At 67.5% G+C, this 56,701-nt stretch carries 45 protein-coding genes and 1 pseudogene (1 of these 46 cut by a window edge); 20 read left to right on the top strand and 26 right to left on the bottom strand.

Features of this window, described 5'->3' with window-relative positions:
• A protein-coding gene (hemE, locus tag ACYQ2W_RS08520; protein ID WP_459865263.1) for a uroporphyrinogen decarboxylase crosses the window boundary here: on the top strand, positions 1 to 820 show its 3' portion. The gene continues 251 nt to the left of window position 1, outside the view; only the last 820 of its 1,071 coding nucleotides appear in the window; its start codon lies beyond the left edge, outside the window; the stop codon is at positions 818 to 820.
• Between the two features lie 174 nt (positions 821 to 994).
• Positions 995 to 3,544, top strand: coding sequence for a putative bifunctional diguanylate cyclase/phosphodiesterase (locus ACYQ2W_RS08515; protein ID WP_459865261.1), 2,550 nt, complete (start codon positions 995 to 997; stop codon positions 3,542 to 3,544).
• 270 nt (positions 3,545 to 3,814) lie between these two features.
• On the opposite strand, the gene ACYQ2W_RS08510 is transcribed toward ACYQ2W_RS08515, so the two are convergent.
• Entirely contained in the window at positions 3,815 to 6,148 is a 2,334-nt protein-coding gene (locus ACYQ2W_RS08510) for a UvrD-helicase domain-containing protein (protein WP_459865259.1), read from the bottom strand.
• 155 nt (positions 6,149 to 6,303) lie between these two features.
• Here ACYQ2W_RS08510 and ACYQ2W_RS08505 point away from each other — a divergent pair, with 155 nt between their 5' ends.
• From ACYQ2W_RS08505 to ACYQ2W_RS08495, 3 genes are all read left to right on the top strand, one after another.
• Entirely contained in the window at positions 6,304 to 7,062 is a 759-nt protein-coding gene (locus tag ACYQ2W_RS08505; RefSeq protein ID WP_459865257.1) for a TVP38/TMEM64 family protein, read from the top strand.
• A 223-nt stretch (positions 7,063 to 7,285) separates the two neighbouring features.
• On the top strand, positions 7,286 to 10,732 hold the full coding sequence (locus tag ACYQ2W_RS08500; protein WP_459865255.1) for a pyruvate carboxylase: 3,447 nt from the start codon (positions 7,286 to 7,288) through the stop codon (positions 10,730 to 10,732).
• A 181-nt stretch (positions 10,733 to 10,913) separates the two neighbouring features.
• Positions 10,914 to 11,039 carry a hypothetical protein gene (locus ACYQ2W_RS08495; protein ID WP_459865253.1) on the top strand — a complete coding sequence of 42 codons (126 nt, stop codon included), beginning with the start codon at positions 10,914 to 10,916 and terminating at the stop codon, positions 11,037 to 11,039.
• A gap of 15 nt (positions 11,040 to 11,054) precedes the next feature.
• On the opposite strand, the gene ACYQ2W_RS08490 is transcribed toward ACYQ2W_RS08495, so the two are convergent.
• Positions 11,055 to 12,371 carry a M16 family metallopeptidase gene (locus ACYQ2W_RS08490; protein WP_459865251.1) on the bottom strand — a complete coding sequence of 439 codons (1,317 nt, stop codon included), beginning with the start codon at positions 12,369 to 12,371 and terminating at the stop codon, positions 11,055 to 11,057.
• A 62-nt stretch (positions 12,372 to 12,433) separates the two neighbouring features.
• Positions 12,434 to 13,756, bottom strand: a complete 1,323-nt coding sequence (locus ACYQ2W_RS08485; RefSeq protein ID WP_459865249.1) for a M16 family metallopeptidase — start codon at positions 13,754 to 13,756, stop codon at positions 12,434 to 12,436.
• An 80-nt stretch (positions 13,757 to 13,836) separates the two neighbouring features.
• Between ACYQ2W_RS08485 and ftsY the strand changes: the two genes are divergently transcribed.
• The 4 genes and pseudogenes from ftsY to rpoH all read left to right on the top strand — a co-directional run bounded on the left by ftsY (position 13,837) and on the right by rpoH (position 18,240).
• Positions 13,837 to 14,880 carry a signal recognition particle-docking protein FtsY gene (gene ftsY / locus ACYQ2W_RS08480; RefSeq protein ID WP_459865247.1) on the top strand — a complete coding sequence of 348 codons (1,044 nt, stop codon included), beginning with the start codon at positions 13,837 to 13,839 and terminating at the stop codon, positions 14,878 to 14,880.
• A gap of 513 nt (positions 14,881 to 15,393) precedes the next feature.
• Positions 15,394 to 16,080, top strand: a complete 687-nt coding sequence (ftsE, locus tag ACYQ2W_RS08475) for a cell division ATP-binding protein FtsE (protein WP_459865245.1) — start codon at positions 15,394 to 15,396, stop codon at positions 16,078 to 16,080.
• A complete protein-coding gene (gene ftsX / locus ACYQ2W_RS08470) occupies positions 16,080 to 17,144 on the top strand; it encodes a permease-like cell division protein FtsX (RefSeq protein ID WP_459865243.1) in 1,065 nt (354 codons plus the stop codon). The genes ftsE and ftsX overlap by 1 nt, the downstream gene beginning before the upstream one ends.
• Positions 17,145 to 17,372: 228 nt before the next feature.
• A pseudogene (gene rpoH / locus ACYQ2W_RS08465) lies at positions 17,373 to 18,240 on the top strand (RNA polymerase sigma factor RpoH).
• Positions 18,241 to 18,643: 403 nt separating this feature from the next.
• On the opposite strand, the gene ACYQ2W_RS08460 reads toward rpoH, so the two are convergent.
• From ACYQ2W_RS08460 to ACYQ2W_RS08435, 6 genes are all read right to left on the bottom strand, one after another.
• Positions 18,644 to 18,937, bottom strand: a complete 294-nt coding sequence (locus ACYQ2W_RS08460; protein ID WP_459865241.1) for a helix-hairpin-helix domain-containing protein — start codon at positions 18,935 to 18,937, stop codon at positions 18,644 to 18,646.
• A gap of 4 nt (positions 18,938 to 18,941) precedes the next feature.
• A complete protein-coding gene (locus ACYQ2W_RS08455; RefSeq protein WP_459865239.1) occupies positions 18,942 to 19,571 on the bottom strand; it encodes a DUF3299 domain-containing protein in 630 nt (209 codons plus the stop codon).
• 11 nt (positions 19,572 to 19,582) lie between these two features.
• Entirely contained in the window at positions 19,583 to 20,842 is a 1,260-nt protein-coding gene (locus tag ACYQ2W_RS08450; protein WP_459865237.1) for an ABC transporter permease, read from the bottom strand.
• A gap of 9 nt (positions 20,843 to 20,851) precedes the next feature.
• Entirely contained in the window at positions 20,852 to 21,568 is a 717-nt protein-coding gene (locus ACYQ2W_RS08445; protein WP_459865235.1) for an ABC transporter ATP-binding protein, read from the bottom strand.
• Between the two features lie 259 nt (positions 21,569 to 21,827).
• Positions 21,828 to 22,388: a DUF2796 domain-containing protein gene (locus tag ACYQ2W_RS08440; protein WP_459865233.1), complete on the bottom strand. Its 561-nt coding sequence runs from the start codon at positions 22,386 to 22,388 to the stop codon at positions 21,828 to 21,830.
• A gap of 62 nt (positions 22,389 to 22,450) precedes the next feature.
• Positions 22,451 to 22,891: a hypothetical protein gene (locus ACYQ2W_RS08435; protein WP_459865231.1), complete on the bottom strand. Its 441-nt coding sequence runs from the start codon at positions 22,889 to 22,891 to the stop codon at positions 22,451 to 22,453.
• Between ACYQ2W_RS08435 and ACYQ2W_RS08430 the strand changes: the two genes are divergently transcribed.
• Entirely contained in the window at positions 22,892 to 25,258 is a 2,367-nt protein-coding gene (locus ACYQ2W_RS08430; protein WP_459865229.1) for an MASE3 domain-containing protein, read from the top strand.
• A 303-nt stretch (positions 25,259 to 25,561) separates the two neighbouring features.
• Here ACYQ2W_RS08430 and ACYQ2W_RS08425 read toward each other — a convergent pair whose 3' ends face one another.
• On the bottom strand, positions 25,562 to 25,930 hold the full coding sequence (locus ACYQ2W_RS08425) for a hypothetical protein (RefSeq protein ID WP_459865227.1): 369 nt from the start codon (positions 25,928 to 25,930) through the stop codon (positions 25,562 to 25,564).
• 476 nt (positions 25,931 to 26,406) lie between these two features.
• Between ACYQ2W_RS08425 and ACYQ2W_RS08420 the strand changes: the two genes are divergently transcribed.
• Both ACYQ2W_RS08420 and lysA read left to right on the top strand, forming a co-directional pair.
• On the top strand, positions 26,407 to 28,389 hold the full coding sequence (locus ACYQ2W_RS08420) for a sensor domain-containing diguanylate cyclase (RefSeq protein ID WP_459865225.1): 1,983 nt from the start codon (positions 26,407 to 26,409) through the stop codon (positions 28,387 to 28,389).
• A gap of 50 nt (positions 28,390 to 28,439) precedes the next feature.
• Entirely contained in the window at positions 28,440 to 29,696 is a 1,257-nt protein-coding gene (lysA, locus tag ACYQ2W_RS08415; protein ID WP_459865223.1) for a diaminopimelate decarboxylase, read from the top strand.
• 14 nt (positions 29,697 to 29,710) lie between these two features.
• On the opposite strand, the gene ACYQ2W_RS08410 is transcribed toward lysA, so the two are convergent.
• From ACYQ2W_RS08410 to ACYQ2W_RS08390, 5 genes are all read right to left on the bottom strand, one after another.
• A complete protein-coding gene (locus ACYQ2W_RS08410; protein ID WP_459865220.1) occupies positions 29,711 to 31,384 on the bottom strand; it encodes a hypothetical protein in 1,674 nt (557 codons plus the stop codon).
• Positions 31,385 to 31,660: 276 nt separating this feature from the next.
• The gene (locus tag ACYQ2W_RS08405; RefSeq protein ID WP_459865217.1) at positions 31,661 to 33,667 is read right to left on the bottom strand and encodes an alkaline phosphatase PhoX; all 2,007 of its coding nucleotides are present in this window, start codon (positions 33,665 to 33,667) and stop codon (positions 31,661 to 31,663) included.
• A 178-nt stretch (positions 33,668 to 33,845) separates the two neighbouring features.
• On the bottom strand, positions 33,846 to 34,478 hold the full coding sequence (locus ACYQ2W_RS08400; protein ID WP_459865215.1) for a hypothetical protein: 633 nt from the start codon (positions 34,476 to 34,478) through the stop codon (positions 33,846 to 33,848).
• Complete coding sequence (locus ACYQ2W_RS08395; protein ID WP_459865212.1) at positions 34,475 to 35,500, bottom strand: ion transporter; 1,026 nt, start codon at positions 35,498 to 35,500, stop codon at positions 34,475 to 34,477. The genes ACYQ2W_RS08400 and ACYQ2W_RS08395 overlap by 4 nt, the downstream gene beginning before the upstream one ends.
• A 268-nt stretch (positions 35,501 to 35,768) precedes the next feature.
• Entirely contained in the window at positions 35,769 to 36,017 is a 249-nt protein-coding gene (locus tag ACYQ2W_RS08390; RefSeq protein WP_459865210.1) for a helix-turn-helix domain-containing protein, read from the bottom strand.
• Here ACYQ2W_RS08390 and ACYQ2W_RS08385 point away from each other — a divergent pair.
• Both ACYQ2W_RS08385 and ACYQ2W_RS08380 read left to right on the top strand, forming a co-directional pair.
• The gene (locus tag ACYQ2W_RS08385) at positions 36,007 to 36,216 is read left to right on the top strand and encodes a hypothetical protein (protein WP_459865208.1); all 210 of its coding nucleotides are present in this window, start codon (positions 36,007 to 36,009) and stop codon (positions 36,214 to 36,216) included. The two genes, ACYQ2W_RS08390 and ACYQ2W_RS08385, sit on opposite strands and share 11 nt — an antisense overlap.
• A gap of 31 nt (positions 36,217 to 36,247) precedes the next feature.
• On the top strand, positions 36,248 to 36,571 hold the full coding sequence (locus ACYQ2W_RS08380) for an antibiotic biosynthesis monooxygenase family protein (protein WP_459865206.1): 324 nt from the start codon (positions 36,248 to 36,250) through the stop codon (positions 36,569 to 36,571).
• A 192-nt stretch (positions 36,572 to 36,763) separates the two neighbouring features.
• Here ACYQ2W_RS08380 and ACYQ2W_RS08375 read toward each other — a convergent pair whose 3' ends face one another.
• Positions 36,764 to 37,555: a DUF2189 domain-containing protein gene (locus tag ACYQ2W_RS08375; protein WP_459865204.1), complete on the bottom strand. Its 792-nt coding sequence runs from the start codon at positions 37,553 to 37,555 to the stop codon at positions 36,764 to 36,766.
• A gap of 427 nt (positions 37,556 to 37,982) precedes the next feature.
• On the opposite strand from ACYQ2W_RS08375, the gene ACYQ2W_RS08370 reads away from it, so the two are divergent.
• A complete protein-coding gene (locus ACYQ2W_RS08370) occupies positions 37,983 to 41,060 on the top strand; it encodes an efflux RND transporter permease subunit (RefSeq protein WP_459865202.1) in 3,078 nt (1,025 codons plus the stop codon).
• Positions 41,057 to 42,085, top strand: a complete 1,029-nt coding sequence (locus ACYQ2W_RS08365; RefSeq protein ID WP_459865200.1) for an efflux RND transporter periplasmic adaptor subunit — start codon at positions 41,057 to 41,059, stop codon at positions 42,083 to 42,085. The genes ACYQ2W_RS08370 and ACYQ2W_RS08365 overlap by 4 nt, the downstream gene beginning before the upstream one ends.
• Before the next feature lie 106 nt (positions 42,086 to 42,191).
• Here ACYQ2W_RS08365 and trmL read toward each other — a convergent pair whose 3' ends face one another.
• Entirely contained in the window at positions 42,192 to 42,665 is a 474-nt protein-coding gene (gene trmL / locus ACYQ2W_RS08360; protein WP_459865198.1) for a tRNA (uridine(34)/cytosine(34)/5-carboxymethylaminomethyluridine(34)-2'-O)-methyltransferase TrmL, read from the bottom strand.
• 54 nt (positions 42,666 to 42,719) lie between these two features.
• Entirely contained in the window at positions 42,720 to 43,655 is a 936-nt protein-coding gene (locus tag ACYQ2W_RS08355; protein WP_459865196.1) for a GGDEF domain-containing protein, read from the bottom strand.
• 263 nt (positions 43,656 to 43,918) lie between these two features.
• Between ACYQ2W_RS08355 and ACYQ2W_RS08350 the strand changes: the two genes are divergently transcribed.
• On the top strand, positions 43,919 to 44,413 hold the full coding sequence (locus ACYQ2W_RS08350) for a thioredoxin family protein (RefSeq protein WP_459865194.1): 495 nt from the start codon (positions 43,919 to 43,921) through the stop codon (positions 44,411 to 44,413).
• 232 nt (positions 44,414 to 44,645) lie between these two features.
• Here ACYQ2W_RS08350 and fusA read toward each other — a convergent pair whose 3' ends face one another.
• Positions 44,646 to 46,730 carry an elongation factor G gene (gene fusA / locus ACYQ2W_RS08345; RefSeq protein WP_459865192.1) on the bottom strand — a complete coding sequence of 695 codons (2,085 nt, stop codon included), beginning with the start codon at positions 46,728 to 46,730 and terminating at the stop codon, positions 44,646 to 44,648.
• A 336-nt stretch (positions 46,731 to 47,066) separates the two neighbouring features.
• Here fusA and ACYQ2W_RS08340 point away from each other — a divergent pair, with 336 nt between their 5' ends.
• Entirely contained in the window at positions 47,067 to 47,225 is a 159-nt protein-coding gene (locus ACYQ2W_RS08340) for a hypothetical protein (protein WP_459865190.1), read from the top strand.
• Positions 47,226 to 47,362: 137 nt separating this feature from the next.
• Here ACYQ2W_RS08340 and ACYQ2W_RS08335 read toward each other — a convergent pair whose 3' ends face one another.
• Together ACYQ2W_RS08335 and ACYQ2W_RS08330 are read right to left on the bottom strand one after the other, a co-directional pair.
• Positions 47,363 to 48,091 (bottom strand): LytR/AlgR family response regulator transcription factor, encoded by a 729-nt coding sequence (locus ACYQ2W_RS08335; protein WP_459865188.1) that lies wholly within the window; start codon positions 48,089 to 48,091, stop codon positions 47,363 to 47,365.
• A complete protein-coding gene (locus ACYQ2W_RS08330; protein ID WP_459865186.1) occupies positions 48,088 to 49,104 on the bottom strand; it encodes a sensor histidine kinase in 1,017 nt (338 codons plus the stop codon). The genes ACYQ2W_RS08335 and ACYQ2W_RS08330 overlap by 4 nt, the downstream gene beginning before the upstream one ends.
• An 89-nt stretch (positions 49,105 to 49,193) precedes the next feature.
• On the opposite strand from ACYQ2W_RS08330, the gene argH reads away from it, so the two are divergent.
• Entirely contained in the window at positions 49,194 to 50,594 is a 1,401-nt protein-coding gene (gene argH / locus ACYQ2W_RS08325) for an argininosuccinate lyase (RefSeq protein ID WP_459865184.1), read from the top strand.
• Positions 50,595 to 50,775: 181 nt separating this feature from the next.
• On the opposite strand, the gene ACYQ2W_RS08320 is transcribed toward argH, so the two are convergent.
• The 4 genes from ACYQ2W_RS08320 to ACYQ2W_RS08305 all read right to left on the bottom strand — a co-directional run bounded on the left by ACYQ2W_RS08320 (position 50,776) and on the right by ACYQ2W_RS08305 (position 54,129).
• Positions 50,776 to 52,212, bottom strand: a complete 1,437-nt coding sequence (locus ACYQ2W_RS08320; RefSeq protein ID WP_459865182.1) for an ATP-binding protein — start codon at positions 52,210 to 52,212, stop codon at positions 50,776 to 50,778.
• Positions 52,209 to 52,880 carry a response regulator gene (locus ACYQ2W_RS08315; protein WP_459865180.1) on the bottom strand — a complete coding sequence of 224 codons (672 nt, stop codon included), beginning with the start codon at positions 52,878 to 52,880 and terminating at the stop codon, positions 52,209 to 52,211. Before ACYQ2W_RS08315 ends, ACYQ2W_RS08320 begins: the two co-directional genes overlap by 4 nt.
• 178 nt (positions 52,881 to 53,058) lie before the next feature.
• Positions 53,059 to 53,301, bottom strand: a complete 243-nt coding sequence (locus ACYQ2W_RS08310; protein ID WP_459865179.1) for a transcriptional antiterminator, Rof — start codon at positions 53,299 to 53,301, stop codon at positions 53,059 to 53,061.
• On the bottom strand, positions 53,302 to 54,129 hold the full coding sequence (locus ACYQ2W_RS08305; RefSeq protein ID WP_459865178.1) for a thermonuclease family protein: 828 nt from the start codon (positions 54,127 to 54,129) through the stop codon (positions 53,302 to 53,304).
• A 115-nt stretch (positions 54,130 to 54,244) separates the two neighbouring features.
• Here ACYQ2W_RS08305 and ACYQ2W_RS08300 point away from each other — a divergent pair, with 115 nt between their 5' ends.
• A complete protein-coding gene (locus tag ACYQ2W_RS08300; RefSeq protein ID WP_459865177.1) occupies positions 54,245 to 54,943 on the top strand; it encodes a DUF5610 domain-containing protein in 699 nt (232 codons plus the stop codon).
• Positions 54,944 to 55,154: 211 nt separating this feature from the next.
• Here ACYQ2W_RS08300 and sthA read toward each other — a convergent pair whose 3' ends face one another.
• Complete coding sequence (gene sthA, locus ACYQ2W_RS08295) at positions 55,155 to 56,540, bottom strand: Si-specific NAD(P)(+) transhydrogenase (protein ID WP_459865176.1); 1,386 nt, start codon at positions 56,538 to 56,540, stop codon at positions 55,155 to 55,157.
• Positions 56,541 to 56,701: the final 161 nt, after the last annotated feature.

Raw genomic sequence — 56,701 nt, 5'->3', positions numbered from 1 at the left:
CATGGGGCTCGGCCTCTCCTTCGCCGAGGGCGAGGGGCCGCGCTTCGCCCACCCGGTGCGCAGCGCCGCCGACGTCGGGCGGATCGGCGTGCCCGATCCCGAGGGGGAGCTGAAGTACGTGATGGACGCGGTGCGCATCATCCGCCGCGAACTCGATGGCCGGGTGCCGCTGATCGGCTTCTCCGGCAGCCCGTGGACCCTTGCCACCTACATGGTGGAGGGCGGCGGCTCCAAGGAGTTCGGGCGAGTGAAGGGGATGATGTACTCGGAGCCCGCGCTGATGCACCAGTTGCTCGACAAGGTGGCCGACTCGGTGACCTCGTATCTCAACGCGCAGATCGCCGCGGGCGCCCAGGCGGTGCAGATCTTCGATACCTGGGGCGGCATGCTCACCCCGCGCGACTTCCGCGAGTTCTCCCTGCGCTACATGGAGCGCATCGTCGACGGTCTGACCCGCGAGGCGGACGGCAGGCGGGTGCCGGTGATCCTCTTCACCAAGGGCGGCGGCGGCTGGCTGGAGGCGATGGCCGCCAGCGGCGCCGACGCCCTCGGCCTCGACTGGACGGTGAACATCGGCGACGCCCGCCGCGGGGTGGGCGATCGGGTGGCGCTGCAAGGCAACATGGATCCCTGCCTGCTCTACTCCACCCCGGAGCGGATCCGCCAGGAGGTGGCGTCGATCCTCGCCGATTTCGGCAGCGCCCCCGGCCACGTCTTCAACCTCGGTCACGGGGTCCATCCGCGGATCGATCCGCAGAACGTCGCCGCCCTGGTGGATGCGGTCCACGAGCTGAGCGCGCCCTATCACAGGGCGACCTGAGTACGGCGCCATCCGTCGTTCAGGAACTCCCTGAGCACACAGGAAAATGCGCAGTGACCCGGCTTTGACAGCGGAGGGGGGCGCCCCTATTCTCTACGGTTCCCCAACTGGAAGGAGGACCCCGCAGCGGCGGCCCTTGGCAGCACCGCGGCTTCGGCCCCTCAGCGACGACCCGTGCGAGCACTCGACTCCATCCGCCGTTTGATCGGCCTCAACAGCCTGCGTGGGCGCTACCGGGTGGTCGCCCTCGGCATGGCGTTGCTGGTGGTGTTCGGCATCTGGGTCGCCGAGGACTACGTCGGTGGGGTAGGGCGCACCGCCACCGAGAACATGGCCGAGCGCAACGACGCCGTGCTGCTCAGCCGCCACATCCGCGACGACGTCTGGCAGGCGGAGCTGACCCTCCACAGCTTCATGCTCGCCCCCGACATCGACCAGCGCCACGCCGTTCACCGCCACCTGCAGCGGGCGATCCGCAACGCCGGCCTGCTCGCCCGCAGCCCGTGGGTCGCCCGCTCCACGGTGGCACGGATCGCCCGCGAGGCCGGGCTCAACCTGGAGCAGCTCAACGACCTGGCGGACCGGCTGATGGGGCTGCGCGGCGACCCCGATCACCTCTTTCCCGCCATGCGCATCCTCAACGAGGAGATGGAGCCGGCCAACCGCGACTTCCTCTCCGCCACCGCCCTTGCCCTGGAGGAGCTGGCCGACGACGAGGACTTCGCGGGCTACCGGCGGTTCAGCGAGACCCGTCAGGAGTGGTTGCAGCTGATCATCGCCCTGCGCATCTACCTGATCAACATCACCGGGGCCTTCGGCGACTCCCTGTCCGAACTGCAGAAGGCGCAGGAGGCCCAGGTGCGCTTCCGCCTGCAGCGGGTCAACGAGCGCCTCGTCGGCTTGGGCGCCCTGGAGGAGAAGCACGGCTTCGGCATGCAGGCCAGCGCCTCCCTCGCGGTGATGCGCGAGCAGGCGAGCCACTGGGCCGCCGGCTACGAGCAGGCCAGCGAGATCTACCGCGGCACCCAGTGGCGCACCGACGTGCCGCTGATCAAGGACTCGGTGCAGCCGCTCTTCTCGTCGATCCAGGGCAACCTGCAGGCCATCGACCAGGTGATGGAGCGCGCCGCGGCCCTTGACGTGGGCTCCCTCAACCGGGTCGCCGGCGGCATCACCCACTCCCTGTGGGCGATCATCGTCACCGCCATCGCACTGTTCATCCTCGCCTTCCTCTACTTCGAGAAGACCGTCCTCAGCCCCATCGCCCTGGTTGCCCAGGCGCTGCGCAGCGAGGCGCGGGGCCGGCGCAGCGCCGAGCTGCCGGTGACCGACGCCACCGAGACCCACGCCCTGGTGGAGGCCTTCGCCGAGATGCGCCGGCAGGTCCACCAGCGCCAGCGCCAGCTCGAATACCAAGCCGGCCACGACGCGCTCACCGGCCTGCCCAACCGCAGCCGGCTGATGGAGCGGTTGGCCGAGGCGCTGGAATCGGCGAAGGGGGAGCGGCAACCGCTGGCGCTGCTGGTGATGGACCTCAACCGCTTCAAGGAGATCAACGACACCCTCGGTCACGAGATCGGCGACCAGTTGCTCCAGCAGGTGCGCAACCGCCTGCTGAACACCGTCGACGAGGCGTTCGACGTGGTCCGCCTGGGGGGTGACGAGTTCGCCGTGCTGATGCCCGGCACCGGCCGCGAGCGGGCGGTGGCGATCGCCGCCGAGATCACCGAAGCACTGGCCCAGGTGTTCACCGTGGAGATGCACACGCTGTTCGTCGGCGGCGGCCTGGGTATCGCCCTGTTCCCGGAACACGGCGACGACAACCGCACGCTGATCCAGCACGCCGAGGTGGCGATGTACGTCGCCAAGCGCAACAACCACCACTACGCGGTCTACGACATCGAACTGGACCAGCACTCGATCCGCCGTCTCGCCCTGGAGAGCGACCTCCACCACGCCATCGGCGATGGCCAGCTGGAGCTCTACTTCCAGCCCAAGGTCAACCTCACCAACGGCCAGACCACCGGGGTTGAGGCGTTGATCCGCTGGCACCACCCGGAACGCGGCTTCATTCCCCCCGACGAGCTGATCGCGGTAGCCGAACAGACCGGCCTGATCAAGCCGCTGACCGCCTGGGTGCTGGAGACCGGCATGGGCCAGCGGGCACGCTGGCAGCGCATCGGCATCGAGGTGCAGGTGGCGGTCAACCTCTCGGTGTGGAACCTCCAGGACCCGGAACTGGTAACCCAGATCCGCGACGGCCTCGACCGCCACCGGCTGCCCGCCCACGCGCTGGGGCTGGAGATCACCGAGAGCGCCATGATGGCCGACCCGGAGCGGGCACTCGCCGCCCTGGTGGAGCTGGACGCCATGGGCATCTCGCTGGCGGTAGACGACTTCGGCACCGGCTTCTCCTCGCTCTCCTACCTCAAGCGCCTGCCGGTGGACGAACTGAAGATCGACAAATCTTTCGTCATGTCGATGAACGAGGACGAGAACGACGCCGCGATCGTCCGCTCGACCATCGATCTCGCCCACAACCTGGGCCTCAAGGTGGTGGCCGAGGGGGTCGAGAACCAGCAGATCTGGACGGTGCTCGAATTTCTCGGTTGCGACACCGCCCAGGGCTACTACATGAGCCGGCCGATCCCCGCCGCCGACTTCGAACAGTGGTATCAACAGAACCTCTGGCTCAAGCCCGAACCGCAACGGCTCCACGCCTGATCCCGGGAGTCCGACTCGCACATGAAGGCGCCGCTCAGCCGATGGCCGCAGGCACCCTCCGATACGGAGATCGTCCGACACCAATACCAAAAATGAATATCGACGATCTGTTTCCAGTCGTTTTCTTTATTGTCTTCGCCCTCGCCTTCGGGTCATTCATTTACAAACTGATCAAGCACGACGGTTTCAAATCCGCCACGTTTGGTGCGCCCATCCAACGAACTTTTGGCGAAGCGGATGGGGGACGGACAACGAATAGGAATGCAAGCCTCAAGATCCGGCAGCCGATCTGGACGACCTTGTTCTTTCGGCACGCCTCGTTGTAGCAGCGACCACTCTCCTCAATTCACCGGTTCCCGCAGCGCCCGCACGTATTGCCGGAACTCCGCCAGCCGTTTGGCGAAGAGTTCGTTGGGATCGAAGTGGTAGAGATCGCCATAATCCCGGTAGATGACGGCCAGCATGTCGAGATCCAACAGGTCGTAGAGGTTGCGCCACTCCCCCTCGACGCGCACGCCGAGCCCGGGATTGATGATGTAGTGGCTGCGCTTGATGCGCAGGAACAGGCGGCGGTTGTACTTGTCGTCCCGGTCCACCTCGTTCTTGGCGAGGATGGCGGACAGGTACTGACGTCTCTTCCGCCGCTGCGGCACGATGTGATCGGGAAAGTGCTCCAGGACCTCGGCGAAATCGGCGCTGGTGAAGGCGGCGGACTGGATCACCTTTGATGCCGTGGGTGTGCTTGATGTCGTAGGCCGTGTAGTACTTCTGGTTCAGCGGCTTGAGGCCCTTGTCGGGGTTGAGCGCCGGTCGGAAGTGGGCCTTGAGCAGATCGTTCAGGTAGCCGCGATGGTGATAGACCAGCGCATACTCGAACAGCAGCAGCTTGGCCTTCTTGTCGTTTCCGTCGATGGCGCGCTCGCGTAGCTTCGCCACCGCATCGCCGGTGAGCACCGGCCACGGCACCTCCTTGATCTCGAGAATCTGACGGCGGATCTCCTCGGCCTGCTCCTCCTTGCCCTGCATCGCCAGCCGGTGCGCCTCGCGCCGCCACTCCTCCTGGTCGGAGCGGTAGGCCTCCAGGTCCAGGCCGGTCGTCGACTCCCTCAGCTCGAGCAGCTCGAACAGGCGTTGCCCGGGGGCGCGTTCGATCAGATAGAGGTTCCTCACCGCGCGGGTCAGCGCCACGTAGAGGGCGTTGACGTGGAACTTGTAGATCTCCAGCGACTTGTCCGCCTTGTCCTTGGCGCGGGCGTAGCGCAGCTCGTCGCCGTTCAGCTCGTCGGCCGACACGCCGCGGGTGATCTCGCGGAAGCGCTCCTCTTCCGCCGACACGAAGTTGTAGAGGATGACGTTCTCGTACTCCAGCCCCTTGGCCTCCTGGATGGAGAAGACCAGCGGGGTCCTGAACAACTGCTTGGCGCGGGTCTTCTGCTCGGGGTGCATGACGATGACGGCGAAGCGGGTGGAGCGGGAGGTCTTCTGATCCAGCTCGCGCAGCCGTTCGGGCTCCTCGTTGAGCAGGATCACCGTGCCGCTGTTGTGGGCGTTGCTGTGGACGAGGTAGTTGCTCTCCTTGTCCACCGAGCCGAAGCGGTTGCTCTTGATCTTCAACACCGTATTGGCGACCGCGGTCACCTGTGGCGAATTCCGGTAGTTGGTGTTGAGGATGCGGATCAGCTCGGCCGGGCCGTGGTGCTCCTCCTCCCGTGCGTGGAGCAGCGACTTGACCTTGGCCCAGGAGAAGAAATTGGGGTGTACGATCTGGTTGGGATCGCCGCATAGCAGGAAGCTCCGCGGGTCGCGCAGGGACTTCAGCACCAACTGCAACTGGACCGCGGTCAGGTCCTGGACTTCGTCCACCACGATGAAGTCGTAACGCGGTTCCACCTCCTGCAGGTATTCGTAGCTGAGGATGTTGGCGTCGTAGCCGTTCTCCTCGCGCATGAGGTCCAGGTACTTCTCGAAGAGGTCGTAGACCAGTTCGCGCTCCCCGGCCCGGAAGATCGACTGGCGGACCCCCAGTTGCAGATACGCCTCGCGGCTCAGCCAGGCACTCTCCGTCGGCCCGGTGATCACGCCCTTGAACTCCTCGAAGATCTGGTAGGGGTCGCGCAGGGATTTCGGTACCTTGTGCCGCGCGAACCACTGCGCGAAACGGCGAAAGGGCAGCTCCTTGCCCTGCGGCACGCGAATCGACGCCAGGTAGTCGTCGAACGACAGGAAGGAGATCTCCTGGGCCTCGTTGGCGTAGCCCATCGCGTAGTAGAGGTTGCGCGAATTGTGCACCAGGCTGTCGCTCGCCTCCGGCGCGGGGACGTCGGGGATCTTCTCCTCGTCGACGGTCGCACCGCCGCGCAGGAAGCGGGAGCGGTCGTAGGCGTGATTCTCGATGCACTCCAGGATCAGCGCGTAGACCTCGCCCTCGTATTTGTACAGCGAGAACAACAGGCGATTGGACTTGTCCAGCCGCGCACGATAGAGATTGTCGCCGATCTTCTTGACCTGGGCGGCGCGGAAGTCGTCGTTTTCCAACGCCTTGCGAATCTTGGCGAAATTGGGAATCTTCTTCGGATTGAGCTCGTTGTAGAGAAGGGTTCGCATCTTTTCGTCCGGAACAGGAGATTCGATCGGTTCCGCGGCAGTCTCCCAATCCACCCCAACCCCGTCAAGCCGAGCGGGGAACGGATATTTCAGTCGGATTGAGAGACGGGGACGCGGTATCATCTTCCACCCCGTCAACGCCGGGCCTCTGGACGATGCTGCGCAACGACTTCCCCGCCGAGATTCCCCAAGGACAACCCACCACCGGATCGGCCACCGCCGACCGGCGCCGGGTGATCTTCGCCGCGCTGGCCTTGGCGCTGTTGTGCGCACTGATCCTCGCTGGCCGGGCTTTGTTGCCGGACGGGGCGCTCGACGTCGACCGGCTGACCGGCTACGCCACCGCGCTGGTCAACCACCCGGCGGCACCGCTGCTGGCGGTGGGCGGCATCGCCGTCGCCACCACCCTGGCAGTCCCCGTGACCCTGCTCTGCATCGCCGCGGTCCTCGCCTTCGGGCCCATCCACGGTCTCCTCTACACCCTCGTCGGCGCCGAACTCTGCTCGCTGCTGACCTACGGGGCGGGACGCTGGGCCGGGCGGGAGTGGGTGTGGCGCCACGCCGGCGGGCGGCTCGGGCGGGTCCATCGGCTGCTCGAGCGGCGCGGCCTGCTGGCGGTGATCGCCCTGCGCATGGTGCCGGTGGCCCCCTTCCCGCTGCTCGGGCTGGCGATCGGCGCCTCACCGATCCGCCTGTACCAGGTGGCTCTCGGCACGGTGATCGGCCTGCTCCCGGTGACCACCGCCATCGCGCTGTTCGCCGAGGCACTGGCACAGGCCCTCAGCGCTCCGGTTCCGTTGGGTTCGTTGCGCTGGCTGGCGGCCGGGGTGGTGGTGGCCGCCGCGGCGGTGGCGCTGTGGCTCATCGGGCGCCGCCGCCCGGCACGGGCGGCGGCGGCGGACCTCCGCCGGTGATCGGGGCGCTTTCCGAGGGGGAACGGATCATTGCCGCAGCCAATAGTCACCATTCCAACTTCCAATCATAAAACCTCGGGAGTTGTGCGATTATTCTCCGATTGCCCGGCGGCAGGGTGCTGCCACCCGGGCAGTCCATGCTTGGGTGCCGACGGCGGTTCCAAGGTGTCCGTGATCGAACAGCCGTTCGATACTACCCGATAGACCCTACCGGGAGCCCTCCATGAACGAGATTCGCAAGCTGCTCGTGGCCAACCGCAGCGAGATCGCCATCCGCGTCTTCCGTAGCGCCACCGAACTGGGCATCCGCACCGTCGCGCTCTACGCCTATGAGGACCGCTACTCGCTGCACCGCTTCAAGGCCGATGAGGCCTACCAGGTGGGCCAGCCCGGTGAACCGATCAAGTCCTACCTGGACATCCCGGCGATCATCGCCATCGCCAAGGCCCACAGCGTCGACGCAATCCACCCCGGCTACGGCTTCCTTGCCGAGAATCCGCGCTTCGCCGCCGCCTGCGAGGCGGCCGGCATCCGCTTCGTCGGCCCCTCGGTGGAGGCGCTGGAGCGGCTCGGCGACAAGACCGCCGCCCGCACCATCGCCGAGCAGGCGGGGGTGGCGGTGCTCGGCGGCAGCGGCGCGGCGGTGGCCGACGCCGCCGAGGGGCTGGCGGCGGCGCGCGCGGTGGGTTTCCCGATCATCCTCAAGGCGGCCCATGGCGGCGGCGGCCGGGGGATGCGGGTGGTGGAGACCGAGGAGGCGTTCGAAGGGGCCTTCGAACAGGCGCGGCGCGAATCCCTGGCCGCCTTCGGCAGCCCCGACATCTTCGTCGAGAAGTTCATCCAGCGCGCCCGCCACATCGAGGTGCAACTGCTCGGCGACTGGCACGGCAACCTGCTGCACCTCTACGAACGCGACTGCTCGGTCCAGCGCCGCCACCAGAAGGTGGTGGAGATCGCCCCCGCCCCCAACCTCACCCCCTCGGTGCGCGACGCCATCTGCGCGGCGGCGGTGAAGATCGGCCGCCAGGTGGGCTACTCCGGCGCCGGCACCGTCGAGTTCCTGGTGGACGCCGACACCGACCGGTTCTTCTTCATCGAGGTCAATCCGCGCATCCAGGTGGAGCACACGGTGACCGAGGAGGTGACCGGCGTGGACATCGTCCGCGCCCAGATCCTGGTGGCCCGCGGGATGCCGCTGAGCGACCCGGAGATCGACCTCCCCTGCCAGGCGGCGGTGAGCACCCACGGCTTCGCCCTGCAGTGCCGGGTCACCACCGAGGACCCCACCAACAACTTCATGCCCGACTACGGCCGGGTCGCCCACTACCGCGCCGGCGGCGGGCTGGGCATCCGCCAGGACGGCGGCAACGCCTTCTCCGGCGCCCTGGTCAACCCCTACTACGACTCCCTGCTGGTCAAGGTGACCGCCCGCGGCCGCCGCTTCATCGACGCGGTGCGCCGCATGCGCCGCGACCTCCACGAGTTCCGCATCCGCGGGGTGAAGACCAACATCCCGTTCCTCGAGAAGCTGCTGCGCGAGGAGCCCTTCGTCCGTGGCGAGTGCACCACCCGCTACATCGACGAGAATCCTCACCTGATGGAGTTCAAGCTCCAGCGCGACCGCGCCAGCAAACTGCTCGCCTTCATCGGCCACACCATCGTCAACGGCAATTCGCTGGTCAAGGATCGCCCGGTATCGCTCCGCCGCACCCCCGCCCCGACGCCCGAGCTGGCGCTCGACGAGGCGCTGCCGCAGGGCACCCGCGACACCCTGCGGGAGTTGGGGCCGGAGCGCTTCGCGAAATGGATCGGCGAGCAGAAGCGCACCTTCGTCACCGACACCACCTTCCGCGACGCCCACCAGTCGCTGCTCGCCACCCGCCTGCGCAGCGCCGACATGCTGGCCATCTCCGAGGGCTACGCGCGGCTCGCCCCGCAGCTCTTCTCCCTGGAGATGTGGGGCGGCGCAACCTTCGATACCGCGATGCGCTTCCTCAAGGAGTGCCCGTGGCAGCGGCTGGAGGAGATGCGCGGGAAGATTCCCAACATCCTCTTCCAGATGCTGCTCCGCTCCTCCAACGCGGTGGGCTACACCAACTACCCCGACAACGTGGTGAAGGCCTTCGTGCGCGAGGCGGCCGCCGCCGGCATCGACCTCTTCCGGGTGTTCGACGCCCTCAACTGGACCTCCAACATGCGTCTCGCCATGGAGACGGTGGTGGAGTCGGGCGCGCTGTGCGAGGCGGCGATCTGTTACACCGGCGACATCCTCGACCCGAGCCGCAGCAAGTACGACCTCAACTACTACGTCGGCATGGCCAAGGAGCTGGAGCGGATGGGCGCCCATATCCTGGCGATCAAGGACATGGCCGGGCTGTGCAAGCCGGAGGCGGCGCGCCTGCTGGTCGCGACGCTCAAGCAGGAGGTGGGCATCCCGATCCACTTCCATACCCACGACACCTCCGGCATCGCCGCCGCCTCGATCCTCAACGCGGTGGAGGCGGGGGTCGACATCGTCGACGCGGCGATGGCGCCGCTCTCCGGGGGAACCTCACAGCCCAACCTCAACACCGTGGTCGAGGCGCTGCGCTTCAACCCGCGCGCCACCGGACTGGCGCCGTCGCGGCTCGACGAATTGGCCGAGTACTGGCGCTCGGCGCGCGAGTTCTACACCCCTTTCGAGAGTCCGGTGCTGCCGGCCACCGCCGACCTCTACCACCACGAGATCCCCGGCGGCCAGTACACCAACCTCTACGCCCAGGCGCTGGCCCTCGGCCTGGCCGACCGCTGGGCCGAGGTGTGCCGGGTCTACGCCGAGGTCAACCGGCTGTTCGGCGACATCGTCAAGGTGACCCCCACCTCCAAGGCGGTGGGGGACATGGCGCTGTTCATGGTGGCGAACGGTTTGAGTGGGGAGGACGTGCTGGATAAAGACCGCGAACTGGCCTTCCCCGCCTCGGTGGTGGACCTGATCGGCGGCCACATGGGCCACCCCTACCAGGGCTTCCCCGAAGCGGTGGTGAAGCGCATCCTGCGCGGCGAGGAGCCGCTCAAGGGGCGCCCCGGTGACACCCTGGAGCCGGCCGATTTCGAAGCGGCGAAGGAGGTGGTGCGCGGGTTGATCCTCCAGGAGCCGAACACCCAGCAGGTGGTCAGCCACCTGCTCTACCCCAAGGTCTACGAGGAGTTCGCCCGCCATCAGGTGGAGTACTACGACACCTCGGGCCTGCCCACCCCGGTCTTCTTCTACGGGATGAAGGAGGGGGAGGAGATCGCGGTGGAGATCGAGCGGGGCAAGACCCTGATCATCCGCTACCTGACGGTGGGCGCGCCCACCGTCGAGGGGATTCGTACCGTCTTTTTCGAACTCAATGGCCACCCGCGGGACGTCAGCGTGCGTGACCTCTCCATCGAACAGGCGGAGAGCGGGCGGCGGCCGCGCGCCGACGCCGGCAACCCCGCCCACCTCGGCTCGGCGATGCCCGGCATGGTGGTCAACGTGGCGGTGAGCGTCGGTGACTGGGTGCGCAAGGGGCAGAAGTTGCTGGTACTGGAGGCGATGAAGATGGAGTCCACCGTCTACGCCGAACGCGACGGCAAGGTGCGCGAGCTGCCGGTCCACCCCGGCACCCAGGTGCAGAGCGGTGACCTGCTGGCGGTGATTGAATAGCGGGGGCGGTCGAGGAGCAACGGCGCCTGCGGGAGATCGGCGGCGTCGTAGAGGCGTTTCATGGGGTCTCGGTCCCGAATGGGTGAGTCTGCCCCACGATAAGGCTGTCGCGCGCGTGACGGTGGTTTTTTCCTCCGCGGGGTGCTAGCTTTGTTGACCCGCCTTTGAGCCGGAGCTCTCCATGGCCTGCAAAACCTGCAAACTGAAAGCTGCCTGCCAGCACTTCAAGGGGATCTGCCCCTGGCTCTATATCCTGGCGCTCACCGCCGCGGTGCTCTTCCCCGGATATCTGCTGTTACGCGGCTGATCCCGTAGGGCACCGCTACTTCCCGTTGCCGCCGACGACCACCGTCACCATCCGGTCCGGGTTCAGCCGCCTGCGGAAGGCGTCGCGCACCTGCTCGCCGGTCACCGCCTCCAGTCGCTGGTTGAAACGCTCCAGGTAGTCCAGGGGCAGCCCGTAGAAGCCGATCATCGACAGGTATTCGTTGATCTTGCCGTTGCTGTCGATGCGTAGCGGGAAGCCGCCGGTGAGATTGTCCCGCGCCGCTTCCAACTGGACCGGGTCGGGTCCCTCGGCGATGAATCGCCTCAGGTTCTCCATCAGCAGCCGGCGCGCCTCCTCCGCCTGATCCCCCTTGGTCTGCATGCCCATCAGGAAAGGGCCCGCCTGGGCCATCGGCACGAACTGGCTGTAGACGCTGTAGGCGAGCCCGCGCTTCTCACGGATCTCCTGGGAGAGCAGCGAGACCAGGCCGCTGCCGCCGAGCAAATGGTTGCCGAGCAGCAGCGGGAAGTAGTCGGGGTCGCCGCGCTGGATGCCCGGCTGGCCGATCAGGATGTGGGCCTGGGTCGAGGGGTAGGGGATGGTGACGGTGAGCGGCGCCTCCAGCGGTGCCACCGGCGCGAGCGGCGGCGCCTTCTCGCCGGCGGGCAGCGCCCCGCTCACCCGCTCGGCCAGGGCCTCGGCGGCGGGCCGGTCGAGGTCGCCGGTGATCGCCACCACCGCGTTGCGTGCCACGTAGAAACGGTGGTGGAAGGCGATCACCCGATCGCGGTCGATCGCCCGCAGGCTCTCCTCGGCGCCGGTGGGGTGGGCGGCGTAGGGGTGGCCGCGGTAGAGGGCGTCATAGAACGCCTTGCTGGCGATGTCTCCGGGGGATTGGCGTTCGTCGGCCAGTGCCACCCGCATCTGGTCGCGCAGCCGGTCCAGCTCGGCGCCCGGGAAGTCGGGGTGGCCGAGCACGCTGAGGTAGGTATTCACCGCAGGTTCCAGCAGCTCCGGGTCGGTGACGCTACGCAGCCCCACCCAGGCCATGTCGCGCAACGCCCCCAGGTCGAGCTGCGCCCCCGCCCCCTCCAGCCGTTCGGCAAGCTGCTGGGCGGTGAGGCCGCCGGCTCCCTGGTCGAGCAGGCCATTGGTCAGCGAGGCGAGTCCCGGCAGCTGCGGGGCGCGGGCGGCGCCGGCATCGAACACGACCCGCAGGTCCACCATCGGCAGCTCCCGCGCCTCGACGAAGTAGACCCGTGCGCCGTTGGCGGTGGTCCAGTGCTGGATCTCGGGGGTGGCGCGGGCCGCCCCGGCGAACAGCAGCAGGACGGCGGGGAGGAGGGAGACGAGTCGCTTGACGTTGTCCATGGTTGTTCTCGTTGAATGCTTCAATGAGCGCTGACGGCGGGCACGGCCCGCCCTATTCCAGATCATTCGCCGCTCTCCGGCAGGAGAACGGCGACGGTGAGGCGGTCGTCGGTGAGGTACTTGCGGGCTACCTCCCGGACCTGTTCGGGGGTCACCGCGCGGATCCGCTCGACGTACTCCTCGCCGGCCCGCCAGCCGAGCCCGAGGGACTCCAGCTTGCCCAGCTGCGTCGCCTGGTACTGCACCGAGTCCCGCTCGTAGACCTCGCCGGTCACCACCTGGGCCTTCACCCGCGCCAGCTCCCGCGGGTCGATCGGCTCCTCCTTGATCCGGCGCACCTCCTCGCGCAGCGCCGCCTCCACCTCGTCGATGTCGCGCCCGCGGGCGGGCAGGCCGTCGAGGATGAAGAGGTCGTCGAGACGGGCGTGGAGGGTGTAGCCGGCACCGGCGCTGGCCGCCACCTGCTGGCCGCGCACCAGCCGCCGGGCGAGGCGGGCGGAGTCGCCGCCGTCGAGGATGCCCGAGAGCATCTCCAGGGCGTAGGGCTCCCACGCCTCGGCGGCGGTGCCGAGGGTCGGCACCCGATAGCCCATCAGCAGGTAGGGGAGCTTGCCGGGGGCGCGGACGGTGATCCGTTTGCTGCCCAATGAAGCCGGCTCGTCGCGGCGCTTGGGCGGCGCGATGCGTTCCGCCGGCAGCGGCCCGAAGTACTTCTCCGCCAGCGCCCGCACCGCCCCCGGCTCGACGTCGCCGACCACCACCACGGTGGCGTTGTCGGGGGCGTACCAGCGGCGGTACCAGGCGCGCAGGTCGTCGACGGTGAGCTGTTCCAGGTCGTCCTGCCAGCCGATCGGCGGAATGCGGTAGGGGTTGTTGAGCCAGGCACCGGCGACGAACCGCTCGTAGGTGAGCGAGCGGGGCTTGTCCTCGGTACGCATGCGCCGCTCCTCCATTACCACCCGCCGCTCGCGGTCGAACTCCTTGGGATCGACCACCAGGCCACGCATGCGGTCCGCCTCCAGGGAGAAGGCGATCGGCAGCCGGCTCTTCTCCAGCAACTGGTAGTAGGCGGTGTAGTCGCGGCTGGTGAAGGCGTTCTCATCGCCGCCGTTGGCGGCGATGATGCGCGAGAACTCCCCGGAGGGGTGCTTCCCGGTGCCCTGGAACATCATGTGCTCCAGCACATGGGAGATGCCGGTGATGCCGTCGTGCTCGTAACTCGACCCCACCCGGTACCACACCTGGGAGACCACCACCGGGGCACGGTGGTCCTCCTTCACCAGCAGCTTGAGGCCGTTTTTCAGGGTGTACTCATGGACCTCGGCCGAAGCGGTCAGCGGCCCCAGGAGCAGTGCCGCCGCAGCAACCCATCGCAGTAGCGTCATTGGCAATTACCTTAATCGTTCATCGTGCGGGTGGTAGGATAACCCGCCCCATCACTCAGCATTAGAGACCACGCCGATCCATGTTTGGTTTCCTCAAAAACAAGGACAAGGCCGCCGAGCCCGAAAAGCCGGCGGTGGACGAGCCCGCCGCGACGCCCCCCGAAGAGCGCGCGAAGCCCGAAAAGCCCGAGAAGAAGGCGGGGCTCTTCGGCCGCCTCAAGGCGGGCCTTTCGCGCACCCGCGAGGTGCTCAACACCGATGTCCGCGACCTCATCGCGGTCAAACGCAAGATCGACGACGAGGTGCTCGAAGAGCTGGAGACCCACCTGCTGGTGGCCGACGTCGGCGTCGAGGCCACCACGCGGATCATCGGCGAGCTTACCGGCCAGGTGAAGCGCAACCAGCTCGCCGACGCCGATGCGCTCTTCCAGGCGCTGCACGACGCCATGCGCGGCATCCTCGAACCGGTCAGTCAACCGCTGGAGCCGGTCGGCCACCGCCCCTACGTGATCCTCATGGTGGGGGTCAACGGGGTGGGCAAGACCACCACCATCGGCAAGCTGGCCAAACGCTTCCAGGACGAGGGCAGGTCGGTGATGCTGGCCGCCGGCGACACCTTCCGCGCCGCGGCGGTGGAGCAGCTCCAGGTGTGGGGCGAGCGCAACCATATCCCGGTGATCGCCCAGACCACCGGCGCGGATTCCGCCTCGGTGCTGTTCGACGCCTTCCAGGCGGCGAAGGCGCGCGGCGTCGACGTCCTCATCGCCGACACCGCCGGACGGCTGCACACCAAGAGCAACCTGATGGAGGAGCTGAAGAAGATCAAGCGGGTGATCGCCAAGCTCGACGCGGCGGCGCCCCACGAGGTGATGCTCACCGTCGACGCCGGCACCGGCCAGAACGCCCTGGCCCAGGCCGAGCAGTTCCACAAGGACGTCGGCCTCACCGGCATCACCCTGACCAAGCTCGACGGCACCGCCAAGGGCGGCATCATCGTCGCCATCGCCCAGAAGCTGGGGGTGCCGATCCGCTTCATCGGCGTCGGCGAGGCGATCGAGGACCTGCGGCCGTTCGACGCCGGCGAGTTCGTCGACGCACTGTTCGCGCGGGAGGCGGCGGAATAGGAAGATTGGTCCGCAAATGGACGCGAATGCAAGAGAAAACGGACTTTCCGGTCAAAGGATGGTGAGCCCGCTTCATCATGGGAGGGCAGTCGTAGAAGAAAATGCGGTAGAGCTCGGATCGCCGCCGACCATCGCGAGTACAAAGGTGGGCAAGGCAGTTTTTATGCAGGCGTTTTGCCGTTGCCTCCGGCCCTTCCTCGCCATAAATCGAGCGGTATCGGCGCAAAAAGAACGCCCCATCAACCAGAATCGCGCTCTTCATCCTCGCTCCCTTGCGATGAGCGGAAACAAAAAAAGCCCCTGGGGTAGGCCCCCCGTGGATTAGGATCGGGAGGCGAACTGCCAGGGGCGTGATTACGCTGTATACATTAGCACTCACTTTGACTCACAACAACTCACTTTAAGCCACAACAGTTCACAATACCTCAGCCCACAACCTTTACTGACACTTGCTATACTGCCCCAACCCCAGGGCCGCTCAGAACGCCCCACACGGGACCACCACCACCACCGATGATCCGCTTCAGCAACGTCTACAAACGCTACAGCGAGGGCCGCGAGGCGCTCAGCAACGTCTGTTTCCACCTGGGCAAGGGGGAGATGGCGTTCCTCACCGGCCACTCGGGGGCCGGCAAGAGCACGCTGCTCAAGCTGATCGCGGTGATCGAACGGGCCACCCAGGGACAGGTGCTGATCGACGGCCAGAACGTCGGCCGCGTCCACCGCTCCAAGGTCCCCTTCGTCCGCCGCAGCATCGGCATCATCTTCCAGGACCACCGCCTACTCTTCGACCGCACCGTCTTCGACAACGTCGCCCTGCCGCTGGTGATCGCCGGTCACGACCACAAGGAGATCGGCCGCCGGGTGCGTGCCTCCTTGGACAAGGTGGGGCTGCTGACCAGGGAGAAGGCCTACCCGATCACGCTGTCCGGCGGTGAGCAGCAGCGCGTCGGCATCGCCCGCGCGGTGGTCACCAAGCCGCCGATGCTGCTCGCCGACGAGCCCACCGGCAACCTCGACCCCGACCTCTCGCGGGAGATCATGAAGCTGTTCGAGGAGTTCAACCGGGTCGGCATGACGCTGCTCATCGCCTCCCACGACCTGGCGCTGATCTCCTCGCTCAAGCACCGCATCCTCACCCTCCACGACGGCAGGATGATCGCCGGCGGCGACGACCCCGAGGCGGAGGAGTTCGCCTGATGTTCGGCGGCCGCAACAAACGGCGTGGGGCGACCCGCCTGGAGCGCAAGCCGGCAAACGATCGCCGCGGCGGGGCGACCCCCCGGCCCCGCCCCGCTGAGGCCGCCACCAACAAGAGCGTCGGCCCCACCCCGCCGTTGAAGACCCGGGCACTCGCCTGGTTCGTCGGCCATTTCCGCGCGCTGCTCGCCAGCCTCGGCCACCTCTGGCGCAACCTCGGCTCCGGGATGATGACCGCGGGCGTCATCGGCATCGCACTGGCGCTCCCCGCCGGCCTCTACATCCTCCTCGACAATCTGCAGGCGGTAAGCCGTGGTTGGGACGGCGAGGCACAGATCTCGCTCTTCCTGCAGCCGCGGGTGAGCGACCGGGAGGCCGCCGCCCTGGCCGACCGGCTGCGCCCGCGGCCGGGGATCGGGCAGGTCTCGGTGGTCTCCCACGCCCAGGCACTGGAGGAGTTTCGCCAACTTTCCGGCTTCGGCGAGGCCCTCGGCCTGCTCGACGGAAATCCGCTGCCGGCGGTGATCCTGGTCACCCCGACCGCGAGCTACGACAGCCCACAGGCGGTGGAGGGGCTGCTGCGCGAGCTGCGTGCGCTGCCCGAGGTGGATCTGGCCCAGCTCGACCTGGAGTGGGTGAAGCGGCTCCACGCGTTGACCGAGATCGCCCGCCGCGGGGTGCTGGTGGTGGCCGGCCTGCTGGCGCTCGCCGTGCTGCTGATCGTCGGCAACACCATCCGCCTCGACATCCAGAACCGCCGCGACGAGATCGTCATCACCAAGCTGATCGGCGGCACCGACGCCTTCATCCGCCGCCCCTTCCTCTACGGTGGCTTCTGGTACGGCGCCACCGGCGGGCTGGTCGCCTGGCTGCTGGTGGGTCTCTCCTTCCAGATGATCGACGGCCCGGTGGCGCGGCTGGCCGCCCTCTACGGCAGCCCCTTCCAGCTCAACGTGCTCACCTTCGGCACCACCTTCACCCTCTTCGCCATCGCCATCGCCCTCGGCCTGCTCGGCTCCTGGCTCGCCGTCGGCCGCCACCTGCGCCAGATTGAACCCACTTGAATGGGCGATCGCCAAGTCAACATTTGTGTCATGGGGCGTGCCGTGCGCGCCTTGCCGAACGAAACTGCCGCCATTCGGGTGTGGACATCCTCTGCGAAATGCAGGCCAGCCCCCCCCATTTGTTCCAACTCCCCCACCCCGCTAAAATCGCACTTTTCGTGGGTTAGCACTCTTGGGACAAGAGTGATACAATTCCGACTAATTTAGTCAGCTTATGAGGATCCACACATGAGCAAGGCCCTGGTTCCCAAGCGACCCGGCATGCTGCCCGCCGTCGCCCTCGGCAGCATCGACCAGTACATCCAGATGGCCCACGGCATCCCGGTCCTCGACGCCGGGGAGGAGCGTGAGTTGGGCCGCCAACTGCGCGACGAGCAGGATCTGGAGGCGGCGCGCCGCCTGGTGATGTCCCATCTGCGTTTCGTTGTTCACATCGCCCGCGGCTACTCCGGCTACGGCCTGCCGCTCAACGATCTGGTGCAGGAGGGCAACATCGGCCTGATGAAGGCGGTCAAGCGCTTCGATCCCGAGCAAGGGGGTGCGCCTGGTCTCCTTCGCCGTGCATTGGATCCGCGCCGAGATCCACGAGTACATCCTGCGCAACTGGCGCATCGTCAAGGTGGCCACCACCAAGGCGCAGCGCAAGCTCTTCTTCAACCTGCGCTCCTCCAAGAAGCGCCTCGGCTGGTTCAACCGAGAAGAGGTGAACCACGTCGCCGACACCCTCGGGGTGACCCCGGAGCAGGTGCTGGAGATGGAGTCGCGGCTGGCCGGCCAGGACCTCTCCTTCGACCCCGCCCCCGATGCCGGCGACGACGACGAGCGCAGCTTCACCCCCGCCTCCTATCTGATGGACCACGCCGCCGATCCGGCACGCCAGCACGAGGCGGAGGATTGGGACGAGCACCACCAGCAACGCCTCGGCCACGCGCTGGCCACCCTCGACGAGCGCAGCCGCGACATCCTGCGCCAGCGCTGGCTGGAGGAGGACAAGGCGACGCTGCAGACCCTGGCCGACCACTACGGGGTCTCCGCCGAGCGCATCCGGCAGTTGGAGAAGAATGCGTTGAAGAAGCTCAAGCAGGCGATGAGCTGATGGAAAGGCGGCCTCGGGGCCGCCTTTTCATTTCGAGATCGCCAACGACAGCTCACCCCCCTGTAGGAGCGGCCCCGAGGCCGCGATCGCGGCGAAGTGAGGCGCCTCGAACCACCCGGCGGTGGGAACGGAGACGGCGCCATCGCGGCCTCGGGGCCGCTCCTACAGGGGATATTGGCTCCTTCAACGACGCTGCTTTTCTTCTTTCCATCCCCTCGTTACCACGCTCCGTGTGGTAACGCGCTCTTCGACGCTCTGCGTCGTGTCGAGCGAAGACACCCGCGTGGAATGCACCACTTCCGATGCAGGACGCAGAGCGTCCGAGGCGACGGGTTACGACGCGGAGCGTCGTAACCAGGGAAGTTAGGGGAGCCAGGAAGCCCCCCCATTTTGGCCCCGCCTCTCAGCCGCCGTCGCGCAGCCTTTCATCCTTCCAGTTCCACCACTTCAGCAGCTCCGGATCATGCTCGGCTTCTGCGGCGTAGTAGACCGCGCAGCGGAAGACGTAGAGCATGCAGCGGTCGACGTGGCTGCCACGCAGTTCCATCAGCCGTTGGTACATCGCCTCCGGATCCTCCCCCTTCAGCTCATCGAGCCGCTGATAGCCCAGGTCGACCAGATCCTGCGCGATGCTCTTGCCGACGCCGGGGATCTCCAGAAACGCCCGCCCCGGCCCCGTTCCACTCGTTCGCGCCATTCTTTCACTCCTCGTACGGCTCCACCTTCTCCGCCCGCAGGGTATAGCTGGCGCTGCCCACCTCGGCGGAGAAGCTCTCCGCACTCAGCTTGCCGGTGACCCACACGGTATCGAACATCTGTCGCACCTTCGCCCCCAGGGTGTCGGCCTTGACGTAGACGATCTGGTTGGAGGGCGGCGGCGGGACGTGGATGCAGGCGCCGAAGTAGGGGACGAGGAGAAACTCGCGCACCTTCCTGCCGTCCCCCTCCAGCGGCACGACGAAGCCGGGAAGGCGCACCCGGCGGCCGTCGAGCGCCTTCACCACCGGCGCATGATTCCACATCTTGCGCATCTTGGCATAGGCCGCCTCGACACGGGGATCGTCGTCGGGCAGGTCGTCGACGTTGAGGTCGGCGAACGCCTGCTCCGGATTGAAGTCGGCGGGGACCAGATCATCCCACGCCAGTTCCAGCACGCCGTGCTTGAGCTTCTTCGCCCACGGATCGGCCTTCTCCTCGGGCGCCTCCTTGGCCGTTGCGGCGGCCGTCGGTTCCGCCGGCGGCGCATCGGTGGCGCCCTTTTCCGGGACACTCAGGGCGTGGGCCGTCGGGGCGGCCAACGCGACGATCAACAACCAGAACAAAGGTTTCATGGACACAGCTCCTAAATGCGGATGGTCATGCCGTCGGCGAGCGAATAGCGGTAGGCGCGCCAGGCGGGGAGGGTACCGATGAGCAGGCCGGCGCCGACCACCAGCGCCAGCAGGCTCCACTCGTGGGGGCTCAGCGGCGCGAGTCCCAAATGGAGGCCGTAGCGCGCCTCGATCAGCGGGCGGCCGACCAGCAGCAGCCCGTAGAGCAGCACCACCCCGGCGGCGGCACCGGCCGCGGCGAGGCTTCCCGCCTCGCTCACCAGCAGCACGAAGAGCTGCCACGGCCGCGCCCCCACCGAGCGCAGGATGGCCAGCTCCCGGCGCCGCTCGTTGAGCCCGGCGAGCAGCACCGTGAGCATGCCGGTGAGCCCCACCAGGACGACGAAGGAGGAGACCGCGAGCAGCGCCCGCTCGGCCATCCCCATGGTGTCCCACAGCTCCTGCAGGGCGACCCCGGGGAGCACCGCGCTGAGCGGCTCCTGGCGGTAGTCGTTGATCTCGCGTTGCAGGCGGAAGGTGGCGATCTTCGACTTCAGCCCCACCAGGAAGGCGGTGATGGCGTGGGGGGTGAGGTCCATCCGGCGGGTCCGCTCGGCGGAGATATGGACACCGGGCAGCGGCGCGCCGCCGCGCCAGTCGACGTGGATCGCCTCGATCGCCTGCAGGCTGACGTGGACCGTACGATCCACCGGAGTGCCGGTGGGGGCGAGGATGCCGACCACCTTGAACGGCTTGTCGGCGTGCTCCATGAAGCTCACCTTGCCGGCGCCGTGGGCGACCACGATCTCCTGGCCCGTGCGGTAGTGGAGCTTCTCCGCCACCTCGGCACCGAGCACCGCGTCGTAGAGGTCGGCGAAGGGCTCGCCCGCGGCAAAGCGCAGCGGCTGCCTGTCGCCGTACCGATAGTGGTCGAAATAGGCCCCGGTGGTGCCGAGCACCCGGTAGCCGTGGTGGGAGTCGCCGAGCGAGAGCGGGATGGTCCACGCCACCTCGGGGCGCCCGGCGATCTCGCGGTAGCTCTTCCAGGTGATGTTGTTGGTGGGGTTGCCGATGCGGAACACCGAATAGAGCAGCAGTTGGATTGAGCCGCTGCGCGCGCCCACCACCAGGTCGGTGCCGGAGATGGTGTTGGCGAAGCTCGCCCGCGCCTCGGTGCGCAGCCGCTCCACCCCGAGCAGCAGGGTAACGCTGAGCGCGATGGAGAGCAGGGTGAGGAGCGCGGTGAAACGGCGGTTCCACAGGCTCTTCAGGGTCAGGGTGAGGATCGGCATGGTGGCCTCCTAGGCGCTTGTGCCGGCGGCGCGGTTGATCGCCGTCAGCTCCACGGTGCGGTCGAACAGCGGTTTCAGCGACGGGTCGTGGCTGACGAAGAGCAGCGTGATCCCCCGCTCCGCACACTCGCCTTCGAGCAGCCGCAGGAACGCTTCGCGGCGGTCCCAATCCAGCGCCGAGGTGGGCTCGTCGGCGATCACGATCTCCGGCGCGCCGATCAGCGCGCGGGCCACCGCCACCCGCTGCTGCTGACCCACCGAGAGTTCGGTTACCGGGCGGGCGAGGGTCTGCGGGTCGGCCAGGTCGAGGTGCTCGAGCAGGCGCCGCGCCTCGCTCTCCAGCGTGGCGGCGCGCTGCAACACCTTCTCCCGCCGGCGTTGCGAAAAGCGGCATGGCAGGGTGACGTTGTCCACCGTGGAGAGGTAGGGGAGCAGGTTGAAGAGCTGGAAGACGAAACCGATGTGATCGGCGCGGAAACGGTCGCGGCGCGCCCCGCGCAAGGCGCTGAGCGGCTCGCCGAGCACCTCGACCCGCCCGCGCTGGGGGGTGGCCACCCCGCCGAGCAGGCTGAGCAGCGTGCTCTTGCCCGAGCCGGAGGGGCCATGGAGGAAGAGGCGTTCGCCGCGCCCGACGGTGAAGCGCTCGATCTCCAGCACCGGCGGGTGGTGCGGGCGCCAGCGGAACGACAGGTCGTGCAGGGCGATGAGGGGTTCAGTGGAGGGCATGGGGTTTTCCTTACGGATGGCAGTAGCGGTTCCTGCAGGACAGGCCTGAGAGAGGTCGTAGGTCGGCGCTACCGCGCCGACGCGAACGGAGGCACCGCGCGTTCCCTTCTTCCGCCGCGCTTACCGAACGGCGTGTTCCATTCGGCAGGATCGTCACGGCCGCGAGCCCGCTGCTTTCGTTTGCGTCGGCGCGGTAGCGCCGACCTACGGGGCGGGAGACGACGCAGGGACGCCGTCACCCGCCCAAGCTCCACTCGCCTCAGAGATCGAGCCGGTGGTGCTCGGCGGTGAGTTCGCCGCCCCGTTGCCCGTGCGGGCCGATCAGCTGCACCTCCAGCCGCTTGGTGGCGGGGAAGCGCTCGAACAGCCCCACGTCGAGCGCATCGAGGGCCTCCGGGCGGTCGCAGAGGAAGCGGTAGCTGCCGTTGATGTCGGCGTGGTGGTGCTCCTCCTCGCCCTCGTGGGGCTCCCCTGCGTCACCGTCATGGTCCACCGCCTCCTCGCCCACCTGCGCCGCCTCCAGCCGGCAGCCCGCCGCGGCCGGCAGAAGGAACAGCGCGCCGCCATCGCGCAGCGCGGCCAGCGTGGCGTCGAACCGCGCCTGTTCGGCGGCGTCCCGCGGCGGGTGCTCGAACCCCACCAGGTTGGCGGCGGGGCTGTCCAGCTCGATCGCCAGGGTGGCGCCGTCGAGGGCTACGTCGAGGTGACCGACGCCGTGGACGTGGGGGCCCAGCTGACGGTGCTCTTCGGCCGGGGTGAGGGGGGCGGTCAGGGCCAGCGCGAGCCCTGCGGACGCAACCAGTCGTCGATGGTCATGCATCGTTGCAATCTCCGGAAATGAGGGAATGGGCCCCCGCCAAGGGCGGGAGGCCACGATAGGTCTCAGCTGCGGAGGAGGACGGGCGGGGCGCGGGAACGGTAGGGTGCGGCGGGGGCCGCGCGCAGCGCTGGCACCAGCGCCGAGGAGGGCGCGGGCGGCTGATAGCGGACGGGGAGGAGCTGCGGCAGGCAAGCGGGCAGGCCGTGGCCCTGGGCCGACAGCGCCAGGCAGAGTTCGCAGACGTGACCGTCGGCGTGGGCCTTCAGGTCCAGCTCGTGCAACGCCGCCAGCGCCTGCGCCAACAGCAGCAGGACGGCGAGGAGCAGCGGTTTGAGCCGGTCGGCGGTCATGACACCATTCTCTTGCGCCGGCCCGCCGCGCACAAGGGGCGCGAGGCGCAGGGCGGGATCGCCCCCATTTTCCAGGCGGTCTACGCAACCCGCCGCTTCCGAACGCCCGACCGCGGCTCCCCTTCCACTGCCGCTCGTCACTATAATCGCCACATGAGCGCCCCCCTCGTCAGGAAACGTTGGCTCCCGCTGCTGTGGCTACTGCCGCTGGCTGGGGGACTGGTCTGGTTGAGCCACCACAACTACCTGCTCTACCACTCCCTGGTGGAGCTGTTCAGCCTGGTGATCGCCTTCGGTGCCTTCGCCCTGGCTTGGCACACCCGGCGCCTCACCGAGAACGGCTACCTGCTGTTCGTCGGCATCGCGCTGCTCTTCGTGGCGGCGGTCGACGGCGTCCACACCCTCGCCTACCAGGGGATGGGGATCTTCCCCGAGGACGATGCCAATCTCCCCACCCAGCTGTGGGTGGCCGGACGCTACCTGCAGGCCGCCGCCCTGCTCCTCGGGCTGCGCTACCTGCGGCGGCTGCCCGACCCGACGACGGTGCTCGGCGGCTTCGCGGCGCTCACCGTGGTGCTGCTCGGCGCGATCTTCGGCGGCCTCTTCCCCGCCTGCTTCGTCACCGGCGAGGGGCTCACCCCGTTCAAGCTGGGGAGCGAATACGCGGTGGTGGCGGTGGTCGGCCTCGCCCTGCTGCGCCTGCGCGCCGCCCGCGCCGAGCTGCCCACGGAGATCGTCGGCTACCTGCAGGCATCGATGGCGCTGACCATGGCTCAGGAGCTGGCCTTCACCCTCTATACCGACGTCTATGGCCTGAGCAACATGGTCGGCCACCTGTTCAAGGCCGGCGCCTACTACTGCATCTACCGCGGCATCGTCGTCGCCGGCCTGACCACCCCCTACGACCTGCTCTTCTACCGGCTGAAGCAGGGCCGCGACCAGCTGGCCGCCACCAACCGGGAGCTGGAGCGGGCCAAGGCGGCGAGCGAGGGACGCCTCGCGCTGCTCCTCGACACCATGGCCGAAGGGGTCTACGCGGTCGACCGGGAGGGGCGTTGCGTGGTCGCCAACCCCGCCTGCGCCCGCCTGCTCGGCTACCCCGGCCCGGAAGCGCTGCTCGGCCGCGAGATGCACCCGCTGATCCACGGCCATCACCCCGACGGCCAGCCGCTGCCGGTCACCGAATGCCCGATCCACCTGGCCGTGGTCCGCGGCGAGAAGAGCGCCGGAGAAGAGTGGTTCCGGCGCGCCGACGGCCGCTTCCTGCCGGTGGAGTACCATGCGGTCCCGGTGAAGACCGAGCAGGAAGGGGTCACCGGCGCGGTGGTCAGCTTCTGGGACATCAGCGAGCGCAAGGAGGCCGAGGCCCAGCTGCACCGCGCCAAGGAGGCCGCCGAGGCGGGCAGCCGCGCCAAGAGCCAGTTCCTTGCCGTGATGAGCCACGAGATCCGCACCCCGATGAACGCCGTGGTGGGCATGGCCGAACTGCTCGCCGAGACCGAACTGGACGGCGAGCAGCAGAGCTATCTGGAGACCCAGCGGCGCGCCGCCAACACCCTGCTGGCGCTGATCGACGACATCCTCGACCTGACCCGGGTGGAGTCGGGCAAGGTGCGGCTCCACCCCGAGACGTTCGCCCTCGCCGAACTGTTCGACGAACTCACCCACTGGGTCCGTCCGCTGATCGAGAAGAAGGCCCTGGCCTTCCGCGTCGAGATCGACCCGGCGCTGCCGCCACGACTCTACGGCGACGTCTCCCGGCTGCGCCAGATCCTCTTCAACCTCGCCGCCAACGCCGCCAAGTTCACCCCCGCAGGACGAATCACGGTGACCGCGCAGGCCGCCGGCGCAGGCTGCATCCGCTTCGCGGTCAACGACACCGGCATCGGCATCCCGGCGGAGCGCCAGCAGGAGATCTTCGAGCCCTTCACCCAGGTGGACTCCACTCTCACCCGCAAATACGGCGGCACCGGCCTCGGCCTCTCCATCAGCCGCCAGCTCACCGAGGCCCTCGGCGGCGATATCACGCTCGCCAGCGACCCCGACCGGGGCAGCACCTTCACCTTCACCATTCCGCTGGACGCGGACCGGCAGCCCGCCGCCCCGCCATCACCGCCCCCCGCGGAGCCCGGCGGCGGCCGCGCCCTGAAGATCCTGCTCGCCGAGGACTCCGCCGACAACGCCGCCCTGGTCCGCGCCTATCTGAAGAAGAGTCCCCACCAGCTGGCGGTGGCGGAGAACGGCCGCGAGGCGGTGGAGATGTTCAAGGCGGCGCGCTACGACCTGGTGCTGATGGACATCCAGATGCCGCTCCTCGACGGCTACGGCGCCACCCGCGAGATCCGCGCCCACGAGCAGGCGCGCGGAACCCCGCCCATACCGGTGATCGCGCTCACCGCCCACGCCATGGACGGCGACGCCGACAAGAGCCTCGCCGCCGGCTGCGACGCCCACCTCACCAAGCCGATCAAGAAATCGGTGCTGCTGCAGGCGCTGCAACACCACGCCCTACCGCAGTAGAATCGACGCTTCGCCAAACCCAACTGCGGGCCACCATCATCAACCGGGCCATGGCACAGGCTGAGCAGTTGCTGGAGATCCTGGAAACCGTCGACGGCTATATCGAAAACAAATTGGCCTAAGGGCCCGCGAAAGAATAACTTCCTGTTTTGGGGCGTTGAGACGCCCGCCCGGCAAGGCGCGCAAAGGGGCGCATACTTGCCGTATGCAACCCTTTGCGCAACGCCGCCGGACGGAGCGGATCGGCGTTCCAAAACAGGAAGTTATTCTTTCGCGGGCCCTAAACGCCCCCGCGCGCGCCCATCAACCTTCCTCCTCATCCCGACGCTCCTCGACCCGGTCCACCCGACGCCCGAGCCGAAACGAATCGACGATCCCGATCACCCAGAACGCGAGGAGCGCCCACGAGGCGAAATCGGTCCACCGCCCGTCGCCATGGGAACGCTGTTCCACCATTCCGGCAATGGAAGCGGTATCGAGGGGAACGCTGCCCCCTTCGAGTTCCCCGACGATATCCATCGCCGTATCGACCGCCGCCGAGACGATGAAATAGAGCGCCACGGAGGTCACGAGCAGCAGCAGCCCCCCCGCCACATAGCGCTTCAGATAGAGGTGCCCGAGCCCCGGAAACACCAGGGCCGAGAGGAGGACGGCGGTTGTCGATTTCTTCATGGGCGACGCTCCGTTGCAGCTTTCGTCAAGATTGCGGGAGGCCGGGAACACCGCCTGCAATCGCCGGATGCAGACTAGGCGCGAAGTCGTGTGCAGACAAGCCCTGCCTCTTACCCACAAATCGGCCATTAGCGCCTTGGCCTGGCACTTCCGGGGGGCGCTGATGGCCGATTTGTGGGTAAGAGGCAGGGCAAAGCCGATCGTCGGAGGATTCCGCCCGACAGTCTGTTGGCGGTGCCCGACAAATTGACCGTTTGCCAATCCCTTACAATGTTTAGATCAGGAGCTTCTCAGCGGGATGCCAGCCGTTCGGCGCTTCGGCCTCCACCCCGGACCCGCCCTCGCCAAGGAATCCAGGAACCGTGTAGCGTCGTACCCCGAGTCGGCGGTAGAGTCGGCGTATTCGTTGTCCCGGGCTCCCGACGGAGGTTGACGTGACCGCAGCGACTTCAGCGCCTGACGTGCCGGTTCCACCGGTGCTCCCCATCGACCTGGGAGAGCTGGCGGCGCTGATCGATCCCGATGTCGCCGACCTGCCCACCATCCCGGCGGTGGCCCTCAAGCTGCTGCAACTGACCAGCAACGAGCGCACCGACGCCGCCGACCTGGCGCGGGTGATCGAGGCGGACGCCGCGCTCGCCGCCAAGATCCTGCGCATCGTCCACTCCCCCCTCTATCGGCTGCGCCGCCGCATCACCTCGGTGACCCACGCGGTCTCCGTCCTCGGCTTCCAGCGGATCCGCGAGATCGCCCTCGGAGTGGCGCTGTTCGAACAGTTGAGCCAGACGCCGCGCGGGCCCGCGTTCGACCCGATGGGCTTCTGGCGCCACTGCCTGTCGGTCGCCAGCCTGTGCAAGGGGCTGGCCGAGCAGACCGGCTACGACGACCTGGACACCGCCTACGTGGCGGGCCTGCTCCACGACATCGGCAAGATCATCATCGAGACCCGCGGGGCGATCGCCTACGGCGTGCTGCTCGACGACGCCCACCGCGGCAGCGGCCCGCTGATGGAGGAGGAGCGCAAGCTGTTCGGCATCGGGCACGACGACATTGGCGCCTGGTTCTGCGCCCAATGGGGGTTGCCGTCACCGCTGGTCAACGCGATCCAGCTGCACCACCGGCCCTTGGACCACCCGGAAATCGGCGACCGGGACGCCCACCTCGCCGCGCTGGTCTCCTTCGCCGACTTCATTGCCTGGACCCAGGGGATCGGCTCGGCCGACCTCCACCTCCACCCGGTGATGCCCCCCGACGTGGAGCGGCTGGTCGACCCGCGGCGCATCGACCTGCCGGCGCTGCTGCACCGGATGGACGAGGAGGTGGCGGGGATCGGCCGCTACTTCAACGTCGCCTTCCCCAGCGCGGACCAGTTGCGGGCGAATCTGCTGCAGGCGTCCATCGAGCTGGGGCGCATCAACGCCTCGTTCCACTTCGCCCTCGGCGGGAGGCCCGCCGTCGGGCGTGGGGGAATCCCCTCGAGCTTGACGGTGCCCCACCACAGCCTCGATCCCGAGGAGATCATCCCGCGCACCCTCCAGGCGATTCACGAGGACTTCGCCTGTGGGCGGATCATGATGTATCGCATCGATCTGGACAGCCGCAGCCTGGTGTTCGAACACCTCTTCCCCGACTCGGCGGAGCGCGAGCGCTACCGCGACGACCCCATCCCGATCATCGGCCAGTCCGGCGCCTTCCTGGAGTGCCTGCGCACGCGCGTGCCGCAGCGGGTCGGCGGTGCAACACCGGTGGAGCAGCAGGCGCTGGCGCGGCTCAACGCCCGCGAACTCGCGGTGCTCCCGATCGTCGGGGGCAACCGGGTGGTGGGGATGCTGCTGATCGACGACCCGCTCGCCCACGAGCCGGTGTCGGCGGGGGTGCTGGCGGCGGTGGCGACCGTCGCCAACGAGCTGGGGGCGGCGCTGGAGAACGCCCGCCTCTACAGCGACACCCGGCGCGACGCGACCCACGACGGCCTGACCGGGCTGCTCAATCGCCGTGCGCTCGCCGAGCGGCTGGCGGCGGCCATCCGGCGCAGCCGGCGAAGCGGCAGCCCGATGGTGGTGGGGATGGCCGACATCGACCACTTCAAGTCGTTCAACGACACCTTCGGCCACCCGGTGGGCGACCGCGTGTTGAAGATCGTCGCCGACATCCTGCGCGCCTCCGGCCGTCCGCGCGACGTGGTGGGGCGTTACGGCGGCGAGGAGTTCATCTTCATCATGGAGGAGGCCAACCTCGACGGGGGGCGGGTGATGGCGGAGCGTTTCCGGCGCGCGGTCGAGGCGCGCGGGCGGCTGATGCTGGAGCGGTTTCCCGGCCATCCGCTCACCGTGACCGTCGGCCTGGCGGAGTGGCCGGGTGCCTTCGACAGCGCCGAGGCGCTGGTGGCGGCGGCCGACGCCGCGCTCTACCGCGGCAAAGGGGCGGGACGGAACCGGGTGGAGTGGAGTGGTCGGTGACCGAGCCAAGCGGGAGGCGACTTTGCTACAATGGAAGATTACTTTTTTGCGTGACGGCCACCATGGTAACGAAAGCCCTCCCCCTCAGCGCAGAGCAGCTTGACGCGGTGCTGCAACAGCACGATACGCCGTTTTATCTCTATTTCGAGGATCAGATCAGGGCCAATGCGCGCGCTCTGAAAAAGGCCTTTTCGTGGGCCCCCGGGTTCAAGCAGTACTTCGCCGTCAAGGCGACGCCGACGCCCGTCATCGTCGACATCCTTCGTCAGGAGGGGTTGGGCGTCGATTGCAGCTCGCTGTCCGAGTTGGTGTTGGCGGAGAGGCTCGGTATTCGCGGTGAAAACATCATGTTTTCGTCCAATTTCACGCCGCAGGAAGAGTACCGAAAGGCGGCGCAGCTCGGCGCCATCATCAATCTGGATGACGCGGCTCATATCGGGTTCGTCAGCGAGTCGATCGGTCTGCCCGATACCTTGTCGATCCGCTACAACCCCGGTTCATTGAAGGCCGGAAACCAGATCATCGGCCGGCCGGAGGATTCGAAGTTCGGATCGACCCGCGAGCAGATCATGGAGGCCATGCGTTTTCTGACGGCAAAGGGCGTCAAGCGGCTGGGTCTGCATACCATGGTCGCCTCCAATGAACTCGATGAAAACTATTTCGCCGATACGGCGGAGATCATGTTCGAATTTGCCCTTGAATTGGCAAGGAAACATGGCGTGACCATCGATTTCATCAATTTGGGTGGTGGGATCGGCGTGGCCTATCGTCCGGAGGAGACGGCCCCTTCATTTGCGGTGATCGGGGAAAAGATACGACAGAAGTACACCGACATCATTACTGGCAACGGCCTGCCCGACATCCGTCTGTTTCTTGAGATGGGCCGGTCGGTAACGGCCTCCGCCGGCTACCTGATTTCCCGGGTGGAGCACGTCAAGAAGACCTTTAAGACCTACGTCGGCATCGATGCGAACATGGCCAATCTGATGCGGCCGGGCATGTATGGCGCCTACCATCACATCGAGGTGGTGGGAAAGGAAGGCGAAGCAAAGGATGTGAAGTGTGATGTCGTCGGCTCCCTTTGCGAAAACAACGACAAGTTCGCGATCGACCGAATGCTGCCTCCGACCGAGCGGGGGGATGTCGTGGTGATCTTCGATGTGGGCGCCCACGGCCACTCCATGGGCTTCAACTACAACGGAAAGCTGCGCTCGGCAGAGCTGCTTTACACCGCGGAGGGCGCTGTGCGGGTCATCCGCCGTGCGGAGGCGGTCGACGACTATCTCAAGACGGCGGTTTTTCCTTGAGGAGTCGAATCGCCTCAGCGCATCGTCGCTTCGCTGATCCCGCTCGCCTGCCCCTGGGTGACCTCCTCGTGCACGTTGCTCACCGTCCCCACCGTGGCGTCGCGGCCGAGCACGAAGTCCTGGTCCTCGACGATCACCCGGTAGGCCTTGTCGAGCTGTAGCGCGCGCTCGCGGGAGGGTACCAGCAGCAGCGAGATGTCCCCGTGCAGCGCGTCGAGGGCGCTCTCGTTGGCGGTGCCGTCGGCATTGAAGAAGCGCGCGATCACCTCCTGGTTGGCGCGGAACTCGTCGCCGGCGCCGTTGGTGGTCAGGTAGCGGGAGTACTCATAGGAGCCGTCGGCGCGGCGCGGCTCGGGAATGCCGGTGATACCCTTCTGGCTCCAGTGGTACCAGCCGCTGCGCCAGGCGTCGCGATCGGCGAACTTGCGCGGGAAGGAGAAGACGGTGTCGGTGGTGGCGGAGAGGCCGCCGTGGCAGCCCATGCAGAAGAAGGTCTCCTCCTGGCTCTGCGGGCGCAGCTCGCCGGCGGCGTCTTCGATGAAGCCCTGGTAGAGCCACCCCTGGGTGCCCATGCCGCGTTCGAAATCGCCGATCAACGCCTTGGTGGCGTCGGCGTCGAGGCGCCGCTCGGTCGCCTCCAGGGTGGCGACGCCCCACAGCTCCGAGTAGTTGCGCCAGGCGCGCTTGCGGGCGTAGCGCAGCTCCTTCATGCGCGGGCTCAGGGCGATGCCGCCGCCGTCGGTGGGGTCGAGGTAGCGCACGCTGTGGAGGAATTCGGTCCCCTCCGGGAAGAGGCCGCCGGCCAGGTGCAGCTCGCCGCTCTGCTGCAGCTCCCGCGCCTTGCCGACATAGGACATGGTGCGGCCGGCGCGGGGGTCCCAGTCGAAGGTGATTCTCTGCGCCACACCGAGGTTGCCGTCGCCGTCCAGGTCGACGCCGAAGGCGGTCTCGTCCACCGCTTCGGTCGGCACCGACGCCTGTTTTACCACCGCCTCGACGATCGCCAGATTGACCCGGTAGGTGGCGAGGTCCGGGGTGCCGTCGGCGCGCGTCCAGAAGGGTTGGGCGAGGCGGATCAGCACGTCGTCGGTGGAGCCGTTGGTGGGCCAGAAGGTGCCGAGGAAGGGGTAGTAGGCGAACGCCCGCCAGCCGGTGTAGCTGCCGTCGGGGGCGTGGTCGAAGCCCAGTTCGTCGAAGTCGAACCAGGCGTCGGGGATGTAGCCGTCCCAGCGGCCGTCGCCGTCCAGGTCCCACCCCGCCGGCAGGTGGCGCAGCTTCTCGGCGAGGATCAGCGTGCCGTCGGCGGTGCGGTAGTTGTCGCGGCGCACGTAGTCGAGGATCTGCCCGTCGTCGATGGCGGCGATGCGCGCGGTGCGGTCTTCGAACAGGTTGGTGTAGGGGTTGCGGGTCGCCGCATGGGGGAAGGCGTACTCCAGCTGGAGGCCGCGGCCGTCGATGTAGTTGGGCGTGGTGCCCTGGGCGTGGCAGCTGTAGCAGGGGTTGTGGACGCCGCCCCGGCCATCCTCGGTCTTGGTGTAGCACTGGGCGGTGATGTAGGGGGTGGGGTTGCTCAGGGTGAGGTCCTTGAGGTCCACCGTGGCCGCCGGGGTGTTGGTGCTCGCGAGTAGTGCAGCGCCGAGCGCGGTCGCGTAGAGGAGGAACCGATTGGGGGTAGAGGGCTTAAGCATGGCTGCCTCCGTAGGCGCAGTAGTGAAAATTCAGTAGAGATGAACCGCGGTCGTAGGGTGGATAAGGGATAGCGCATCCACCGCAACGAAACGGTCCCAATCGAGTAGCTGCTGCCCCGCCGTTGTGGATGCGCTATCGCTTATCCACCCCATGGGGCTCATTTTCAGGGGTTCGTTGGAACGAAAACCCCACGGTCGTCCGTGACCGTGGGGTGCTTCCTTGCGGTGTCCCGCCGCGGATCGGGAGACCCGGGCGCGGAGGGACGTTCCATTTTCTTATTGGGCGGCAACCCCGATGTAACCCACCGCGGTGTGCGCACCGTCGCCCGGGTGCTGGGCCACCACGGAGATGTAGGGCCAGCCGTTGACGTTGAGGTGCCAGTAGACCGAGGTGGACTCGGCGCCTTCCGGCATGGTGGCGACGCGGGTGAGGATGTTGCGCTGGGTGTCGAAGGACCAGACGGTGTTGTTGTCGTGGACGCCGTCGTCGCCGATCAGCAGCTCGCCGGTGTTGGGGTCCATCGAGACGTTGTCGGGGTTGGCCACGCTCCCGGTGTCGCAGGTGTCCTTGCGGTTCGGGTTGCCGGTGTCGCGGCCGGCGATCATGCCGTACATGTTGACCACCACGTACTCGCTGGCGATGGTGTTGCCGGCGGTGTCGACGATCCCGCTCATGTGGGTCCCGTCCACCACGTCGAGGCCGTAGACGCCGCCGCAGAAGTTGGGGTCGGTGAGCTGCACGTGGTTGTGGCCGCCGATGTCGTAGCGGTTGTCGCCCTTCTCGAAGGAGTAGCCGTTCATCATGCCGCGGGAGATCTCGCTCATCGACACGTAGAGGCGACGGTCGGCCGGGTCGAAGCTGATCCCTTCCTCCTTGCGGAACTCGGTGGTGGCGCCCAGGTAGCCGGCGTAGAGACGGGTCTCCAGGCGCGAGGCGAGGGTTGCGATGTCGGTGTCGCCGGTGCCGTCGCCGTCGGTGTCGAACTGGCCGCTCTGCAGCTTCACGCAGACCAGACGGGGATCGTAGGCGTTGACCGGGGTGTAGTCGCTGCTCGGGCAGGTGCCGTCGCTGTTGGGGGTCTCCTTGAGGAACAGGTCACCGAAGGTGATGCCCTCGTCGGTGGGGGAGCTCTCGACCAGGGCGGCGTGGATCGAGGCGCTGTCGGAGTGGCCCAGGTTGATCCAGCTGATGGTCGCCTCGCCCATGCCGCGGCCGGAGGTCTGGTTCCAGCGGGCGGCGTAGAGGGTGCCGGCGTCGAGGTTGCCGGCGGTGTCGGCGATGAACATGAAGAAGCCGGTGTTGGCGCCGTCATCCGACATGTAGACGGTCTTGCTGTCGGGCATCACATAGGAAAGCTCGTGGGAGAAGCGGCCCATGGCGTAGTGCTTGGTCACCGTGGTCTCGCCGTTGGCGCCGGTGATGGCGATCTCCGGCACCCAGCCGTAGTAGTAGCCGAAGGTGTCGGCGCCGACGCCGGTCTCGGTGTCGCTACGCTCGCCGACGGCGTTGCTCAGGCCGTTGTAGTCGGCGATGCCGAGCATGTGCTCGTCGTGCCAGCTCTCGTCGCCGAACCAGGCGATGCTGGACTGACGGGCCCACGCCGGGGCGGTGTCGTAGGCGGTGGCGGTGGGGTCGAAGCTGACCATCGGCGGCTCGTACTCCTCGGAACCGAGGTGGGTGCCCCAGGGGGTGACCATGCCGGCGCAGTTGACGTACATGCCGAAGACGCCGGAGGTGTCCACCGGGCGGGTGGCGACCGCGGTGAGGCGGCCGGTGGCGGACTGCTGGAGCTTGGTGACGTAGGCGCCGCCGATGGTGGACTCCAGTTGGGTGATGGCGAAGACCTCGGTGGTGTCACCGTCCTGGTAGGTGAGCAGCGAGGTGTAGTCGGGGCCGCTCTCCTGGTCGGAGACGCGGACGGAGCCGTCGCCCATGGAGAAGTTGTTGCCGTCCTTGTCGACCCAGGCGCCCCAGGTGACGGTGCCGGTGCCGCCGAGCAGCGGCAGCTCGTCGCCGGAGCGGTAGAGCACCTGGTACTCCAGCGGGACCTCGACGCCGTTGACCATCGCCGAAGGGGTGGTGCGCACGGTGGAGCGCTCCTCGGCGGTGGCGGGCACGGAGAGGTTGGTGAACTGGAAATTGTCGGGGGTCTGTACCCCCAGGCCGGGGATCGAGGCCTTGGTCGCCGTGTCGGCTTCGGTGCCGGCGCAGGCGGCGCCGGCGAAGGCCAGGGCCAGGGCGAGCGCCAGCGGCTTCTTGGTGAAGGTGGTCATCGAGTGCATCGGTACAGTTCCTCGTCGGTGGCTGCGAGGTCCCCGATGCCGGCGGACGAGGAGAGCGTTTGCTGCTCGACGGGCCGACAGCGCGGAACCTTACGTGGCAAAGAGGAACGCAGTGTCGACGTGCTTGATGTCGGGAGTAGGACGATTTGGTTATGGATTGATTAACGAATTGTGACAGCTAGGCGGGCGCCCTCTCCGGTACGATGCTGAAACAGATGGTGTAGCGCAGCCGTCCCTCCCGCGGTGGAAGGCAGCGATGGGCCAGGGTGATCGGGTCGAAGAGGACCGCATCGCCCGCCTTCAGGTCGTAGGCGAGGACCTCGGTGCTCAGGCCCAGCTGTTCGAGGGCTTCGGTCACGTCCTGTTTGCGCTCGTCCAGGGCCATCGGCAGTTGGCCGGCCTGGCGCAGTCTCTTGGTGCGCTCCACATCCACCATCACGGTATTGCCGCCATGTTCGGCGACCGGATTGAGGTAGACGAAGAGCTTGTGGGTGTTTCTCGTCCCGGTATCGAGGTGCCAGTAGGTGTTGAGGAGGTTGGTCGATGCGCGGGAGTCGACCGCCTCGAAGAGCGGCCAACGCGGTTTGACGGGGCCTTGAAAATAGGCATCCAGCAGCGTGTTGAGCTCGCCGGTGAAGAGGCGCTCTTCGCACTCGCGGAGGAGTTCCGCGGTAACCCTCTCCGTCTCCCCGTCGGCGCGGGCGTGCTCGTAGCGGGCGATCATCCCGGCGCACAGGGGGGCGGGCAGCACGTTGTGGAGGTGCAGCGAGAGGTGGCGTTGCAGGTGGTCGACGTCTTGTTCGATGTTCATGGTGAGGGGCCTGTCGGGTGGCCGCCGAGCGGCGACGGCGGAGGATTGGAAGCGGCGCGGTTGGGCTGATGGAGCGACTCGCCGCAATGGGGACAGTGGCGGTGGTGGACGAGGTGCAGGTTCTTGCGCGCGATCTTGTCCAGCAGGCGCCGGGCGTCCGCCTCGTCCAGGCCCAGCTCGGTGCGCAGGTACTCCAGCTCCCAGCGCTCCTCCTGGGAGATGTGGCCGTCCTCGAGCACCTCGTGGACGCGCTTGGCGTACTCGTCGCGGCGTCGGCGCATCTGCTCGGCGAAGCCGGAGGCGAGGATGCCGGAGGGGAGCGCGACCATGCCGACGCCGATGACGGTGATCATCCCGCCGAAGAACTTGCCCAGCGGGGTGATCGGGGTGACGTCGCCGTAGCCGACCGTGGTCAGGGTGGCCATCGCCCACCACATCGCCTCGGGGATGCTGCCGAAGGCCTCCGGCTGGACCTTGTGCTCGATCATGTAGATGCCGCTCGCCGCCAGGATGAGCATGACGAAGAGCATGAAGAAGGAGGCCCCGAAGGCGCGCCGCTCCTCGCTGAGAACGTCGAGCAGGACGTTCATCGCCGGCGAGTAGCGGGTGAGCTTGAGTACCCGCAGTAGCCGGATCACGCGCAGGAAGCGCAGGTCCACCGCGGTGAAGATGCCGAGCAGGAAGGGCAGGATCGCCAGCAGGTCGATGATCGCGGTGGCGGTCAGCATGTATCGCAGACGACCCGACAGCGGATTGCGGTCGAAGGCGTTGGGCCGATCGATGCTGCTCCAGACCCGGAACAGGTATTCAACCGAGAAGACCAGGACCGAGAAGAATTCGAAGCCGAAGAATTCGCTTTCGTAGGTGGCGTAGACCGAGGGCACCGACTCGATGATGATGGCCCCTACGTTGAGCATGATCATGCCGATCAGAAAGAGGTCGACCGCACGGCCGGTGGGGTCCCCGCGGTGGCTCACCTCGAGGATCTCGGCGACCCGCTTGCGGATTTCCAGATAGGTCATGTCGCTCCTCTCCGGGTTGGAAGGCGACAGGGTATCGCGAGGTCAAGGCAAAGTCTTTCCCTCGCTACGGAAGCTGGCGGGAAATACTCGATAGAGGGGATCATCGGGGCGGGAAGGGCGCAGCGAAAACCGCCGTGGCGCCTTACCCATCGGCACCGGGGGTCGAATCGATACTCGCTCTGCGGCAGGTACCGAGATACGTGCGGGAGGAGACCCGCCGGCGTTTCGGCGAGAGGGAGATGCGAGCCGGCGAAGCGGCGGGGAAAGTTTAGGGCCCCGCGATTTCGCGCAGCCGTGCCGCGTCGAGGGTCTCCACCGCCCCGCGGCGGGTGCGCACCCTCCCCTGCGCCACCAGCTCGCCGAGGAGCCGTGCCACCACCTCGCGGGTGGTGCCGATCGGTACCGACCGCGTCCGCTGCTCGCCGTAGCCTCTCGAACGTCGCCCGAAGCACGGGCGTCGCCGACCGATCCGCCGGCCCAACGAAACCGACGAGAGGCAATCGACCATGAAATCCATGCTCTTCGCACTCCTCTTGGCTCTTCCCCTGGCCGTCCACTCTCTGTCTGCCACGGCCGGGATCCCACGCCTGGAGAAGGGGCGCACCGCGGTGTTGATCACCGATCCGCAGGACGACTTCCTGCGAGGCGGTCGAGGCGCCGGGGCGCTGAGCGATCCCGCGGGGGCGTGTCGGACGGCACGCCCCGTCAACGGGTAGAATCCCGGGAACACCCTCAAGGAGAGCCGCCGTGAGCCGTGATCTTCGCCCTGCCGATACCCCGGAGCCGCCCTACTATGCGGTGATCTTCACCTCCCTGCGCACCGCCGGTGACGACGGCTACGGGGAGACGGCGCAGCGCATGCTGGAGGCGGCGCGCCGCCAGCCGGGATTTCTCGGTGTGGAGTCGGTGCGTGACGGGTTGGGGATCACCGTCTCCTATTGGCAGAGCCTGGAGGCGATCGCGGCGTGGAAGGCGGACGCCGAGCACCGCCTCGCCCAGCGCGAGGCGCGCCGATGGTACGCGGCGTTCCGCGTGCGGGTGTGCCGGGTGGAGCGGGCGTCCGGGTTTTAGCGGGACCTGCCGGTGCAGGCCGTTCGCGGTGCCGATAGGGAGGTGGGGGGCTATTCGTTCCGTGCGGTGCCCCCGTTTTTCACGGCGCGCGCGGCGCGCCCTATAGGGCGGCACCGCGGCCGCCACGGCCTTTCCGTCGGCACCGCCGGTGGGAAGAGCCTCGACGCTGCGCTGGGCACGCCTCCCCGATCGCTAATGATCCCGGCCCACCAGATCGCGGTAGGCGTGCCAGCTGGCGTAGGCCATCAGCGGCAGGAGCACGATCATGCCCACCAGCCAGGTGGCGAAGCCGATGGCGGTGAGCGCGCTGACGATCGCCGCCCACAGGATCATCGGGCCGGCGTTCCTCCCTACCGCCATCAGGCTGGTGAGCACCGCGCGGAAGGGGTTGCCCTCGGGGCGGTCGAACAGCATCGGGTAGGAGACGGCGCTCACCGCGAAGGCGAGCAGCGCGAACAGCAGGGCGACACCGAGGAACGGAACGAGCCATTGCGCGCCGAGTCCCGCCGCGAGCAGCAGCGGCAGGTCGCTGCCCGGCAGCCGGTCGATGCCGCCGAAGAAGCCGGCGGTGACGAACATCGCCACGTTCAGCCAGCTCAGCACCACGAACATCGTGACCAGCGACATCAGCACGACGTTGGTGTTGTCGCGCAACGCCCGCACCGTGTCGCCGAAGGTGGCCCGCTCGCGTCGGTCGTGGGCGCGGGGGACCGCATACAGGCCGACCGCGATCAGTGGGGCGACCAGCAGGAAGGCGACGAGCAGGGTGGGCAGCGCCTGGACGTAGTTGTAGGTAAAGGCGGCGAACAGCAGGAGTGCGCCGAAGGCCGAGAAGAGCATCCCGTAGTAGAGGCTGATGCCGGGGGCGCGGCGCAGGTCCCCCCAGCCGCGAACCAGCCACTGCCACGGTTGCCGCCAGCCGATGGTGCGGATCTCCGGCAGATGGACGGAGTTCTGGGTGGAAAATTCGGTATAGGTGGTCATGGCGCACACTCCTCCGATGGAAAAGGGAGCGCCGGATGAGGTGATCGGGCGGCATGGCGACACCCGCGACCCGCCCTCACGACCCTGCCCGAAGCCCCGGGACCCGATAGGCACCACCTGACAGGTGGCGTTTTCCTGAAGCCTAGACGGCAATTCAGAGTAATCAACTCAACTTTTTTGTGGGGTGCGTCGCTCGAATGGATTGGGGGCGCCCTTTGCCGTCACGGGCCGGGGCAGGGTTTGACGTCACGCTGTTCGGTGGCGCTCCCTTTCACCGCCCGCCCTCTCCCTCACAAATGCCGATTTCACGCTTGGCGATTCTTCCCGCTGCCCCGAGCAGGTATGATCGTCGCCTTGGGAGTGTCATGTGCCCGCTGCTCCCCCTATTCACCGGCCCCCCCAAGAAGGGCCGAGCGCGACTTCGCGGATGAACAACCGATTCGTCACCTTCATTGTCGACAACGCCCACTTCAGCGCCCTGGTGGCGTTCATCGTGGTCTTCTTCGGCCTCACCTCGCTCTCCGAGATCAACGTCGCCCAGGATCCCGACATCGACTACCCGGTGGTGCTGGTCAAGCTCTATCTCGCCGGTGCGCCCCCCGAGCGGGTGGAGCGCAACGTGGTCTACCCGGTGGAGGGGGAGCTGCGCGGGATCAACGGCATCACCAGCCTGCGTACCACCATCGGCTACAACCACGCCTTGATGGTGCTGCGCTTCCAGCCCCACTTCGAGACCTCCACGAAGATGCGCGAGGTGGAGACCGCGATCAACCAGATCAAGCGCAAGCTGCCCGCCGATCTGGAGTACCAGCTGGTCAACGCCACCACCTCCGAGATGCTCAGCGCCTTCCTGATCTCCTTCCGCGCCCCGTGGCTGCCGCCGCGGGAGCAGGAGGCGGCGGCCCGCGACCTGATCACCGAGCTGCAACAGGTCGACGCGCTGAAGAGCATCGCGCTGCTCCAGGTCGATCGCGAGGTGGTGGTCGAGATGGACCCGGCGCGGCTGCACCGTGCCGGCGTCTCGGTCCAGCAGGTGCTCGACGAGGTGGCCTCGCGCAACGCCGCGGCGGTCAGCGGCAGCCGTGAGCTGGGTGACGACTACCTGCGTTTCACCGGCCCCGACAAGCAGTACCAGCGCGAGGAGGATATCCAGCACACGGTGCTCCACGGCGCCGGCGGCAAGGCCCTGACGCTGGACGTGCTGGGCCGGGTCTACCCGCGTGCCCAGGGCGGCCAGGGGGTGGTCACCCACTACGACGGCCACGCGGCGCAACTGATCCGGGTCGGTGTCGAGAGCAGCCGCAGCAACATCATCGACGTCAAGCGCTCGCTGCAGCAGGTGCTCGATCAGTTCAAACAGCGCTTCGCACAAGAGCCGCAGATCGAGTTGGTGTTCGATCAGGCGCGCGAGGTGGACGTGCTGCTGCGCAACCTGGTCTACAGCTTCTTCCAGGGCATGGCGATCCTCTTCCTGGTGCTGATGTTCTCGGTCGGGCTGCGCTCGACCTTGATCATCTCCAGCCTGCTGCCGCTCTCCTTCCTGATGGCGATCCTGCTGCTGAGCTTCACCCCCTTCGGCATCCAGCAGGTGTCGCTGGCCGGCTTCATCATCGCCCTGGGGCTGGTGGTGGACAACGCCATCGTGGTCACCGACAACGCCTTCATCCTCCAGCGCTACCGCGGCTACTCGCCGCGGGATGCCGCCATCGAGGGCACCTCCCAGGCGATCGGCCCGCTGATCTCCTCGACCCTGACCACCGTGCTCGCCTTCGCCCCGGTGTTCCTGCTCAGCTCGGATACCACCCTCTACCTGCGCAGCCTCAGCGCCTCGATCTGGCTCTCGCTGCTGGCTTCGCTGTTCATCTCGGTGACCATCATCACCCTGCTGCTGTCGCGTTTCGGCTGCCTCGGCTCGATCTTCAGGCTGCCCGACATGCCGAGCTTCCTGGTCGCCCTGATCCCCTTCCGCGAGCACATCTACAAGCGGATCCTGCGCTTCACCGTGCGCTGGCGCTTCCTCACCCTGGGCGCCTTCGTGCTGCTGCTCGGTGGCGCCGGGGTGCTCGCCGGCGGCATGAAGCTGGAGATCTTCCCGGTCACCGGCAACCCCTACTTCACCGTCAACATCACCCTGCCCAAGCACTACACCGACGAGGGGCGGCGCAGGATCGTCGATGAGGTCGAGGCGGGGCTCGCCGCCGAGCCGCGGGTCCAGCACTACGCCTGCGTCGGCGGCAACCTGCTGCTCCAGGTCAACGTCAGCATGGATGCCAAGGGCGACATCGCCTGCCTGGTGGAGACCGACACCGGTGCCGAGGGGCCGCTGATGGAGACCAAGGCCTCATTGGAGAAGCGCTACCAGCCGCTCTCGGAGCTGGCCGACATCAACCTCTCGCTGTTCAAGTTCAAGGACGCCACCTACCGCTCGCCGTTCACCGTGGTGCTCTCCGGCGGCGATTCGCGCCAGCTCCAGGCCTACGGCCGGCAGATCCACGACGCGCTGCTCCCCGTCCCCGGGGTGAAGAGCCTCGACAACCCCGCCAAGTCCAATCAGCCCGGTTTCCGCCTCGACTTCGACTACGAGCGCGCGGCGCGGCTCGGTATCGACAAGGCCCAGGTGGACGGCTACGTCGCCATGCTCACCTACGGCTACGAGTTCGACCGCTTCCGTGACAGCCGCGGCAACGAGTCGCCGATCCTGCTCAAGCTCACCGATGGCGGCGGCGATCTGGCCCGCGCCCTGCGCGAGATCCTGCTCACCGGCGCCGATGGCCTGCAGGTGCCGCTCGGCGAGGTGGTCAACCTCTCCCTCTACGAGAGCGAGAGCGAGATCTCGCACATCGACTTCAAGCCGCAGTTGGAGATTGACGTCTGGCTGAAGCCTGGTGAGAGCGCCGAGACGGTGGCCGCGCGGGTCGAAGAGCGGCTGGCGAAGCTCGAGCCGCCCCACGGCGTGAAGGCGGAGATCGGCGGCGTGCTCGCGCGCAAGGCCGCCGAGTTCCAGGGGTTGGGCAAGGGGGCGCTGTTCATCGCCGCCTCGATCTTCGCCATCTTCGTGCTCCAGTTCCGCTCCTTCCTGCAGCCGCTGATCGTCTTCTCCGCCATCCCCTTCTGCCTGATCGGCGTGGTCGCCGGGCTGGAGGTCACCGGCATGCCGATCACCTTCTTCGCCGCGGTGGGTATCACCAGCCTGATGGGCATCGTGGTCAACGACTCGATCCTGCTGGTCGACGAGGCCAACCGCCTCGGCCGCGAGCGGCCCGAACTGTCGATCGACGAACGGGCGATCGAGGCGGCCCGCGCCCGCTTCATGCCGATCCTGCTCACCTCGGTGACCACCGTCGCCGGCCTGGTCCCCCTGGCCATGGCCGACACCCCCTTCAAGGTGATGGCGATCACCATCATCGGCGGTCTCAGCAGCTCCACCCTGCTGCTGCTGTTCCTGGTCCCGGCGCTCTACTCGTTCCTGTCGCCGCGGGAGAAGATCAACGCGGAGGAGTCATGAAGAGAACGATCGCCGCCCTCGCCCTGCTGCCTGTCCTGCTCCTAACCCGGCCGGCGACCGCCGCCGACGAGGCCTATCCGGTCACCACCGCACCGCTGGAGCGCGCCCGGGTGCAGGCCACCGTGGAGGCCTACGGCCGGGTGGCCGAACGCCCCCACTACCTCTACTTCGAGGTGGCCGGTAACCTCGCCCTGCTGCACGCCGACGTCGGCGACGAGGTGAGCGCCGGCCAGCTGCTGGCCGAGCTGGACACCCGCGACATCGACAACCAGCTCAGTCAGGCCGAGGAACAGGTCAACCACACGCGGATCAAATACCAGCAGTACCGCCAGCTGAAGAGCCGCGAGGCCGCCTCCCGTGACCAGCTGGAGGATCGGCGCCACGACTACGAACTGGCCCAACTGGATCTGGCCAACCTCAAGGAGCTGCGCACCAAGCACGAGCTGCACGCCCCCGTCGCCGGCCGGGTGGTCGACCGCCTGGTGGACTTCCCCGGCCCGGTGGCGACCAGCACCGCCATCTTCCAACTGCGCAGCGCCGCCTACCCCCCGCTGGTCAGCGTCGACCTCACCCAGCGTGAGGTGGCCGCGGTGCAGGTGGGCGACCGCGCCCGCGTCGCCCTCCCCGAGACGCCGGGTCTGGAGCTGCACGGCAAGGTGACCAGGATCCGTGCCGGCTCCCTCAGCGACGGCCTGTTCAGCGTCGACCTCACCCTCGACCCGCCGCCCGACGGAGTCCACCTGCAGGACGGCATGCAGGTGGAGGCGACCATCGCCGCCGGCGAGGCCCACGCCGGCTACGCCGTGCCGATCACCGCGCTGCTCTCCATCGACGGTGACAGCGGCCGCTTCTTCGTGGTGGCCGACGGCAAGGCCAAGTCGGTCACCGCCCACCTCAGCCGCATCGTCGGCGACCGCGTGCTGCTCGCCGACGACCTCTCCGCCTACGCCCGCGTCGTCGTCCGCGGCCAGTACCAGCTCACCGACGGCGCCCCGCTCCGGGAGACCCCCGTCGGCGCGAAATAGGGCGGGCCGCGCGCGCCACGGCCACTCCGTCGGCACCCCCGTTCTACGAGAGCTCGGCCGGTTCAGTGACCAATTGGAGATGGCCGGTGAGGTGAAAGGGGTCCCTTCATGGGAGATCGGCGGCGCCGGGGAACCCCAGTTGGCGCCACGCCTCGTAGACGGCGATGGCGACGCTGTTGGAGAGGTTGAGGCTGCGGCTCGTCGGGACCATCGGCAGACGCAGGCGGTGGTCGGCGGGGATCGCGTTGAGCACGTCGTCCGGCAGGCCGCGGGTCTCCGGCCCGAAGAGCAGCGCGTCGTCTTCGTGGAAGTCCACTTGGTGGAACGGCCGCGCGCCCTTGGTGGTGAAGGCGAACAGGCGGGCCGGCGCCACCTCCTGTAGAAACGCCTCCAGACTCTCATGCTCCTTCAGTCTCGCCCACTCGTGATAGTCGAGGCCGGCGCGCCGCAGCCGGCGGTCGTCCAGCTCGAAGCCGAGGGGGTGGATCAGGTGGAGGGCGGCGTCGGTGTTGGCGCAGAGCCGGATCACGTTGCCGGTGTTGGGCGGGATCTCCGGCTGAAACAGGACCACATGCAGCATGCCGCCATTTTCCGCTAGCTTGGCGGTATCGCCAAGCGGCGTCTGACTCGAAAATCACTCGGCGACGATCACCCGGTTGCGCCCCTCGTGCTTGGCGCGGTACAGGGCGGCGTCGGCGCGCTTGAACAGTTCGGTGCCGCTCTCGCCGCCGAGCCATTGGGCGACGCCGATGCTCACCGTCATGGTGATGGCGAGGTCGCCGCAGGGGTGGTGGCGGCCGTCGACGTGGTCCCGCAGCCGCTCGGCCAGCCGTGCCGCCCCCTCCAGGGGGGTGTCGCGGAGCAGAATGACGAACTCCTCGCCGCCGTAGCGGAATAGCGAGTCGGCCTCGCGGATGCAGTGCTGGGCGCTCTCCACCAGCGATTGCAGGGCGCAGTCGCCGGTGGTGTGGCCGAAGTGGTCGTTGATCGCCTTGAAGCGGTCGATGTCGGCCACCGCCAGGGAGAGGGGGGCGCCTTGGCGTCGGGCCAGGGAGACCTCGTGGAGTAGCGCCTCGTCGAAGGCGCCGCGGTTGCCGATGCCAGTCAGCGGGTCGACGTAGGCGCCCTGGATTGCCCGTCGATAGAGCAGGGCGTTGCGCAGCGGGTGGGCGAGCAGTCCGCTGAGGCGGAGCAGTCGCCGCCGCTCCTCCTCGTCGAAGGGGTGGCCCCGGTAGTAGGTGAGCCGGCCGAGGGGCTCGCCGTTGATGGTCAGCACGCCGCCGCACTGGTGGCCGGAACAGACCCCGTGGAGTTCCTCCAGCTCCTCAATCGGGTGGCGGTAGGCGAGCCCGCCGTGGCTTACCAGTGGGCGTACGCCGCTGGAGAAGAGGCGGATCAGCGACTCCACGTCGAGGGTGGTCTGCAGGTCCTGGAGCAGGGTGACCAGGCGCAGCGTCGGTTCCCCGTCGGTCGTTTCGCTTTCCATGGCGAGGGCGAGATTCCCCCACAACAGGTGGTGCAGATCCAGCGGGTGCAGATCGCGACCGGTCGCTTGTGGATTCATGGTCATCACGGAGTACTCCGTTGCGTGGCTTTCTTCGCAAAGCGGGATGCCAGTTTCGTGCCATCGCTTCTGTGTTTTTTTTGAATCAATGGGTTAGGTGTGGCTTGCCGCGCCGGCGGGGCGCCGGGTGGCAACTGGCTGCCGCTATTGGGAGGAGGCAGGTTGCCGGGGAACATCAGTGAATTCGTATCTGCTGATGCGGGTTTTCCCCACTGGCGTGACCCGGGCGGGCGGGGGGAAAATTGGCCCTCGTACACGGAGCCTCTGCGATGAAACCGATCTTTCGACTCCTTTCCCTGCTTCTGCTGTTGGTCGCGGCGACCGCCCGCGCCGAGCTGGCGGTCCCGCTGGCCGATGATTTGGCCGCCGACGGGCGCGATGCGACCGCCCGCGGCGTTGCCGTGCTGCTGGTCTTTTCCGCCGAGCACTGCGGCTACTGCGAAAAGCTGGAGGAGAACGTCCTTCGGCCGCTGCTGGTCAGCGGCGCCTACGACGACAAAGTGCTGGTGCGCAAGGTGATGGTGGATGATGCCCGCACGCTCGTCGATTTCGATGGCCGTGAGCGGGACTCCCTCGATCTGGCCGATCGCTATCGTGCCTATCTCACCCCCACCGTCCTGCTGGTGGATGCCCGCGGCCGTCCCCTGGCCCCTCGGCTACGCGGCATCAACTCCGTCGACTACTACTGGGAGGACCTGGATGGCGCCATCGATCAGGCGCTGGCCAAGCTGCGTACCAGTGGTGCGATCGCCCGCACCGAATAGCGTTTTCCGTCTCTCCCTTCCTTTGTTTTCCCGATATTGCGGGCCGCGGGCGTTGGTGCCCGCTCGAAGGTCCGTGCCCTCGTGATACGTCGCGGCGCCCGCAGGGCGCCCTATGCCGAACACCGGCCACGCGCCTGTCCGGCGCAATAATCCAAAAAATGCGCCCCAAAAACGCCGAAGGCCCCACCCGGCAGAGCCGGGTGGGGCCTTCGGCGTTTTTGGGGCGTAGGCCTTACTTGGCGGCGTTGCGCTCCTTCACTTCCTTGATCACCTCTTCGGCAACGTTGCGCGGGCACGGCATGTAGTGGGAGAACTCCATGGAGAACTGGCCGCGGCCGGAGGTCATGGTGCGCAGGTCACCGATGTAGCCGAACATCTCGGAGAGCGGCGCGTCGGCCTTGATGCGCACGCCGGTGGGGCCCGGCTCCTGGGACTTGATCATGCCGCGGCGGCGGTTGAGGTCGCCGATCACGTCACCCACGTGGTCCTCGGGGGTGAACACGTCGACCTTCATGATCGGCTCCATCAGCTGCGGGCCGGCCTTCGGCATGGACTGGCGGTAGGCGGCCTTGGCGGCGATCTCGTAGGCGATGGCCGAGGAGTCCACCGGGTGGAAGCCGCCGTCGAGCAGCTCCACCTTGAAGTCGAGGCAGGGGAAGCCGGCGAGCACGCCGGTGTCCTTGATCACCTTGAAGCCCTTCTCCACCGCGGGCCAGAACTCGCGGGGCACGTTGCCGCCGGTCACCTTGGACTCGAAGATGAAGCCGGTGCCGGGCTCGCCGGGCTCGATCGCGTAGTCGATCTTGGCGTACTGGCCGGAACCGCCGGTCTGCTTCTTGTGGGTGTAGCTGTCCTCGACCCGCTGGGTGATCGACTCGCGGTAGGCCACCTGGGGCTTGCCGACGGTCACCTCGACGCCGTGGGTACGCTTGAGGATGTCCACCTTGATGTCGAGGTGCAGCTCGCCCATGCCCTTGATGATGGTCTCGCCGCTCTCCTCGTCGGTCTCGACGCGGAACGAGGGGTCCTCCTGCACCATCTTGCTCAGCGCCACGCCCATCTTCTCGGCGGCGCCCTTGTCCTTCGGTGCGACGGCAATCGAGATGACCGGATCGGGGAAGACCATCGGCTCCAGGGTGGCCGGGTTCTTCGGGTCGCACAGGGTGTGGCCGGTCTGGGTGTTCTTCAGGCCGATGAAGGCGACGATGTCGCCGGCCTGGGCGGAGTCGAGCTCCTCGCGGGAGTCGGCGTGCATCTCGACGATACGGCCGATGCGCTCGGTCTTGCCGGTGAAGGTGTTGAGCACGTTGTCGCCCTTCTTCACCTTGCCGGAGTAGATGCGGGTGAAGGTGAGCGCGCCGAAGCGGTCATCCATGATCTTGAAGGCCAGCGCGCGCAGCGGGCGCTCGGGATCGACGATCGCCTTCTCGCCGGTCTCGTTGCCCTCCAGGTCCACCTCGGGCTGGGGCTCGACCTCGGTCGGGCTGGGCAGGTAGTCGACCACCGCGTCGAGCACCAGCTGGATGCCCTTGTTTTTGAACGCGGAGCCGCAGAAGGTGGGGAAGAAGTCGAGCGCGATGGTGCCCTTGCGGATGCAGCGCTTGATGTCCTCGATGGAGGGTTCCTCGCCTTCGAGGTACTTCTCCATCAGGTCGTCGTCCTGCTCGACCGCGGTCTCGATCATCTGCTCGCGGTACTCCTCCATCTTCTCCACCATGTCGGCGGGGACCTCTTCGACGGTGAAGTTCTCCGGCAGGCCGGAGTCGTCCCAGATGAAGGCCTTGCGGTTGAGCACGTCGACCACGCCCTTGAACTGGTCCTCGATGCCGATCGGCAGGGTCATCACCAGCGGGGTGGCGGCGAGCACGTTCTTTACCTGGTCGACCACGCGGTAGAAGTCGGCGCCCATGCGGTCGAGCTTGTTGACGAAGATCACGCGGGCGACTTCGGAGTCGTTGGCGTAGCGCCAGTTGGTCTCGGACTGGGGCTCCACGCCGCCGGAGCCGCAGAACACGCCGACGCCGCCGTCGAGCACCTTCAGCGAGCGGTACACCTCGATGGTGAAGTCGACGTGCCCGGGGGTGTCGATGATGTTCAGGCGGTGGTCGTTCCAGTAGCAGGAGGTGGCGGCGGATTGGATGGTGATGCCGCGCTCGCGCTCCTGGTCCATGAAGTCGGTGGTGGCCTCGCCGTCATGCACCTCACCGGTCTTGTGCACCTTGCCGGTGAGCTTGAGGATGCGCTCGGTGGTGGTGGTCTTGCCGGCGTCCACGTGGGCGAAGATGCCGATGTTGCGGTAGCGAGTTAGGTCTGTCATGTTTCTACCCGAATCGTTTAAGAGGAAAGTGGTGGGCGACTGCCCCGGTTCCCGTTCCGCGGGAGCGCGCCGGTTGCCCGGTTTCCGCCCTCATCGAACGCGGCGCCGCGCGGTTTGAAGATCGACGACGGCCACGATCTCCACCCCGATGTTCGCTCCGAGCCCTGCCCAATCCGCCGCGGGGCCTGGAAAAGCCCGCCATTCTAATAAAATTCGCGCGAGAGAGTGGGAATATTTTTGTCCACGGGCGTTGCGGGGATGTTGTGGGGTTGATTCCCGTTAATTCTTGACTAGGTTTGTTGGTAATTGTCCGGGAATCAATTTAGGAGGGTATCGATGAACGCCGATTCGCTGCTCGACCTGCTGATCACCGTGGTCGTCTATTCCGCACTGGCTACCGTTGCCGGGGTGGCGCTGTATGCGGGTTACTCCTTTATCAAAGCGCTGGTCTCGCTCAAGGACCGTGGTCTCCGCCATCGGGTGATCGGAATCTGAAAGGTGGCGGCCGGATGGGGCGTTCTCCGCCGGTCGGTGGCTGCGTCCGTTCCGGTGGATGCGCTATCGCTTATCCGGAGATTGGTCGCTGGTCGAGCTTTGTCGGCTCGATGAACCCTCCGGGTTTGGTGCCAAGGTCAGGACTTGAGCGTCTGGCGCAACTCCGCCACGTGACGGCGGCTTACCTCGATACGCTGCGCCATGCCGTCGAGCAGTACCCGCCAGCCGCCGTCGGCGCTCTTCTCCATGCCGCGCAGGAAGGCGGTGTTGATCAGCGCATTGCGGTGGATGCGCAGGAACCGCGGGCCGAACTCCTGCTCCAGGGATTTCAGCGACTCCTCGATCAGCGCCTCGCCACCGGGGTGGTGGATGGTGACGTACTTCTGTTCGGCGACGAAGGCGCGCACCTCCTTCACCTCGATCCGCTCCAGGCGGCCGCCGATGCGGGTGGTGAGCTGCTGGCGGGCGCCGCCGGGGAAGTCGTCGTTGACGCTGTTGAGCTGGGCCAGGGTGGGGCGGCGGGCGCGGGCGAGGGCGTCGGCCAGGCGCTCCTTGCGCACCGGCTTGAGCAGATAGTCCACCGCGTTGGCCTCGAACGCCTCCAGGGCGTGTTCGCCGTAGGCGGTGGTGAAGATCACCGCCGGAGGGGCCTCCAGTTCCGCCAGATGACGGGCCGCCTCCAGGCCGTTCATCCCCGGCATGCGGATGTCGAGCAGGACGATCTCCACCTCGCCGCCGTCCACCGCCGCCAGGGCGGCGGCCCCGTCGCCGGCCTCGCCGGCCACGGTGTAGCCGGCCAGCTCCTCGAGCAGGGAGCGCAGGCGCGCGCGGGCCAGCGGTTCATCATCAACGATCAATACTTTCATCGCGGTGTCTCCGTCGGGAACTCCACCCGGACCCGATACTGTTTTTGGTCTTCCTCCACCTCCAGCCGGGCGCGCTGGCCGTAGATCATCTGCAGGCGGCCGCGGATGTTCTGCAGCGCCATCCGGTTGCCCTCGCGGCGGGAGGCGGCCTCGTTGCGCGGGTTGGCCACCTCCAGGCGTAGCAGGTCGCCGTCGATCCGTGCGGCGATGCGGATGGTGCCCCCCTCCGGGCGCGGTTCGATACCGTGGTAGACCGCGTTCTCCACCAGCGGCTGGAGCACCAGCGGCGGCATCGCCACCTCCTGGGCGGCGGGCTCCACCGCCCACTCCAGGTGGAGTCGCTCGCCGAGCCGCAGCCCCTCGATCTCGAGGTGGCGGTGGACCGTCTCCAGCTCCTCCTCCAGGGCGATGAAGCCCCGTGGCGCCCCCAGGGTGGCGCGGAAGATGTCGGCCAGATCCTCCACCGCCCGCTCGGCACGGGCCGGGTCGCTGCGGGTGAGGGCGGCCACGGTATTCAGGCTGTTGAACAGGAAGTGGGGGCGGATCCGCGCCTGGAAGGCCTGCAGGCGGGCGTGGGCCTCGGCGCGGATCTGGCGCTTCCACTGGTCCCGGACATAGAGGTGGCGCAGGGCCAGGGCCGCCACCACGGCGCCCATGGCGGTGGTGCGCAGCAGGAAGTCGAAGGCCAGCAGCGGCTCATGGCGCCCTTCGTGGAGGATCAGCCAGGCGACCTCGGCGCAGGCGGCGGTCAGCAGGGTCACCAGCAGCCAGGCGGCCAGCCCCGCCGCCCAGGCCGGTAGCCGGGTGAGCGGCCGGCGCAGCAGGCCGAGCGCCGCCAGGCTGGTCAGCGCCACCCATTCGATGAACAGCGCCCCCCGTCCCAGCGAATCCCAGAACGGGATATCGCCGTAGATCGCCAGCAGCAGCGCCAGCAGTGCGGCCATCACCACCACGCTGAACACCGTGGGGAGGGCGAAGAAGTCCGGTAGGAAGTTGTCGTCGATCTGTTTCATGGCGCCCTATTCTGCCCGCAAACCCGCACCGCCCCAAGGGCTGCTGTATAATCCGGCCGCTTTCCAGACACATTGCAGGTGGCGACCAGATGAGTACGAGCGAGGCCAAGACCGAGAAGCCCTGGGGCGGGCGTTTCACCGAATCGACCGACGCCTTCGTCGAGGCCTTCACCGCCTCGGTGGCGTTCGACCGCCGTCTCGCCCCCTACGACATCCAGGGCTCGATCGCCCACGCCACCATGCTCGCCGAGGTGGGGGTGCTCACCGGCGAGGAGCGCGGCGCCATCGTCGACGGGCTCAACGCCATCCTCGCCGAGATCGAGGCGGGCCAATTCCCCTGGTCGGTCTCCCTCGAAGACGTCCACATGAACGTGGAGGCGCGGCTCACCGACCGCATCGGCCTGGCCGGCAAGAAGCTCCATACCGGCCGTTCGCGCAACGACCAGGTGGCCACCGACGTGCGCCTCTGGCTGCGTGCCGAGATCGACGCCCTGATCAACGAGGTGAAGCGGCTCCAGGAGGGGGTGATCGGCGTCGCCGAGCGCGAGGCCGAGAGCATCATGCCCGGCTTCACCCACCTGCAGACCGCCCAGCCGGTCACCTTCGGCCACCACCTGCTGGCCTGGAACGAGATGCTCGAACGTGACCGCGGTCGCCTCGCCGACTGCCGCAAGCGGCTCAACCGCTCGCCCCTGGGCGCGGCGGCGTTGGCCGGCACCACCTACCCGATCGATCGGGCACGTACCGCCCAACTGCTCGGCTTCGACGGCCCCACCGAAAATTCGCTCGATTCGGTCTCCGATCGCGACTTCGCCATCGAATTCACCGCCGCGGCGAGCGTCATCATGATGCACCTCTCGCGGATGTCCGAGGAGCTGATCCTGTGGGCCTCGGCCCAGTTCAACTTCATCGACCTGCCCGACCGCTTCTGCACCGGCTCGAGCATCATGCCGCAGAAGAAGAACCCCGACGTGCCGGAGCTGGTGCGCGGCAAGAGCGGCCGGGTGTTCGGCCACCTGATCGGCCTGCTGACCTTGATGAAGGGCCAGCCGCTGGCTTACAACAAGGACAATCAGGAGGACAAGGAGCCGCTGTTCGACACCGTCGACAACCTGTTCGGCTCGCTGCGCGCCTTCGCCGACATGGTGCCGGCGCTGATCGTCAAGCGCGAGGTGACCCGCGAGGCGGCGATGCGCGGCTTCTCCACCGCCACCGACCTGGCCGACTATCTGGTACGCAAGGGGGTGCCGTTCCGCGACGCCCACGAGATCGTCGGTTCCGCAGTGCGCCTTGGGGTCGATACCGGGCGCGACCTCTCCGAGATGAAGCTCGACGAGCTGCGCGGGTTCTCCGAGGCGATCGGCGCGGACGTCTTCGAGGTGCTCACCCTGGAGGGCTCGGTGGCCGCCCGCGATCACATCGGCGGCACCGCGCCCAATCAGGTCCGCGCCGCCTGCGCCCGGGCGCGGGCTCTTCTCGGCGAGGGATGATCAACGCGGAGGACGCAGAGACGCAGAGAACGCAAAGAAGACGAAGAAGGCGGGTTGTGGCCGCTGGGAGTTTCTGAAGGTATTGCGGTATTGCCGGTAAAGCGGGAGTCGGTGCCTCGGTGGGTCATGCTCTGGCCAAGAAATTCTTCTCCGCGTTCTCTGCGTCTTTGCGTCCTCTGCGTTATCCATCCGCCCGTGAACGAAACTCCACCGAAACGCGCAGCCCGCCGAGGGGCGAGTCCTCCAGGGTGATCGCGGCGCGGTGGAGTTCGACGATGCGCTGGACGATGGATAGACCGAGGCCGCAGCCGTAGCTGTCGGTGCGGTTGCCGCGGTGGAAGCGTTCGAACAGCCGCCCCCGCGCCTCCGCCGGCACGCCGGGGCCGCTGTCGTCCACCCGCAGTCGCGCTCCGCCTCCCTGCAGCGGTTCCACCGCCACCTCCACCTCCCCCCCCGTCGGGGTGTAGCGCACTGCGTTGTCGATCAGGTTGCGCAGCAGGATCTTCAGCGCGCCGCCGTTGGCGACGGCCGTCACCTGCCGTTGCGGATCGTTCGAAAGCCCCAGCTCGATCTCCTTCTCCAGTGCCAGGGGGGTGCCGTCGGCCACCGCCTCGGCGGCCAGCGCGTCGAGGGCGATGGATTCCATCGCCATGCCCTGGCTGTCGCCATCGGGATCGAGGCGGGCGATGGTGAGCAGTTGCTCCACCAGGTGGGTGGTGCGGTCCACCCCGGCCAGGATCTGGTTGAGGGCGTGGCTGCAGGTCTCCTTGTCGGTGGCGCGCCGGGCCACCTGGGCCTGGGTCTTGACGATCGCCAGCGGGGTGCGCAGTTCGTGGGAGGCATCCGCGGTGAAGCGTCGCTCCCGCTCCAGGGCGCTGCCGAGGCGCTCGAGCAGGCCGTTGATCCTCCCCACCAGGGGGACGACCTCGCTGGGGATGTGGCGGTCCAGGGGGACCGGCTCCAGCCATTTCGGGGAGCGGGTCGCCACCTCTTCGGCGACCCGCGCCAGGGGGCGCAGGCCGCGGCCGACGGCGACCCAGATCAGCAGCGCCAGCAGCGGCAGGGCGATCAGCGCGGGATAGACCGACTGCATCGAGATCTCGTGGATCATCTCCTCGCGCACCGTGGTCTTCTCCGCCACCATCACCTCGACGCCGCGCTCCGGCTCACGCTCCTCGAAGATCCGCCACGGGGCGCCCTCGACGTCGTGGTTGCTCAGTCCGAGGCGGGTGGTCAGCGGCTCGCGCGGCGCCCGCGAGGAGCGCATCAGCAGCCGCCCGTGACGCCAGATTTGGAAGATCGGCCGGGCGGCGTACTCCTGGCGCGGGAAGAGCCGTTCGAGCTCCTCCACCTCCTCTTCGTAGTTGAATCGATCCCGCTCGGTCCCGCCGTCCCGTTCCCGCTCCTGTGCCTGCTCCTTTTCGCGCTCCTTCACTTCGTGGACCGCCAGCCCGAGCAGCAGATGGCCGACCCGCGCCAGGTGGGCGTCATAGATCTCCTCGGCTTCGTGGCTGGTCTTCCAGTGGATGCTGGCGATCAGCGCCAGCGAGGCGGCGGTGAACAGCGACAGCAGCACCAGCAGCAGGCGGATGCGGATCGAGCGAAAATCGGGCTTCATGGAGCGGCAGGCTCGCGCGGGATGGTGTAGCCGACGCCGCGCACGGTGCGGATCAGGGTGCTGCCGAGCTTCTTGCGCAGGTGGTGGATGTAGACCTCCAGGGTGTTGCTCTCCACCTCCATCTCCCAGCCGTAGAGGGCCTCCTCCAGTTGGTTCTTGGAGAGCACCTTGCCGCGGTGCTCCAGCAGGGTGTGGAGCACCGCGTATTCGCGGCGCGAGAGCTCCACCGGCGCCTCGTCGAGGGTAACGGTGCGGGCCGCCGGATCGAGGCTCAGTGCGCCGTGGCTGAGCAGTGGCGAGGCGCGACCGCCGGCGCGGCGCAGCAGGGCGCGGATACGGGCATTGAGCTCCTCCAGGTCGAACGGCTTGGTCAGGTAGTCGTCGGCGCCGGCGTCGAGCCCCGCCACCCGGTCGGCGACCGCGTCGCGGGCGGTGAGGATCAGTACCGGCAGGTCGCGCCCTTCGCCGCGCAGTCTGCGCAGCACCTCCAGGCCGGGGAGGTCGGGCAGCCCCAGGTCGAGCACCACCAGGTCGAAGTGATCGCTGAGCAGCGCTGCCAGCGCCTCCTGGCCGTTGGTCAGCCAGTCCACTGCGAAGCCCTCCTGAGCGAGGCCGGCACGGATGCCGTCGCCGAGCAGCGTGTCGTCTTCCACTAGCAGTAGTCGCATGGTGTGCTCTCTCGTGGGGTTGGGGGGAGGGTAGGGGTCTTCGCCTTAACCTTTCCTTAAGTGGGTTTCATCGATTCGACGACTATTCGAGTGGACAGCGCTTTTTTAACCGCAGATTTCGCAGATATACGCAGATTCAGAAAGGTATAAATCTACGCCAATCTGCGAAATCTGCGGTTCACTGGTCTTCTTCCGCTGCGAAATCGACGATGGCGTCGAGGCGGATCTGCAGCCGATCGCCGCCCGCCCGTTCGGCGTGGAGGTACTCAGCCCCCGCCTCCGTGGTGAGGTCCCGCGGCAGCAGCCGCTCCTCGACGATGCCCTCCTCCGTTACCCGCTGCAGACGCAGTCGTTGGCGACGCATGATGTGCAGCTCCAGTTCGCTGTAGCGTGCGCAGGCTATCGGTTGGTAATCGCTCACTCAGTCGATCTCCTCGATCTGCACGGGGTGGTGCAGCCACAGGGTCGGCAGGCCGCGCTGGCCGCCAAGGCGTCCGCGGACCACCAGCCGGTGCCCGCGCAGGGCTTCGGGGTCACGGTCGGCCGTGCGAAACCGGGTCACGGCCGCGGCGTCGAATTGCAGCGCCACCGCCTCGTCGAGGTGCAGCCGCAAGGTATCTCCGCGCCACTCGACGGCGCTGACCCGGCCGCGCAGGCGGCGGAAACTGTTGCGGAAATCACCCGCGTCCGAGGCGTCGATGACGTCGTAGCGGGGATCGGCCCAGAGGCCGCGGTGGGCGGCGCGCGCCTCTGCCTCGGCGGCGGCGTAGCGCTCGATGTGGCGCAGGTTGGGCGGGTGGGGGGAGACCCAGGCGTGCCCCTCACGCAGCAGCAGCTCGTTGATCGAGACGCCACTCCCGTCGTAGAGATGGACCAGCAGCCGGCCGTAGTGGTCGAACGGCTCGAGGCCGGGCTCCAGCCTCACCTGCCGCCCCATCAGACGTTCGCGCAGGAAGCTTCCGGCGGCCTCGCCGCCCGGCTCGCCGGGGCGGTTGTGGTGGGCCACCTCGGGGGCGTTGATGCCGATCAGGCGCAGTTTCATCCCTCCTTGCAGGTAGACCGTATCCCCATCGGGGACCGCTACCACACGCCCCTCGGCCGGCGCCGGGGAGGGGCTGGGCGAAGGGGAGACCGTGGGTGGCGCACCGGCCCCCTCCAGGTGGAGGATGCCCCGCTCGTCACGCCACTGGTGCAGCGGGCCGGCGAGCAGCGGTGGGGCGATCAGCAGCAGGGGCAGGAGGCGGCGCATGGGACCATTTCACCACTTCCCCGGTCGCGGTGCGAGGCGCGGGTAAATATTGTGAAAGTTTCCCGGCAGCTGGCCGATACCTTGATCAGAGAAGCCGCAAACCGGAGAAGCCGTTATGGATGTGTCAAAGCTCTACAGCGTCAATCAGCCCCGTCCGGAGTCGAGGGGAAGCAGTCCGCGCGCCTCCGGCGACGAGAAGGGGACGGCAGTCCACGAGGCCAAGGGTGAGAAAAGCGAGAAGAGCGAGAAGGGCGACGGGGTCGGGGTGGCCAAGAGCATCACCGAGCAGACCCGCACCGAGCTCAACGCGGCGATCATCGAGTCCGCCTCCCAGGTGAGCCTGTCGGCGGGCAACCAGCCGCTGCATCTGCTCTACAGCGCGGCCATCGACAAGCTCAATGAGGTGCTTGCCCCGGAGTTGGGCGACAACGCCATCCAGAAGGCCGCCGAGAAGCCCGAGGACTTCACCCCCGATGCCACCGCCGACCGCATCGTCAGCTTCGCCACCGGGTTCTACGCCGCCTACAGCGAGCAGCACCCGGAGATGGCGGAGGAGGATCGGCTGAACAGCTTCATGGACCTGATCGGCGGGGCCATCGACCAGGGCTTCGGCGAGGCGCGCGACATCCTCGACGGGCTGAAGGTCCTCGACGGGCCGGTCAAGGAGGGGGTCGACCAGACCTACGATCTGGTGCAGAAGGGCCTCCAGTCGTTCCGCGACTCGATCCTCAACCCGAAGAGTGAGGAGGCGGCCGAGGGCGGGAGTGCCCAGACCGAGTCCAGCGCCGCCGAGAAGACCGAGGGCGAGGGGTGATCTTCCGTTCGTTTCGGCGGTTTTGAACGCGAAGGGGCTTGGGCCAAGGGAATTGGCTGGGGTGTGCAAACCGGATCGGCCGCAAGTACCTGGATAGGGTCTTGTTTAACACGAAGGGCGAGAAGGGGAACGAAGGGCGAGAAGGGAGAAGAGATTTTGTTCGGGCGATACCGATCACTATGTCTCCATCTCCTTCTCGCCCTTCGTGGTTCTATGGGGCCAAGCGGTTCCAGGCGTCCAGCGCGGCGACCTTGTAGGCCTCGGCCAGGGTCGGGTAGTTGAAGACGGTGTTGAGGAAGTAGTCGAGGGTTCCCCCCAGGGCCATCACCGCCTGGCCGATGTGGATCAGCTCGGTGGCCCCCTCGCCGAGGATGTGTACCCCGAGCACCCGCCGGTCCTCCAGGGCGAAGAGGATCTTCAGCATCCCCTGGTCGAGCCCCATGATCTGGCCGCGGGCGGTCTCGCGCAGCCGCGCCACCCCGGTCTCGTAGGGGATCTTCTTCTCGGTCAGCGTCTCCTCGGTCATCCCCACCATGCTCATCTCCGGCACCGCGTAGATGCCGAACGGGAAGGTCTCGGGCAGCGAGCGCACGCCGTGGCCGAAGGCGTGGCTGACCGCTTGGCGCCCCTGCTCCATGGAGGTGGAGGCGAGGCTGGGGAAGCCGACGATGTCGCCGGCGGCGTAGATGTGCTCGACGTTGCTCTGATAGCTCCCGTTGACCGGGATCAGATGGCGGCGGTCGAACTCCACACCCGCATGGTCCAGCTTGAGGGTGTTCACCGAGCCGGCCCGCCCGGCGGCGTAGAGCACGATGTCCGAACGGATCCGCTTGCCGCTGACCAAGTCGGTGATCACCTGCTCACCCTCCACGGCAACGTGCTTCACGTTCTCGCCCAGGCGCAGGGTCACGCCCCGGTCGCGCAGCAGGTGGGTGAATTCGTCGATCACCTCCCGGTCCATGAAGCCGAGGATGGAGTCGCGGCCGTCGATCACCGTCACCTCCACGTCCAGCGCGCTGAAGATGGCGGCGTATTCGATGCCGACCACCCCGGCCCCCACCACGGTCATCGAGTGGGGGATCCGGTCGAGGTGGAGCAGGCCGTCGCTGTCGATCACCCGGCAGTCGTCGAAGGGGACCCCGTCGGGGCGCACCGGGTGGGTGCCGGTGGCGATCAGGAAGTGGTCGGCGCGGTAGTCCGTCGCCTTGCCGTCGCCCCCCTCGACGCGGATGGTGTGGGGGTCGAGGAAAGAGGCCGCGCCGGCGATGGTGGTCACCCCGTTGCGTGCCAGCTGGTTGCTGATCACCTCCACCTCGCGACGGATGGTGATCTGCAGGCGCTGCTTGAGGTCCTCCATGGTGAGGTCCCGTTTCAGCCGGTAGTCCTCGCCGTAGACCCCCCGCTCGTCCCAGCCGGAGAGGTAGAGCACCGCCTCGCGCAGGGTCTTGCTGGGGATGGTGCCGGTGTGCAGGCAGACCCCGCCCACCGACTCGCGGCGGTCGACGATCGCCACCCGCTTGCCGAACTTGGCCGCCTGGATCGCCCCCTTCTGCCCGGCCGGGCCGCTGCCGATGACGATCAGATCGAAATGTTCCATAGTTTTCCCTCCGAGGACGCAATTGCGTTAACTGTAGGCCATGTTCGGCCTGCGCCACCACCTTGACCTGTAGGAGCGGCCCCTAGGCCGCGATGGTGCGAAGCTCCGCCCTTGGTGATACCGGCGGAGGTTGGCGGATCGCGCGCCATCGCGGCCTAGGG

The sequence above is a fragment of the Endothiovibrio diazotrophicus genome (genome assembly GCF_054657215.1).
Note: the sequence above shows the minus strand (reverse complement) of the source record. Positions and strands in the feature narration are given on the sequence as shown.

What these genes read in the sequence shown, in the direction of transcription:
- ACYQ2W_RS08510 (WP_459865259.1), bottom strand. Translation starts at nt 6,148, where the DNA reads ATGCGAACCCTTCTCTACAACGAGCTCAATCCGAAGAAGATTCCCAAT.
- ACYQ2W_RS08505 (WP_459865257.1), top strand. Translation starts at nt 6,304, where the DNA reads ATGCTGCGCAACGACTTCCCCGCCGAGATTCCCCAAGGACAACCCACC.
- ACYQ2W_RS08500 (WP_459865255.1), top strand. Translation starts at nt 7,286, where the DNA reads ATGAACGAGATTCGCAAGCTGCTCGTGGCCAACCGCAGCGAGATCGCC.
- ACYQ2W_RS08495 (WP_459865253.1), top strand. Translation starts at nt 10,914, where the DNA reads ATGGCCTGCAAAACCTGCAAACTGAAAGCTGCCTGCCAGCACTTCAAG.
- ACYQ2W_RS08490 (WP_459865251.1), bottom strand. Translation starts at nt 12,371, where the DNA reads ATGGACAACGTCAAGCGACTCGTCTCCCTCCTCCCCGCCGTCCTGCTG.
- ACYQ2W_RS08485 (WP_459865249.1), bottom strand. Translation starts at nt 13,756, where the DNA reads ATGACGCTACTGCGATGGGTTGCTGCGGCGGCACTGCTCCTGGGGCCG.
- ftsY (WP_459865247.1), top strand. Translation starts at nt 13,837, where the DNA reads ATGTTTGGTTTCCTCAAAAACAAGGACAAGGCCGCCGAGCCCGAAAAG.
- ftsE (WP_459865245.1), top strand. Translation starts at nt 15,394, where the DNA reads ATGATCCGCTTCAGCAACGTCTACAAACGCTACAGCGAGGGCCGCGAG.
- ftsX (WP_459865243.1), top strand. Translation starts at nt 16,080, where the DNA reads ATGTTCGGCGGCCGCAACAAACGGCGTGGGGCGACCCGCCTGGAGCGC.
- ACYQ2W_RS08460 (WP_459865241.1), bottom strand. Translation starts at nt 18,937, where the DNA reads ATGGCGCGAACGAGTGGAACGGGGCCGGGGCGGGCGTTTCTGGAGATC.
- ACYQ2W_RS08455 (WP_459865239.1), bottom strand. Translation starts at nt 19,571, where the DNA reads ATGAAACCTTTGTTCTGGTTGTTGATCGTCGCGTTGGCCGCCCCGACG.
- ACYQ2W_RS08450 (WP_459865237.1), bottom strand. Translation starts at nt 20,842, where the DNA reads ATGCCGATCCTCACCCTGACCCTGAAGAGCCTGTGGAACCGCCGTTTC.
- ACYQ2W_RS08445 (WP_459865235.1), bottom strand. Translation starts at nt 21,568, where the DNA reads ATGCCCTCCACTGAACCCCTCATCGCCCTGCACGACCTGTCGTTCCGC.
- ACYQ2W_RS08440 (WP_459865233.1), bottom strand. Translation starts at nt 22,388, where the DNA reads ATGCATGACCATCGACGACTGGTTGCGTCCGCAGGGCTCGCGCTGGCC.
- ACYQ2W_RS08430 (WP_459865229.1), top strand. Translation starts at nt 22,892, where the DNA reads ATGAGCGCCCCCCTCGTCAGGAAACGTTGGCTCCCGCTGCTGTGGCTA.
- ACYQ2W_RS08425 (WP_459865227.1), bottom strand. Translation starts at nt 25,930, where the DNA reads ATGAAGAAATCGACAACCGCCGTCCTCCTCTCGGCCCTGGTGTTTCCG.
- ACYQ2W_RS08410 (WP_459865220.1), bottom strand. Translation starts at nt 31,384, where the DNA reads ATGCTTAAGCCCTCTACCCCCAATCGGTTCCTCCTCTACGCGACCGCG.
- ACYQ2W_RS08405 (WP_459865217.1), bottom strand. Translation starts at nt 33,667, where the DNA reads ATGCACTCGATGACCACCTTCACCAAGAAGCCGCTGGCGCTCGCCCTG.
- ACYQ2W_RS08400 (WP_459865215.1), bottom strand. Translation starts at nt 34,478, where the DNA reads ATGAACATCGAACAAGACGTCGACCACCTGCAACGCCACCTCTCGCTG.
- ACYQ2W_RS08395 (WP_459865212.1), bottom strand. Translation starts at nt 35,500, where the DNA reads ATGACCTATCTGGAAATCCGCAAGCGGGTCGCCGAGATCCTCGAGGTG.
- ACYQ2W_RS08385 (WP_459865208.1), top strand. Translation starts at nt 36,007, where the DNA reads ATGAAATCCATGCTCTTCGCACTCCTCTTGGCTCTTCCCCTGGCCGTC.
- ACYQ2W_RS08390 (WP_459865210.1), bottom strand. Translation starts at nt 36,017, where the DNA reads ATGGATTTCATGGTCGATTGCCTCTCGTCGGTTTCGTTGGGCCGGCGG.
- ACYQ2W_RS08375 (WP_459865204.1), bottom strand. Translation starts at nt 37,555, where the DNA reads ATGACCACCTATACCGAATTTTCCACCCAGAACTCCGTCCATCTGCCG.
- ACYQ2W_RS08370 (WP_459865202.1), top strand. Translation starts at nt 37,983, where the DNA reads ATGAACAACCGATTCGTCACCTTCATTGTCGACAACGCCCACTTCAGC.
- ACYQ2W_RS08365 (WP_459865200.1), top strand. Translation starts at nt 41,057, where the DNA reads ATGAAGAGAACGATCGCCGCCCTCGCCCTGCTGCCTGTCCTGCTCCTA.
- trmL (WP_459865198.1), bottom strand. Translation starts at nt 42,665, where the DNA reads ATGCTGCATGTGGTCCTGTTTCAGCCGGAGATCCCGCCCAACACCGGC.
- ACYQ2W_RS08355 (WP_459865196.1), bottom strand. Translation starts at nt 43,655, where the DNA reads ATGACCATGAATCCACAAGCGACCGGTCGCGATCTGCACCCGCTGGAT.
- ACYQ2W_RS08350 (WP_459865194.1), top strand. Translation starts at nt 43,919, where the DNA reads ATGAAACCGATCTTTCGACTCCTTTCCCTGCTTCTGCTGTTGGTCGCG.
- fusA (WP_459865192.1), bottom strand. Translation starts at nt 46,730, where the DNA reads ATGACAGACCTAACTCGCTACCGCAACATCGGCATCTTCGCCCACGTG.
- ACYQ2W_RS08340 (WP_459865190.1), top strand. Translation starts at nt 47,067, where the DNA reads ATGAACGCCGATTCGCTGCTCGACCTGCTGATCACCGTGGTCGTCTAT.
- ACYQ2W_RS08335 (WP_459865188.1), bottom strand. Translation starts at nt 48,091, where the DNA reads ATGAAAGTATTGATCGTTGATGATGAACCGCTGGCCCGCGCGCGCCTG.
- ACYQ2W_RS08330 (WP_459865186.1), bottom strand. Translation starts at nt 49,104, where the DNA reads ATGAAACAGATCGACGACAACTTCCTACCGGACTTCTTCGCCCTCCCC.
- argH (WP_459865184.1), top strand. Translation starts at nt 49,194, where the DNA reads ATGAGTACGAGCGAGGCCAAGACCGAGAAGCCCTGGGGCGGGCGTTTC.
- ACYQ2W_RS08320 (WP_459865182.1), bottom strand. Translation starts at nt 52,212, where the DNA reads ATGAAGCCCGATTTTCGCTCGATCCGCATCCGCCTGCTGCTGGTGCTG.
- ACYQ2W_RS08315 (WP_459865180.1), bottom strand. Translation starts at nt 52,880, where the DNA reads ATGCGACTACTGCTAGTGGAAGACGACACGCTGCTCGGCGACGGCATC.
- ACYQ2W_RS08305 (WP_459865178.1), bottom strand. Translation starts at nt 54,129, where the DNA reads ATGCGCCGCCTCCTGCCCCTGCTGCTGATCGCCCCACCGCTGCTCGCC.
- ACYQ2W_RS08300 (WP_459865177.1), top strand. Translation starts at nt 54,245, where the DNA reads ATGGATGTGTCAAAGCTCTACAGCGTCAATCAGCCCCGTCCGGAGTCG.
- sthA (WP_459865176.1), bottom strand. Translation starts at nt 56,540, where the DNA reads ATGGAACATTTCGATCTGATCGTCATCGGCAGCGGCCCGGCCGGGCAG.